Annotated in this window: 50 protein-coding genes (2 of these 50 running past the window's edge); 35 read left to right on the forward strand and 15 right to left on the reverse strand. The window is 65.6% G+C overall.

The genetic code is table 11. The features are described 5' to 3' along the window. On the forward strand, positions 1 to 137 hold the end of the coding sequence (locus tag P1K88_RS00900; RefSeq protein WP_276411818.1) for a Gfo/Idh/MocA family protein. 961 nt of this gene lie to the left of the window's left edge; the window shows 137 of its 1098 coding nt (coding positions 962–1098); its start codon lies off the left edge, out of view; the stop codon is at positions 135 to 137. A gap of 84 nt (positions 138 to 221) precedes the next feature. Here the strand turns inward: P1K88_RS00900 and P1K88_RS00905 are convergent, their stop codons facing one another. Together P1K88_RS00905 and P1K88_RS00910 are read right to left on the reverse strand one after the other, a co-directional pair. After that, positions 222 to 1571 (reverse strand): nickel pincer cofactor-dependent isomerase, group 22, encoded by a 1350-nt coding sequence (locus P1K88_RS00905; protein WP_276411819.1) that lies wholly within the window; start codon positions 1569 to 1571, stop codon positions 222 to 224. Positions 1572 to 1697: 126 nt separating this feature from the next. Further along, positions 1698 to 2471 (reverse strand): SDR family NAD(P)-dependent oxidoreductase, encoded by a 774-nt coding sequence (locus P1K88_RS00910; protein ID WP_276411821.1) that lies wholly within the window; start codon positions 2469 to 2471, stop codon positions 1698 to 1700. Between the two features lie 198 nt (positions 2472 to 2669). Here P1K88_RS00910 and P1K88_RS00915 point away from each other — a divergent pair, with 198 nt between their 5' ends. Continuing rightward, positions 2670 to 3500: an SDR family NAD(P)-dependent oxidoreductase gene (locus P1K88_RS00915; RefSeq protein WP_276411823.1), complete on the forward strand. Its 831-nt coding sequence runs from the start codon at positions 2670 to 2672 to the stop codon at positions 3498 to 3500. A gap of 6 nt (positions 3501 to 3506) precedes the next feature. Here the strand turns inward: P1K88_RS00915 and P1K88_RS00920 are convergent, their stop codons facing one another. Both P1K88_RS00920 and P1K88_RS00925 read right to left on the reverse strand, forming a co-directional pair. Then, positions 3507 to 4601, reverse strand: a complete 1095-nt coding sequence (locus P1K88_RS00920) for a Leu/Phe/Val dehydrogenase (RefSeq protein WP_276411824.1) — start codon at positions 4599 to 4601, stop codon at positions 3507 to 3509. A gap of 65 nt (positions 4602 to 4666) precedes the next feature. Beyond that, on the reverse strand, positions 4667 to 5479 hold the full coding sequence (locus P1K88_RS00925; RefSeq protein WP_276411825.1) for an aldo/keto reductase: 813 nt from the start codon (positions 5477 to 5479) through the stop codon (positions 4667 to 4669). Positions 5480 to 5583: 104 nt separating this feature from the next. Between P1K88_RS00925 and P1K88_RS00930 the strand changes: the two genes are divergently transcribed. Continuing rightward, on the forward strand, positions 5584 to 6492 hold the full coding sequence (locus tag P1K88_RS00930) for a DMT family transporter (RefSeq protein ID WP_276411827.1): 909 nt from the start codon (positions 5584 to 5586) through the stop codon (positions 6490 to 6492). Between the two features lie 323 nt (positions 6493 to 6815). Here the strand turns inward: P1K88_RS00930 and P1K88_RS00935 are convergent, their stop codons facing one another. The 3 genes from P1K88_RS00935 to P1K88_RS00945 form a co-directional block, all read right to left on the reverse strand. Next, a complete protein-coding gene (locus P1K88_RS00935; protein WP_276411828.1) occupies positions 6816 to 7634 on the reverse strand; it encodes a fumarylacetoacetate hydrolase family protein in 819 nt (272 codons plus the stop codon). Then, a complete protein-coding gene (locus P1K88_RS00940) occupies positions 7634 to 7984 on the reverse strand; it encodes a cupin domain-containing protein (protein ID WP_276411829.1) in 351 nt (116 codons plus the stop codon). The genes P1K88_RS00935 and P1K88_RS00940 overlap by 1 nt, the downstream gene beginning before the upstream one ends. A 177-nt stretch (positions 7985 to 8161) precedes the next feature. After that, complete coding sequence (locus P1K88_RS00945; RefSeq protein ID WP_276411830.1) at positions 8162 to 9166, reverse strand: LLM class flavin-dependent oxidoreductase; 1005 nt, start codon at positions 9164 to 9166, stop codon at positions 8162 to 8164. A gap of 151 nt (positions 9167 to 9317) precedes the next feature. On the opposite strand from P1K88_RS00945, the gene P1K88_RS00950 reads away from it, so the two are divergent. From P1K88_RS00950 to P1K88_RS01010, 13 genes are all read left to right on the forward strand, one after another. Further along, positions 9318 to 10289, forward strand: coding sequence for a D-2-hydroxyacid dehydrogenase (locus P1K88_RS00950; protein ID WP_276411831.1), 972 nt, complete (start codon positions 9318 to 9320; stop codon positions 10287 to 10289). Between the two features lie 99 nt (positions 10290 to 10388). After that, on the forward strand, positions 10389 to 11867 hold the full coding sequence (locus P1K88_RS00955) for a CoA-acylating methylmalonate-semialdehyde dehydrogenase (RefSeq protein ID WP_276411834.1): 1479 nt from the start codon (positions 10389 to 10391) through the stop codon (positions 11865 to 11867). A 59-nt stretch (positions 11868 to 11926) separates the two neighbouring features. After that, complete coding sequence (locus P1K88_RS00960) at positions 11927 to 13159, forward strand: iron-containing alcohol dehydrogenase (RefSeq protein WP_276411835.1); 1233 nt, start codon at positions 11927 to 11929, stop codon at positions 13157 to 13159. Between the two features lie 222 nt (positions 13160 to 13381). Beyond that, on the forward strand, positions 13382 to 14368 hold the full coding sequence (locus tag P1K88_RS00965; protein WP_276411836.1) for an aldo/keto reductase: 987 nt from the start codon (positions 13382 to 13384) through the stop codon (positions 14366 to 14368). A 136-nt stretch (positions 14369 to 14504) separates the two neighbouring features. After that, positions 14505 to 15347 carry an aldo/keto reductase gene (locus tag P1K88_RS00970; RefSeq protein WP_276411838.1) on the forward strand — a complete coding sequence of 281 codons (843 nt, stop codon included), beginning with the start codon at positions 14505 to 14507 and terminating at the stop codon, positions 15345 to 15347. A gap of 133 nt (positions 15348 to 15480) precedes the next feature. Then, positions 15481 to 16509 carry a glycoside hydrolase family 88/105 protein gene (locus tag P1K88_RS00975; protein WP_276411840.1) on the forward strand — a complete coding sequence of 343 codons (1029 nt, stop codon included), beginning with the start codon at positions 15481 to 15483 and terminating at the stop codon, positions 16507 to 16509. 108 nt (positions 16510 to 16617) lie between these two features. Then, positions 16618 to 17814, forward strand: a complete 1197-nt coding sequence (locus P1K88_RS00980; protein WP_276411841.1) for an MFS transporter — start codon at positions 16618 to 16620, stop codon at positions 17812 to 17814. 119 nt (positions 17815 to 17933) lie between these two features. Further along, positions 17934 to 18851 carry a dihydrodipicolinate synthase family protein gene (locus tag P1K88_RS00985; protein ID WP_276411843.1) on the forward strand — a complete coding sequence of 306 codons (918 nt, stop codon included), beginning with the start codon at positions 17934 to 17936 and terminating at the stop codon, positions 18849 to 18851. A gap of 56 nt (positions 18852 to 18907) precedes the next feature. Further along, complete coding sequence (locus tag P1K88_RS00990; RefSeq protein ID WP_276411844.1) at positions 18908 to 20116, forward strand: CaiB/BaiF CoA transferase family protein; 1209 nt, start codon at positions 18908 to 18910, stop codon at positions 20114 to 20116. Between the two features lie 382 nt (positions 20117 to 20498). Beyond that, a complete protein-coding gene (locus P1K88_RS00995) occupies positions 20499 to 22025 on the forward strand; it encodes an extracellular solute-binding protein (RefSeq protein ID WP_276411845.1) in 1527 nt (508 codons plus the stop codon). 112 nt (positions 22026 to 22137) lie between these two features. After that, entirely contained in the window at positions 22138 to 23085 is a 948-nt protein-coding gene (locus tag P1K88_RS01000) for a carbohydrate ABC transporter permease (protein ID WP_276411846.1), read from the forward strand. Next, entirely contained in the window at positions 23082 to 23933 is an 852-nt protein-coding gene (locus P1K88_RS01005) for a carbohydrate ABC transporter permease (RefSeq protein ID WP_276411848.1), read from the forward strand. The genes P1K88_RS01000 and P1K88_RS01005 overlap by 4 nt, the downstream gene beginning before the upstream one ends. A gap of 137 nt (positions 23934 to 24070) precedes the next feature. Further along, positions 24071 to 24205 carry a hypothetical protein gene (locus P1K88_RS01010; protein ID WP_276411850.1) on the forward strand — a complete coding sequence of 45 codons (135 nt, stop codon included), beginning with the start codon at positions 24071 to 24073 and terminating at the stop codon, positions 24203 to 24205. A 236-nt stretch (positions 24206 to 24441) separates the two neighbouring features. Here P1K88_RS01010 and P1K88_RS01015 read toward each other — a convergent pair whose 3' ends face one another. From P1K88_RS01015 to P1K88_RS01030, 4 genes are all read right to left on the reverse strand, one after another. Continuing rightward, positions 24442 to 25719 carry an MFS transporter gene (locus P1K88_RS01015; protein WP_276411852.1) on the reverse strand — a complete coding sequence of 426 codons (1278 nt, stop codon included), beginning with the start codon at positions 25717 to 25719 and terminating at the stop codon, positions 24442 to 24444. Between the two features lie 10 nt (positions 25720 to 25729). After that, entirely contained in the window at positions 25730 to 26212 is a 483-nt protein-coding gene (locus P1K88_RS01020; protein ID WP_276411853.1) for a MaoC family dehydratase, read from the reverse strand. Positions 26213 to 26349: 137 nt separating this feature from the next. Further along, the gene (locus tag P1K88_RS01025; RefSeq protein WP_276411855.1) at positions 26350 to 26805 is read right to left on the reverse strand and encodes a MaoC family dehydratase; all 456 of its coding nucleotides are present in this window, start codon (positions 26803 to 26805) and stop codon (positions 26350 to 26352) included. 10 nt (positions 26806 to 26815) lie between these two features. Beyond that, positions 26816 to 27970 (reverse strand): ABC transporter ATP-binding protein, encoded by a 1155-nt coding sequence (locus P1K88_RS01030; protein ID WP_276411857.1) that lies wholly within the window; start codon positions 27968 to 27970, stop codon positions 26816 to 26818. A gap of 135 nt (positions 27971 to 28105) precedes the next feature. On the opposite strand from P1K88_RS01030, the gene P1K88_RS01035 reads away from it, so the two are divergent. From P1K88_RS01035 to thsA, 9 genes are all read left to right on the forward strand, one after another. Then, complete coding sequence (locus tag P1K88_RS01035) at positions 28106 to 29257, forward strand: acyl-CoA dehydrogenase family protein (protein ID WP_276411858.1); 1152 nt, start codon at positions 28106 to 28108, stop codon at positions 29255 to 29257. Positions 29258 to 29373: 116 nt separating this feature from the next. Beyond that, on the forward strand, positions 29374 to 30555 hold the full coding sequence (locus tag P1K88_RS01040) for a CaiB/BaiF CoA transferase family protein (RefSeq protein ID WP_276411860.1): 1182 nt from the start codon (positions 29374 to 29376) through the stop codon (positions 30553 to 30555). Positions 30556 to 30579: 24 nt separating this feature from the next. Further along, positions 30580 to 31353, forward strand: a complete 774-nt coding sequence (locus P1K88_RS01045) for an enoyl-CoA hydratase/isomerase family protein (protein ID WP_276411861.1) — start codon at positions 30580 to 30582, stop codon at positions 31351 to 31353. Between the two features lie 113 nt (positions 31354 to 31466). Further along, entirely contained in the window at positions 31467 to 32624 is a 1158-nt protein-coding gene (locus P1K88_RS01050) for an acyl-CoA dehydrogenase family protein (RefSeq protein ID WP_276411862.1), read from the forward strand. A gap of 117 nt (positions 32625 to 32741) precedes the next feature. Continuing rightward, entirely contained in the window at positions 32742 to 33491 is a 750-nt protein-coding gene (locus tag P1K88_RS01055) for an SDR family NAD(P)-dependent oxidoreductase (RefSeq protein WP_276411863.1), read from the forward strand. A 99-nt stretch (positions 33492 to 33590) separates the two neighbouring features. Further along, positions 33591 to 34376, forward strand: coding sequence for an inositol monophosphatase family protein (locus tag P1K88_RS01060; protein ID WP_276411865.1), 786 nt, complete (start codon positions 33591 to 33593; stop codon positions 34374 to 34376). A 91-nt stretch (positions 34377 to 34467) separates the two neighbouring features. Continuing rightward, a complete protein-coding gene (locus P1K88_RS01065) occupies positions 34468 to 35460 on the forward strand; it encodes an MBL fold metallo-hydrolase (RefSeq protein ID WP_276411867.1) in 993 nt (330 codons plus the stop codon). Positions 35461 to 35546: 86 nt separating this feature from the next. Beyond that, complete coding sequence (locus P1K88_RS01070) at positions 35547 to 37184, forward strand: acetate--CoA ligase (protein WP_276411869.1); 1638 nt, start codon at positions 35547 to 35549, stop codon at positions 37182 to 37184. A gap of 49 nt (positions 37185 to 37233) precedes the next feature. Beyond that, positions 37234 to 38874, forward strand: a complete 1641-nt coding sequence (gene thsA, locus P1K88_RS01075) for a thermosome subunit alpha (RefSeq protein WP_276411871.1) — start codon at positions 37234 to 37236, stop codon at positions 38872 to 38874. Here the strand turns inward: thsA and P1K88_RS01080 are convergent, their stop codons facing one another. After that, complete coding sequence (locus P1K88_RS01080) at positions 38875 to 39897, reverse strand: glycoside hydrolase family 88 protein (protein ID WP_276411873.1); 1023 nt, start codon at positions 39895 to 39897, stop codon at positions 38875 to 38877. A gap of 213 nt (positions 39898 to 40110) precedes the next feature. Here P1K88_RS01080 and P1K88_RS01085 point away from each other — a divergent pair, with 213 nt between their 5' ends. The 3 genes from P1K88_RS01085 (at position 40111) to P1K88_RS01095 (ending at position 42906) form a co-directional block, all read left to right on the forward strand. Continuing rightward, complete coding sequence (locus P1K88_RS01085) at positions 40111 to 40611, forward strand: gamma carbonic anhydrase family protein (protein ID WP_276411874.1); 501 nt, start codon at positions 40111 to 40113, stop codon at positions 40609 to 40611. A 127-nt stretch (positions 40612 to 40738) separates the two neighbouring features. Next, positions 40739 to 41911, forward strand: coding sequence for a M24 family metallopeptidase (locus P1K88_RS01090; RefSeq protein WP_276411876.1), 1173 nt, complete (start codon positions 40739 to 40741; stop codon positions 41909 to 41911). 74 nt (positions 41912 to 41985) lie between these two features. Further along, positions 41986 to 42906 (forward strand): DMT family transporter, encoded by a 921-nt coding sequence (locus P1K88_RS01095; RefSeq protein WP_276411877.1) that lies wholly within the window; start codon positions 41986 to 41988, stop codon positions 42904 to 42906. Positions 42907 to 43397: 491 nt separating this feature from the next. Here the strand turns inward: P1K88_RS01095 and P1K88_RS01100 are convergent, their stop codons facing one another. Next, on the reverse strand, positions 43398 to 43862 hold the full coding sequence (locus P1K88_RS01100; protein WP_276411879.1) for a pyridoxamine 5'-phosphate oxidase family protein: 465 nt from the start codon (positions 43860 to 43862) through the stop codon (positions 43398 to 43400). A gap of 336 nt (positions 43863 to 44198) precedes the next feature. On the opposite strand from P1K88_RS01100, the gene P1K88_RS01105 reads away from it, so the two are divergent. The 3 genes from P1K88_RS01105 to P1K88_RS01115 all read left to right on the forward strand — a co-directional run bounded on the left by P1K88_RS01105 (position 44199) and on the right by P1K88_RS01115 (position 45982). After that, the gene (locus P1K88_RS01105) at positions 44199 to 44645 is read left to right on the forward strand and encodes a pyridoxamine 5'-phosphate oxidase family protein (protein ID WP_276411880.1); all 447 of its coding nucleotides are present in this window, start codon (positions 44199 to 44201) and stop codon (positions 44643 to 44645) included. A 263-nt stretch (positions 44646 to 44908) separates the two neighbouring features. After that, positions 44909 to 45124: a hypothetical protein gene (locus P1K88_RS01110; RefSeq protein ID WP_276411881.1), complete on the forward strand. Its 216-nt coding sequence runs from the start codon at positions 44909 to 44911 to the stop codon at positions 45122 to 45124. A gap of 177 nt (positions 45125 to 45301) precedes the next feature. Next, positions 45302 to 45982: a hypothetical protein gene (locus P1K88_RS01115; protein WP_276411884.1), complete on the forward strand. Its 681-nt coding sequence runs from the start codon at positions 45302 to 45304 to the stop codon at positions 45980 to 45982. Positions 45983 to 46425: 443 nt separating this feature from the next. Here P1K88_RS01115 and P1K88_RS01120 read toward each other — a convergent pair whose 3' ends face one another. Further along, complete coding sequence (locus tag P1K88_RS01120) at positions 46426 to 48576, reverse strand: hypothetical protein (RefSeq protein WP_379786681.1); 2151 nt, start codon at positions 48574 to 48576, stop codon at positions 46426 to 46428. 129 nt (positions 48577 to 48705) lie between these two features. Here P1K88_RS01120 and P1K88_RS01125 point away from each other — a divergent pair, with 129 nt between their 5' ends. The 4 genes from P1K88_RS01125 (at position 48706) to P1K88_RS01140 (ending at position 55690) form a co-directional block, all read left to right on the forward strand. Then, positions 48706 to 52608, forward strand: coding sequence for a PAS domain-containing protein (locus P1K88_RS01125; protein ID WP_276411887.1), 3903 nt, complete (start codon positions 48706 to 48708; stop codon positions 52606 to 52608). Positions 52609 to 52734: 126 nt separating this feature from the next. Further along, complete coding sequence (locus P1K88_RS01130) at positions 52735 to 53112, forward strand: response regulator transcription factor (protein ID WP_379786680.1); 378 nt, start codon at positions 52735 to 52737, stop codon at positions 53110 to 53112. A gap of 15 nt (positions 53113 to 53127) precedes the next feature. Then, on the forward strand, positions 53128 to 54249 hold the full coding sequence (locus P1K88_RS01135) for a HEAT repeat domain-containing protein (RefSeq protein WP_276411891.1): 1122 nt from the start codon (positions 53128 to 53130) through the stop codon (positions 54247 to 54249). Positions 54250 to 54253: 4 nt separating this feature from the next. Then, positions 54254 to 55690 (forward strand): glycosyltransferase family 2 protein, encoded by a 1437-nt coding sequence (locus P1K88_RS01140; RefSeq protein ID WP_379786683.1) that lies wholly within the window; start codon positions 54254 to 54256, stop codon positions 55688 to 55690. Between the two features lie 1937 nt (positions 55691 to 57627). On the opposite strand, the gene P1K88_RS18365 is transcribed toward P1K88_RS01140, so the two are convergent. Beyond that, on the reverse strand, positions 57628 to 57671 hold the 3' portion of the coding sequence (locus tag P1K88_RS18365; RefSeq protein WP_379786679.1) for an ADP-ribosylglycohydrolase family protein. It continues 655 nt past the right edge of the window; 44 of the gene's 699 nt are visible here — the last part of the coding sequence; its start codon lies off the right edge, out of view; the stop codon is at positions 57628 to 57630.

Genomic DNA, 57671 nt, shown 5'->3' on the forward strand with positions numbered 1-57671 from the left:
AGAACCACTCCACGGGCGAGGAGGCCAAGCGCTCGCTTGAGATCATCGTCGGATTCTACATCTCACATTACACGGGCGGCGACGTCTCGATTCCGCTCGACCGGCCCCTTCGCGACGTAGAGATCACCTCCTGGTGAGAGCCCGGCGCCTCGTCGCCGGTTCCCCGGGAGCGACAACGTCTCCCCGGAATCCCTGCACGCAGCGTCGGCTGTATCGGCGGCTCAGTGGTCCCGGGGTACCGGCGAGGGCGCGGCGAACGAGCCGTCGACGAATTCGATGGGAGCGGGCTCCCTGGTGACCTCCAGGTCGGGTCGCCCCCGGGCCTCCTCGACGAGGGCCTCGGAGACGTACAGCTCTTCGAGCCGCATCGTATCGGTGACCCGTGCCACTCTGGCGTCCTCGGGACCGACGACGCCGACGGTCGAGAGCGAGGCGACGAGTCCGGCCCGGTCCGACGCGACCGGGGCTGGCACGCGGGTCCCCGGGAGCGTGCTGGCCGTGATACAGTTGATCAGCGACTTCGAGACGTCCATCGACTCCAGGAGGTCCGCGTGGATCAGGTCTGCGGAGCCGAGCCCGGTCGCGTTCCCGTGGGAGGGGTCGGTGAGCGACCGGACGTAGATGCGCTTGATGTCGGGCCGGTCGGGTTCCGGTTCGTCGAATCCGAACACGAGCCGCCCGATGACGTTCGTGTCCATGCCGGAGCCGCTGATGTCCTTCCCCATCTGGTCGACGACGAGGACGTCGAGCTCGTCGAACGGGATCGTGGGCATGAGCTCGTAGGACTTCTCTAGGAGTTCCGCCTCGCGGTCGAGGAAGCCCGACGGCGGGACGCCCTCGACGATGGCCGTGTCGTCGTGCTGGTCCTCGACGATGGCGACGCCCCCGACGACCGGGAGCTCCTCCCGGAGGAGCGTGGATATCTCGGGCAGCATCTCACTGAGGCTCCAGTCGACGGACCACTCGTGGGCGGTCTTGGCGCCGCGTTGCTTGCCCATCCCGATGACGAGCATCTTCGAGAGCCCGCTCTCGACCGCACCCTGGAAGTCTGTGTGGGCCTTGATTCGGTTGATCGGGAGGATGGCGTCGGCCGCCGCCGCGTTCGCGTCGGCGACCGCCGGGATGTCCCGTTCCGGCGTCCGTCCGACCTCGACGACCTCCATCGTCGCCCTGACTTCACAGCCGACGGTCTCCTCGTTGACGCCGAGCGCATCGAGTTTGGCCCGCTGGCCGTCGGCGGTCGCGCCGCCGTGGCTCCCCATCGCGGGGAACACGAACGGTTCGTACCCCTGCGCCTGGAGCTCGTCGACGACGCCGCGGACGATCGCCGGCAGGTTGTTGATACCGCGACTGCCGACACCGACGGCGACCGAGCCGCCGTCAGGCACCCCTTCGAGGGCGAGGTCGTCCAATGTGGTTGCCGCGACTGCCGCCACATCGTCGTCGGGGATGGGGTCCGTCTCCCACGTCTGCCTGACGGTCCCCATCTCCGGGAGCGGGCGGTCGTGGCACGCCTCGAGCACCGTCTCCTCGGGGACCGGATACACGCCGGGCTGGTTCTGGTCGGACATGGCTCGGTAGAGTCGTGGAAGAGTGATAAATGCCCCGGCAGGGACGCTGGACGGGGACGGTTCGGGGCAGGGCGACGGCCCCAACGGCCCCGACGGACGCGTCGACGCGGCTACGCAGCCGCTCCGTCAGAAGGCGCTGTCGCCGAAGCCGCCGTCGACCGTGAGAACCTCGCCAGTCACGTAGGACGACGCGTCGCTCCCGAGGTAGATCGCCGCGCCGACGATCTCCTCCCGGTCGGCGACTCGCCCGAGGGGGGTTCGCTCGTCGATCTCGGCCCGCTTGTCGGTCCCCTTCGCGTACGTCTCGGCGTTCTGGGGCGTGATGACGAACCCGGGTGCGATGGCGTTGACCCTGACGGTCGGTGCGAGTTCCTTCGCCGACGCGCGCGTGAACGCCTCGACGCCGCCCTTCGCGGCGGAGTAGGCCGGCAGGTTCGCCATCGCGAGTCTGGCGGCCAGCGAGGAGATGTTGACGACGGACCCGCCGTCGTCCATCCCCGGGACCAGCGCCTGTGTCACCGTCCGGACGCCGTCGAGTGCCACGTCGGTGACGAATTCCCACGAGTCGTCGTCGATGCCGAGGACCGTCTCCCGGGAGATGGCGCCCTGCGAGGCGACGACCACGTCGATACCGCCGAGTTCCTCGACGGCCGTCTCGCGGACGCGGTCGAGCGAACCGCGGTCGGTCACGTCGCAGGTCACGCGGGCCGTCTGGGCGCCACGTTCCTCGAGTGCCGCGGCCGTCGTCTCGACGTTCTCCTCGCTCCGGCTCGTGGCGATGACGTCGGCCCCGTCGGCCGCGAACCCGAGCGCTATCGCTTCGCCGATGCCGCTCGTCCCACCGACGACGACGGCGCGCTTCTCGCTGACAGTCACCGGCGTGTGCTCGTAGTCGACCATACGTAGGTCCCGTCGCGTCCACCCATTACGTTTGTGGACGGTCGATGGTCGACAGGTTCGCGCCGGCCGCTCGAAACCGTCCGGGGTGAATCGTACCGAGGGCCACCGTGAGCGAGGTGGCGTATCGAGATGGCGGCCCCCCACGTCCCGCCCAGCATAGCGTATAGTATTATATGTGCTGGCCGAAAATCATGGGGCATGCCAGAGGACCTCACAGGAGAGACGGCGGTAGTCACCGGATCGAGCAGCGGCATCGGCGCAGCCATCGCGAAGCGATACGCGGCGGCCGGCGCGAACGTCGTGACGAACTCGCGCTCGTACGACCGGGCGAAGTCGACGGCCGACGAGATCGAAGCCGACGGCGGCGCCGCCATCGCGGTCGAGGCGGACGTGACCGACCGCGACGAGATGGACGACCTCGTCGCGGCGGCCATCGACGAGTTCGGCTCGGTCGACGTGATGGTCAACAACGCCGGGACGACGGTCATCGACTCAGCCATGGAGATGGACCCGGAGGACTGGCAACAGGTCGTCGACATCAACCTCACCGGCGTGTTCTTCGGTGCGCAGGCCGCAGGCAACCAGATGATAGAACAGGAGACGGGCGGCCAGATCATCAACGTCGGGAGCATCTTCGGCGAGATAGGCGTGCAGGGACGCGCCCCCTACAACGCGACGAAGGGCGGCGTACACAACCTGACTCGAGCGCTAGCCGTCGAACTGGCCGAACACGACATCGGCGTCAACGCCCTCGCGCCGGGGTTCATCAAGACCGCGATGGACGAACAGACCAGGGAGAGCGACGACGAGGACGAGGACGAGGACCCCCCCGACCGGTCGGACTGGCCCTACTACGGCTACGAGGACCAGCACATCCGCAACCGCGTGCCGCTGGACCGCTACGGCTCTGTCGAGGAGATGGCGAACTGCGCGCTGTTTCTCGCGGCGGGCGACCACTACATGACCGGCGAAGTGCTGACAGCCGACGGCGGCTGGCTGGCGTTCGGCTGGGGCAGCAAGGGGACCTGAGCTAGGTCACCACTGCGGTTGGCGGCGTTCTGTGACCTTCTTCCGGGCCGAGTCGACGTCCTCGATTCGCTCGCGGGCGATCTCGTTGGCGATGGCGTAGGTGGGGCGCCCCTCCCGCTCGGCCCGCTCGCCGATGACGACCATCCGGTCGTATATCTCGTCGATCATCGCCCGGGACCTCGTGTGGTTGTACCCGCCCTTCCGGAGCAGGTCGGTGTCGTCGATGGTGCGGCCGGAGTTGGCGAGGTAGTCCGGCGCGTAGAGGATCCCCGCCTCGTGGAGCATGGTCCCGTGCTCGTCCTCGTCCTCGAGCTGGTTGTTCGCGGCGCCACAGACGACGTCACACTCGAGGCGCGGGATCGTATCGTCGTTCAGGGCGCCCCCGAGCGCACAGGGGGCGAGCACGTCGCAGTCGACGTCGAATATCGCATCCGTCGAGACGGTGGTGGCGCCGAACTCGTCTTCGGCGCGGTCGGTCGCGGCCTCGCTCACGTCGGCGACCGTGATCTGTGTCCCGCGCTCTGCGAGGTACTGGACGAGCGCCATCCCCATCTCACCGACGCCCTGGACGGCGACGTGACAGTCCGAGAGGTCGCGGTCCTCGTAGGCCAGGTCACAACAGGCCTCCATCGCGCGGACGACACCGAGGCCGCCGCCGTGGAACCCCTCGGGGTGGTCGAACTGCTCGGGGAGTCCCACGACGTAGTCCGTCTCCATGTTTATCCACCGGAGTTCGCGGTCGTCCGTGCCCACGTCGGCCCCGGTGATCCACCGGCCGCCGAAGGAGTCGACGATGCGCCCGTAGCTCCGGTAGAGCTCCTCGGTACAGTGGTCGGGGTCGTCGACCCAGATGACCGCCTTCGCGCCCCCGAGGTTGATCCCCGAGATGGCGTACTTGTAGGTCATCGACCGCGAGAGTCTGAGGACGTCGCGAACGGCTTCCTCCTCCGACGCGAACGCGTAGCGCCGCGATCCCCCGGCCGCCGGGCCGAGCGTGGTGTCGTGGATGCCGACGAACCCCTTCAGCCCGACCTCGTCGTCCCGGAACGCCTTGAACTCGTTGTGGCCGTATTCGGCCAGCTGGTCTTGTAGAGTGACCATAGCTGGCCTGCGGCGGGTGGTGGCTTATTTCTTTGCACCCCGTCGGATGACGGGGACCGGTCGGGTCAGCGGTTCCAGGGCGCGTACTCCCGGTCGATGATCCGTCGTTCGCGGTCGATCGAGTCGATGCGAGCGAGGTCGGCGTCGTCCAGGCCGAGGTCCGCCGCGGCGAGGTTGTCACGGAGGTGGTCGGGACTGGACGCCTTCGGGATGACCGCGACGTTGTCCTTCGATAAGAGCCACGCGAGACTCACCCGGGCCGGAGAGACGCCGTGTCGGTCGGCGACCTCGCGGACCTCGGGCACGTCGAACACCGCGCCCTGAGCGAGCGGACAGAACGCGACGAGCCAGTAGTCGTGTGCCTGGGCGTCCGCGAGGAGGTCCGCCTGCTGGAGCAGCGGATGCATCTCGACCTGGTTGGCGAACAGCGGCGGGTCGAGCACCTCGCGGGCGCGTTCCAGCTGATCGGGTTCGAAGTTACACACCCCGGCGTGACGGATGGTCCCCGCGTCGTAGAGCTCGTTGAACGCCCCCAGCGTCGTCTCCGGGTCGTAGAGGTCGGCCGGCCAGTGGACGTACAGCAGGTCGAGGTAGTCGGTCCCGAGCCGGTCGAGACTCCCCCGGACGCCCTCGATGACGTCTTCGCGTTCCGGCCCCGGCTTCACCTCGTGGACCGTCTTCGTGGCGAGAAAGACGTCCTCGCGCGGGACGTCGGCACGTCGGATCCCCTCGCCGACGTACGTCTCGTTCCCGTACACCTCCGCGGTGTCGATGTGTCGGTAGCCGGCCTCGAGCGCCCGGGACACGTGCTCCACCCACTGCTCCCGGTTCGCTTCGGAGTACGTGCCGAGCCCGATCCGCTGGAAATCCGTGGCCATACCCCGACGACTCCCGCCACCCTTATCAGCGTACTGACGGGACGTCGTGCACGCGTCGCCCCGGTTCCGTAATGTATATCGCCGCCCCGTCACTGGTCCCACCAATGAGTAAGGCGTCGACGACGGGGCTGTTCCTGCTGCTCGGACTCATCTGGGGCGGCTCATTCGTCGCCATCGAGGTCGGACTGGCGGACTTCCCGCCGCTGCTCTTTGCGTCCTTCCGGTTCTATCTCGCGGGCGCCGTCATGCTCGGCTACGCGGTCGTCTCGACCGACCACTGGCGCCCCCATCGAAACGACGAGTGGCTCGTCGTCGGCATCGCGGGCGGCCTGCTGATCGCGGGGACGCACGCGTTCCTGTACCTCGGTGTGCCGTACATCTCCGGTGCCGTCGCCGCCATCATCATCAGTTTCAGCCCGGTGCTGACCGCCGTCTTCGCCAGCGCGCTCCTCGGTGATCGACTCACCGCCGTCGGCCTCGTCGGGTTCGCGTGTGGCCTCGTGGGCATCGGGCTGGTCAGCCAGCCCGACCCGTCGAACCTGCTGTCGGCGAACGTCGTCGGCGTCAGCCTGGTGTTCGTGGCCGCCACCTTCTGGGCGCTCGGCGCCGTGCTCACCCGGCCGTTCCGGACCGCCATTCCGGTACAGAGTCTGCAGGCCTGGGCGATGCTGACCGGTGCACCGCTGTTGCACGTGACCGCGATCGCACGTGGCGAGGCGCTCGCTGCGATCACCTGGACGCCGATCGTCGCGGGGTCGCTCGCGTATCTGGGGCTGATCGCCGGCGCGGTCGCGTTTCTCATCTACTTCGAGCTGCTCGACCGCGTCGGCGCCGCCGAGATCAACCTCATCGGCTACCTCGAACCGGTCGCAGCGACGGGACTCAGCTACCTGCTGCTCGGACGGGTGATCGGCCTGCCGGTCGTCGCGGGGTTCGTCGCGATCTTCGTCGGCTTCGTCCTGATAAAGCGCACTGCGATACGGAAGTCGATCGTCTCGGCCACCAGCCTGTAGCCCGGGCCGGCGTCTGTCCGCGAGGTGTCCGTGGGGTCTCCAGACCGAGTCGACGCGTGCGGTGCGACGAGGGACGGACTCGTTCGGTCCGTCCCGCCAGAGCGCACCGTGCTGTCAAATCGGTATCGTAGCGCGTCGCGCCGCGGGGCGTCACGCGTCTCGCCCTCGTTCCGGGACTGCAGAGGGGGATCCCGCCCGGGTCATCACACGGGGTGGCCGTTCTCAGTCCCAGGGAATTGCGTGCCGCACGCGAGTTGGTTACAGTAAGTCCACAGTATCCGTCAGCGGGTGAGAGAAGCCGGCCGGAGGGCCCCGCTCTCCCGTCAGCGAACGACCGACGCGTCCACCGACCCGAACCGGTCCACCTCGGCACGGACGTGATCGCCGGGACGGACGACGTGTGCGCCGGGCGTCCCGGTGCTGATGACGTCACCGGGTTCGAGCGTCATCACGCGCGAGTGGAAGGCGACCAGTTCGCGCGGCGGGACGTGCATGTTCGCGACGACGTTTCGGGCGCGGGGTTCGTCGTTCACGACGGTCCGGACCTCGACGTCCGAGAGGTCCGTCCCCGGGTCCGGAACCGCGATGTGCGGGCCGAGGACGAGGAAGGTATCGAAGCTTTTCGCCCTGGTGAGAAAGCGCGGATTCCGGCGGAGCACGTCCTCGGCGGTCACGTCGATGACCGGGAGATACCCGGCGATCACCTCGTCGGCCGCCGATTCGTCGACGTCCCGACAGGTCCGGCCGATGACGACCGCCAGTTCGGCCTCCGCGGTCACGCGGTCGGAGATGTCGGCCGGCGGGAGACGTATCGGTCCGCCGGGACCCGTCGCGGCCGTCGCCGGCTTGAAGAAACTCGCGGGCTCCGACGGGGCGTCCTCGTCGAGGTCGGCGGCGTGGTCGGCGTAGTTGAGACCGATTCCGAACAGCTTCCCCGGGTCGGCCAGTGGCGCCCCGACGGTCAGGTGCGCCGCCGGAACGCGCCGGGCGGGCGCCGTCCCCGGGTCGGGGAGCGTGTCCGGTGCCGTCGGGAGGACGTCCCGGATCGACTCGGCACCGGGAACGGCCGCCTCGAGCGGAACGTACCCCCGGTCGTCGCCGAGCATGGGGGTGCCGTCGGTGGTGCGTGCGAGGTAGCGCATCACTCCGCCTCCCGGTCGAGCCAGAAGTCGAACGAACGCCCCGGCGCGAAGGCGTCGATGCCGACCGCGCGGGTCTGGCCGGTGTTCTCGACGCGGTGGCGCTCGTTCGCCTCGAGCCACACCGAGTCGTACGCTTCGAGCGTCACGGCGTCGTCGTCGGTGACCACCGTGAGCTCGCCGGCGAGGCAGAGACAGACCTGCTCGTTCTCGTGGTCGTGCATCGGCGAGGAGTGCCCGGGTGGCTTCTCGAACCACTCGAAGGAGAACGACTCGCTCCCGGCCATCGCCACGCGGCGCCACCCGGCATCCGGCTCGTAGGTCTCGGCGTCGTCGAACGGGACTGGTTCCATACCCTCTGACTCCGGGCGTGCTGTAATCAAGATTGGTGTTGGTACCACGTCGGTCCCGGTGGGCGCCGAGAGCTGTTCGAGGCGTGGGGACGGCGGGACTGACCCGTCGGTCGCGTACCGCCGGATCGGCACGCGAACCCGTCGGGGTGTCGTCGGCCTGCTCCGGCACGCCGGTCGTTACTGGACCGCCGGCACGACCTCGTCGCCAAGCCGCTCGATGCACGTACGGACCTCGTCGGCTTCCAGCCCCGGCACGTAGGGGCGCAACAGCACGTGCACGTCGTCACCCAGTTCCTCCTGGAAGCGACCGACCTCCCGGGCGACCTCGGACGGCGTCCCCACGATCGCCTGCTCCTCCATGTGTCGTTTCCGTTCGGCCGAGAGCTCCTCGATCGGTTCGTCCGCGGAGTACTCGTCGTACTTGCGCTGCATGTAGAAGAGTGGCTCGCGGAACCGTTCCCAGGCCGCCTCGGCGGAGTCGTCGACGAAACAGTACCGCTGGACGTACGTGGTGAACTCGCGGTCGAGTTTCTCGGCCTCGCGGAGCCGTCGCTGGTAGCGGACGCGCTTCGTGATCTCCTCGAACGGGAGGGTCTCGGGCGCCGTCCACCCGTCGCCGAGCATCGCCGCACGCCGGACGGCCGGTTTCGCGGTCCCGCCGAGCGTGATTCTGGGCGGATCGACGGGCTTTGGGGTCACGGTAGCGTCAGCAGTGACCGAGTGGAAGCGGGGGTCGAACCCGAGCGGGCCGTCGCTCCAGGCATTCCGGGCGACGCGGATCGCCTCCTCGGTCTTGAGGGCCCGGTCGCGCTTGTCGACCCCGAACTGCTCGAACTCCTCGTCCCGGTAGCCGTTGGTCACTCCGAGCGTCACCCGACCGTCCGAGAGGAGGCTCAGCGTCGCGGCGTCCTCGGCGACGCGCACAGAGTCGTGCAGCGGCGCGAGTAGCATCGACGTTCCGAGCGAGATGTTCTCGGTCGCCCCGGCGAACGCCCCGAGTGTCGGGAGGAGACTCGACATGTACCCCTCCGGCGTGAAGTGGTGGGCCGAGACCCACGCGCTCTCGAGGCCGACCTCGTCCGCCGTCGTGACGAGGTCGATCATGTCGTCGTAGACCGCCGTCAGCGGGCGGTCGTCGTCCGGGTGCTGTAGCCCATTGAACAGGCAAACGCCGATATCCATAGACGACACCACCGTAGCCATCGGCTTATACTTGGGGTATGGGTGGAGAGCGCCGTCGAACGGCCACCTGACGCGTCTCGCCGGCTGGCCTCGTTAGACGTTACCGAAAGGGGAACCGATATAGTCCCGGCTTCTGTTGGACGACTTACGCATGAGCGCAATCGACGTCCTCGTGCTCCGTCAGGAGACCCACGGACTGCCAGTGAGCGACTACGCGGCGGACCTCCGCGAGCGACTGCCCGACGCGACTGTGGAGGTCGCTCGGACGCCGAAAGAGGAACGCGACCTGGTCCCGGAGGCACGAGTGATCACGTCCGTCGAGTTCGACACCGAGTTGCTCGACCGCGCGGAGAACCTCGAGCTGTTCGCGGGCGTCGCGGCCGGCTACGAGCATCTCCCGCTCGACGCGCTGGCGGCGAACGGGGTCGCCGTGACCAACGCCTCGGGCATCCACGCCCCCAACATCGCCGAACAGGTCATGGGCTACGTCCTCCAGCACACCCGCAATCTCGACGTCGGGCGCCACCGCCAGGAACGGCGGGAGTGGCGCCACTTCCAGTCGGACGAGCTGATGGGGAGCACGGTCACGATCGTCGGTCTCGGTGCGATCGGCGAGGCCATCGCCGAGCGCGTCCAGGCGTTCGGCGTGGACACCATCGGCGTCCGCTACACCCCCGAGAAGGGCGGGCCGACCGACGAGGTCATCGGCTTCGACGACGAGGCGTTCCACGCCGCGCTGGCCGAGACCGACCACCTGCTGATCGCCTCGCCACTGACCGAGACGACGAGAGGGCTCGTCGACGCGGAGGCGTTCAAGACGCTGCCGCCCCACGCGTACCTGGTCAACGTCGGCCGCGGCCCCATCGTCGACACCGACGCGCTCGTCTCGGCGATCCGTTCGAACTCGATCGCCGGGGCCGGCCTCGACGTCACCGATCCCGAACCGCTTCCCGCCGACCACCCGCTCTGGTCCTTCGAGAACGTCACCATCACCCCCCACAACGCCGGCCACAGCCCCAAACACTGGGCACGCCTCGCCGACATCGTCGCGGGCAACGTGGAGCGACTCGACGCCGGCGCGACTGCCGAGCAACTCGAGAACCTGGTTCAGGCGCCGGAGTGACGCGTCCCGGTCGCAGAGCCCGGCGGTGGACCGGCCCGTCCGGCCCACCACCCTTGTCCAACCACGTACATATTTATCGCTCGAAGCTGGACTTTTGGTATGGTCGATCAGGTACAACTGCCGGGCCACGGTACGGTGCGTAATTACGCCGACGGCGAGTGGCGTGAGGTCGATGGCGACGAGGACCAGACCGTCACGAACCCCGCGACGGGCGAGACGCTGGCGACGGTCGCGTTCAGCGACGCGGCGACCGTCGACGACGTCGTCGGGACAGCACTGGACGCGTTCGAGACGTGGAGCGAGCGCCCCGTCGAGGACCGGATCCAGCCGCTCTTTCGATTCAAACAGCTGCTCGAGGAGAACCAGGACGAGCTCGCCGACCTGCTGGTGAGCGAACACGGGAAGACCCGCTCGGAGGCGCTCGGAGAGATACGCCGGGGCATCGAGAACGTCGAGGTCGCCTGTGGCATCCCCTCGATGATGCAGTCCGGGACCCTGCTCAACGCGGCGCCCGACATCGACGAGAGCGCCGTCCGCAAGCCGCTGGGCGTGTTCACGGCCGTCACGCCGTTCAACTTCCCGGCGATGATCCCCCTGTGGTTCATGCCCTACGCCGTCGCGACCGGCAACTCGTTCGTGCTAAAGCCAAGCGAGCGCGACCCACTGACTGCACAGCGCATGTTCGAACTCGTCGACGAGGCGGGGTTCCCGGACGGCGTCGTGAACCTGGTCAACGGCGGGGAAGACACCGTCAACGCGTTGCTCGAGCACCCGGACGTCGCCGGCGTCTCGTTCGTCGGCAGCACCCCGGTCGCCGAGTACGTCTACGAGACGGCCGCCGCGAACGGGAAGCGCGTGCAGGCCCAGGGCGGCGCGAAGAACCACATCATCGTCACGGAGAACGCCGACCTCGAGTTCGCGGCCGAGAAGACCGTGGGCTCGTCCTTCGCGAACGCCGGCCAGCGGTGCCTGGCGAACCCGGTCGCGGTCGTCGAGGACGCCGTCTACGACGAGTTCGCGGACCTCGTCGTCGAGCGCGCGGACGCAATGCGCGTGGGGAACGGCCTGGACGACGACACCGACATGGGCCCGCTCGTCTCACCGGCGGCCAAGCAACGCGTCGTCAACTACATCCAGACCGGCGTCGAGGAGGGCGCGACGCTCCTGCTCGACGGGCGGGAGACCGACGGCGACGGGCGTCAGGAGACGTTCCTCGAACCGACCGTCTTCGGCGACGTGACGTCGGACATGACGATCGCCCGGGAGGAGATCTTCGGGCCGGTCCTCGCGCTCGTCCGGGTGTCCGACTTCGACGAGGCCATCGCGACCCACAACCAGAGTCCCTTTGGCAACGCCGCCAGCCTGTTCACCAACGACGGGGGCGAGGCGCGCCGCTTCCGCCACGAATCCACGGCCGGCAACCTCGGTGTCAACGTCGGGACGGCGGCGCCGATGGCGTTCTTCCACTTCGGCGGTCGGAAAGACTCGTTCTTCGGCGACCTGCACGCGCAGGGCGAGGACATGATCCACTTTTATACCGACAAGACGATCTACATCGAGCGCTGGCCCGACGCCTGAACGGTCGCCACACCGCGGTGTCCGCAAGTACTAAGCGCTCCTCTGCGTTGTGTCTTCGTATGTCACACTCGAGTCCAGCCGATGGCACTCGCGTCGTCGTCTCGCCCGGGAAGACGGTCCTCGGCGTCGGCGCGGTCGAGGAAACCGGAGCGTACGCGGACCTCTACGGCACGAAAGCACTGGTCGTCGCCAGCGAAGTCATCTTCGACATCCACGGGGAGCGGGTGGTCGAGATTCTCGAGGACGCGGGCGTCGAAACCGCCACGTTCACCGGGGTTCGCCCGGACCCGACGGTCGAGAACGTCAGGGAAGCCTACGAGGTGTGGGAGGAGGAGTCCTGTGACGTCATCGTCACCCTCGGCGGCGGGTCGTCCATCGACACGGGCAAGTCGGTCGGCATCCTCGCGACGAACGACGGCGGCATCCGACAGTACGGTGTCGACGAGGCGGGCTACGAGGGCGTTCCCGAACCCATCCCGCCGCTCATCGCCGTCAACACGACCGCGGGGACGGGCAGCGAGACCACCCGGACGGCCGTGCTGACCGACGAGTCCACGTCGACGAAGTTCATCATCGTGTCACAGAACATCGTCCCCGACGTGGCCATCGAGGACCCGGAACTCACCGTCTCGCTCCCGAAGAGTCACACCGCATTCACGGGGATCGACGCGCTGACCCACGCCATCGAGGCGTTCGGGTCGGTCAAGTCCTACAGCGTCACCGACGAGTTCGCCCGCGACGCGATGCGTCGGATCACGAACTCGCTCGTCCCGGCGTGGGCGAACGGCGAGGACATAGCGGCGCGCACCGAGATGATGATCGGCCAGTTCAAGGCCGGCAAGGCGTTCGGGAACTCCTCGGTCGCCCTGGTCCACGGGATGGCCCGCCCGCTCGGCGCGCAACTGCACATCCCGCACGGCCTCGCGAACGGGCTCATCCTCCCGTACGTCGTCGAGTTCTCACAGATGACGAAACCCGCGAAGTACGCCGAGGTGGCACGGATCCTCGACGCCGCCGACGAGGACGAACCCGACCGGGTCGCCGCGCGGAAGGCCGCCGACGGCGTCGAGGCACTGTGCGAGGACATCTCGCTGACGGGCTACCTCGACGACTTCGGCGAGGTGCCGTCCCGGGAAGAATATCTCGGCCTGGTACCGGAGATGACCCAGGACGCCTTCGACTCGGGATCGCCGGACAACAACCCGCGGAAACCGACCCACGACGAACTGGAAGCCCTGTTCGTGCGGGTGTACGACGACGCCCTCGCACCGGACAGCAGGCGCCGGTCCTGACGCGCCCCGACTCCCGGACGCCGCCCGTCGAGGATGCGCCTGCGTGTCTCGCAACCGGACGGGCAGATCGGGCCGGGACAGGCCTGTGCTCCCTCTCGCACGTCTCACAGCCACGTCTCCCCCGCTCGCTGCCCGCGCCGTTCGCGGTCGCTGGCAAGCGGCGGTCGACCGAACCGCGATACACGCGATAGTTTTAATGAACCGTGCCAAGTCGGATGTCGTATGGAGTACGTAACTCTCGGCCAGAGCGACCTCGAAGTGAGTCGCATCGCGCTCGGACTCTGGAACATCAGCGGCGGGTCGGACTGGGACCGGACGGACCGCGACCAGGCGATCGAGACCATCCACACGGCCGTCGACGAGGGCATCACCTTCCTCGACACGGCGGAGGTCTACGGCGACGGCTACTCCGAGGAGGTCCTGGGCGAGGCCCTCGAATCGCTCGACAGGGACGACGTCGTCGTCGCGACGAAGGTCTACCAGAACCACCTCTCATACGAGGACGTGAAGGCGTCCTGCGAGGCGAGCCTCGACCGCCTCGGGACCGACTACGTCGACGTGTTCTACGTCCACTACCAGGACCCGGAGACGCCGTTCGAGGAGACGGCGCGCGCGTTCCGCGAACTGCAAGACGAGGGGAAGATCCGCTACCCGGCCGTCTCCAACACGGGCGTCAACGACCTCGAGACGACCGTCTCCGAACTCGACGTGGTGGCGAACCAGCTCCCCCTCAACCTGCTGTGGCGAGCGATCGAGTACGAGGTCGCCGACGCCTGCCGGGACGCCGGCGTGGACATCGTCGCCTACAGCCCGCTCGGGATGGGGCTGCTCACCGGGAAGTACTCCACCATCGACGAGTACCCGGAGGGGCGGATGCGGACGCGGCACTTCTCGAGCGACCGCCCCGAGGCGAGACACGGCGAGTCGGGCGTCGAGGACCTGGTGTTCGACACCGTCCGCCGGGTCGAGGACATCTGCGACGAGTACGACCGCGACATCGTGCAGGTCGCGCTGGCCTGGCCGCTCCACCAGGACGGCGTCGCCTGTGCCATCGCCGGCGCGAGCAGCCCCGAACACGTCAGGGACAACGCGGCCGCCGTCGACGTCGACCTCTCCGACGACATCCTCGCCGACTTGGACGAGGCGACGGCCGAACTGAAGGAGGCGCTGGGCACGAACCCGGACCCCTGGAACCACCGATACAACTGACGCCGTCCGGAGACGAGCGTAACTCGCATGTACTGATGACTGACCGGTGGGAGCCACGTCGGCCAGTCGAGCGATGGACGCCGCCTCCCCAGGGAAAACTGTTAACACGAACCGCTCGGTAGACCGGGTGTACCACATGACACAGCCACCAACCGTCACACTACCGAGCGGCGACGAACTCCCCATGGTCGGCGTGGGGACCTGGGACATCGGCGGCGACACCGTCAAGGGATCCGTCCGCGCCGGGCTGGATGCCGGATACGGGCACGTCGACACGGCAGAGGGATACAAGAACGAGGCGGAGATCGGCGAAGTCCTCTCGGATTACGACCGCGAGGACGTCTTCCTCACCTCGAAAATCCTGCCCAAGCACCTCGGGTACGAGTCGGTCATCGAGGCCTGTGAGGCCTCGCTGGACAGGCTCGGTACGGACTACCTCGACCTGTATCTCATCCACTGGCCCAACCCGGCCATCTCGCTGCGCGAGACCATGTCGGCGATGGCGACGCTGCACGACCGCGGCTGGGTCCGCAACGTCGGCGTCTCGAACTTCTCGGCCTACCAGCTGAGCTGTGCCCAGCACGTCTCGGACGTGCCGGTCGCGGTCAACCAGATCGAGTTCCACCCGCTGTTCCAGCGGCCGGATCTGGTCGACTACTGCCGCGAGACCGACACCGTGATCGAGGCCGCCGCCCCGCTGGGCCGGACCGAAGTCTTCGACCACCCCGTCGTACAGGACCTCGCCGAGAAGTACGACAAGTCCGCCCCCCAGATCGTCCTGAAATGGGAGCTCGAGCGGGACATCGTCGTGTTACCGAAGTCCTCGACGCCCGACCACGTCCGGTCGAACTTCGAACTGTTCGACTGGGAGATGGACGACGGCGACCTCGAACGCCTGGACGACGCCGACGAGGACGAGCCCGTCTACGACTTCCCGGCACGCGACTGGAGCCCCTACACCTACGGCATCTCCGAGTAGCTCACCGCCGCCCGATTCACGCGTCGCCCGACATGGAGCGGCGGCGTCCCCTGGTCCCGGACCGCCGCACCGCTAGAGGGAACTGTGACCCTCGGCACGCTTTAGTCACGTCACGCAGAAGCAGAGGGTACGCATGACCGACGTGCCTTCGGACCTCATCGAGCGAGTGGCAGCACACACCGTCGCGAGAGACATGGAGAGCGAGGAGTGGGAGAAGGGCATCGCCATCCTCGGACTCCTCGCGACGGGGGACCAGCGGTTCGTCGACGCGGCACGGTCGCTGGTGGACCGTTCGATCGAGACACAGACGAGCGCGGGCCAGTACTCCTACGGGTCGCTCGACGTCAAGCCCCACCAGGGCTGGACCGACCTCGAGGACTTCAAGGGCCTCGTCGACCCCAGCGTCATCGGGGTCTCGGTCCTGGAGTTCTACCGCCGAACCGGCGACGAGGACTACCTCGACTCCGCGACCCGCCAGTACGAGTTCCTCCGCGACGCGCCACGCACCGCCGATGGCGGCATCCCACAGCACAAGGGGGCCCTGGAGCTCTGGGTCGACACGATCTACGAGATCTGCCCGTTTCTCGCCGCTTACGGTGCGGTGACCGGTGACGAGGCGGCGTTCGACGAGGCGGCTCACCAGATCGCCGTCCAGGCAAAGCACCTGCAGGATTCCCACACCGACCTGTTCCGACACGAGTGGCGCGAACAGCCCGACACGTTCCCGGAGAGCGCCTTCTGGTCGCGCGGGAACGGCTGGGCCGCGGCGGGCATCCTCGATACGCTGGAGCACCTCCCGGACGACCACGACGACCGCGAGGAGCTGGTCGATATCTTCCGGCGACTGGCCGCGGCCATCCGTCCCCTGCAGGACGCCAGCGGCTACTGGCACAACGTCCTCGACGACGACCAGACGCCGCTCGAGACATCCGGGACCACCATGTTCGCCTACGCCTTCCACAAGGGATACGAGATGGGGCTGCTCGAAGACGAGGCGTACCTCGAGGCCGCGGACCGGGCGATGGCGGTCTGTACCGGCGTCGTCGACGACGACGGTGCCGTGCGACGGGTCGCCGGCCCGCCGGGCGGCCCCGATGCGCCCCTCACCGTCACCTCCTACGGACAGGGCTGGTTCCTCAAGGCCGCCTGCCAGATGGACTAGCCGGTCCGGACGTCCGGCCGTCGGCGCCGGTGTCGGTGGTGTCCGCACCGCTGGACGCCGGAACGGCTAAGGGCCTGTGTAGAGGATACCGGTCATACCGTGACAGACGTGAGTACCCGGACAGCCGACGAAGAGAAACTCCTGATGGGGTACTCCGGACGGATGCTGGTCGTGATGTCCGTCGGGACGATGTCCATCATGGCGGGCCGCCTCGTCATCTCGCCGCTGCTCCCGTCGATAATCGAGGACCTGTCGATCACGCCCTTCGCTGCCGGCATCGCACTGTCGCTGATGTGGGCGCTCACGGCGACCCTCCAGTACTTCAGCGGCCGGAGCGCGGACGAACTCTCGCGGAAGACGGTCCTCCTGACCGGACTCCTCGTCGCCGTCGTCGGCCTCTCGCTGCTCTCGACCGCGACGAGTTACCCGCTTTTCTTGCTGGCTACCGCGACGATCGGTGCGAGCGCGGGGATCTATCCCGTCGCGGCGTACGTCCAGACGACGGACCTGTACGTCGAACGGCGTGGCGCGGCGTTCGGCGTGCTCTCGGCGTCGATGGACCTCGGAGGGGCGGTGGCACCCGCTATCGCGGTCGTCGTCCTGACCGTCTGGATCTGGCGGGGCGCCTTCCTCCCGATTCTCGCAGCCGTGCTCGTGGTCATGTTGCTGATGCACGTCTGGAACCGGGAGGAGTACGTGGTCGAGCGCGTGAACCTGAACATCCGCGAGACGGGTACCCGGATCCTCGGCAAACAGAGCACGCGACGTATCCTGGTGGCTGCCGGGCTGGTCGCGTTCACCTGGCAGGGGATGGCCAGTTTCCTCCCGACCTATCTCCAGGTGGAGAAGGGGTTCTCGCCGACGGTCGCCAGCGTCATCTTCACCGGTCTCTTCGTCGTCGGGGCGACCGCGCGGCCGGTGAGCGGGCGACTGGGCGACCGGTACGGCTACCTCCGTATCTCGGTGCTGATGGCGCTCGTCGGCGCGACCGGCCTCGTCTCGCTGCTGGTCACGGAGTCGTTGCTGGCCGCCGTCGCCAGTACCGCCCTGTTCGGGGCCGGAATCGCCGGCTTCTGGCCGACCACGCTGACGATGATCTCGCAGGTGTTCCCCGACGGGAGCATGGGCGGTGACTTCGGCGGGAGTCGGATGATGTACGTCGGGTTCGGGAGTCTCGGGCCGGCCTACATCGGCTACGTCGCGGGAGAACTGAACTACACGGTCGCGTTCATCGGTCTCATCGGCTGTCTCCTCCTGAGCGGGACCGTCATCTTCTGGCAGCTCCGCTTCGGGAGCGAGGTGTGACCCGGGCGACCGGAGAGAGGCGGCGGGACCGGGGAGACGGGGTGACAGCCTCCCCCCGCGTGTTCCCCTCACTTCTGAAACACGAACGCTGAAGTGTCTGTCGAGCGACGGATGTTACTATGTCACTCGACTTGACGGGTGTCCATCCCGCCCACCTGGTACCGTTCGACGACCGCGGCGAGATCCACGAGGAGTCGCTCGGCGCGCACGTCGCCGCGTTAGACCGGGTCGACGGCCTGAACGCGATGGTGACCAACGGCCACGGCGCGGAGGTGTTCGCGCTCTCGCACGACGAGCGCGTCCGCCTCGTCGAGGTCGTCGACGCCAACGTCGGGTCGGGGACGCCGGTCGTCTCCGGACTCGTCGCCGGGTCGACCCGCGAGGCCGTCGAACAGGGCCGCCGACTGCGGGCCGCCGGTGCGGACGCGTTCCTGCTGTTCCCGCCACACACGTCGATAAACCACCGCGCCGACGCGGCGATCGAGTACGTCGAGACGGTCGGGCAGGCGCTCGACGTGCCGCTCGTCCTCTTCCAGCATCCAGTGTGGGCCGGCGGCACGTACGACTCGGACCTGCTGGTCGAGCTCGCGGGGCTGGATGAGGTCGTCGCGGTGAAAAACGCCTGCTGGGACATGGATCGGTTCCAGGACGACGTCTACGCGCTGGGGAACGCCGAGGCCGACATCCAGTTGCTCGTGGCCAACGACGAGCACCTGCTTGCCTCGTACGCGCTCCGGGCCGACGGCACGCTGTTGATCCTGGCGGCGGTCATCCCGGAGCTGATCGTGGACCTCTTCGAGGCCGTCCAGGCGGGCGACCTCGAGGCCGCCCGGGACGCCTACGAACGAGCGGACCCGTTCATCCGGATGGCGTTTGGCGAGCCACGCGCCGACTCGAACGCCCGGTTGAAGAAGGTCCTCGAGTTGCAGGGGGCGTTCCCGAACGCAGCACCGCGGCCGCCGGCACAGCCGGTCGACGACGACGAGGTGCCAGCGATCCGACGGGCGATGGAACGTGTCGGGCTCACCGTGGCGTAGGCGCCGGGTCACGCCCGCAGGAGGATTTATACGTCACTCGAGAGAACCCGAGTCGTATGTCCGACGCACTCGAGGGAATCACTATCGCCGATTTCAGCCAGATGATGCAGGGGCCGTGGGGGACCATGGCGCTTGCGGACATGGGCGCAGACGTGATCAAGATCGAGCCGCTGGGCGGCGAGTACGAGCGCCACCTGCGGGTCGCCGGCGAGATGTACGAGGGAAAGAGCCCCTACTACCTCGCGATGAACCGGAACAAGCGGAGCGTGGCGGTCGACCTCAAGGACGACCGGGGGAAAGCGGTCGCCCGTGACATCGTCGCCGACGCCGACGTCGTGGTCGAGAACTTCCGGCCGGGCGTCATGGAGAAACTGGGCTTTGGCTACGAGGACGTCTGCGAGTACAATCCCGACGTCGTCTACGCGTCCGGGTCGGGATACGGGTCGTCCGGGCCGTACGAGACCCGGCCCGGCCAGGACCTGTTGATACAGGCCATGAGCGGCCTCATGGACGCGACCGGGCGGCGAGACGACCCGCCGACGGCCGCCGGGACGTTCGTCGCCGACCAGCTGTCGGCCCTCTTTATCGCGCTGCACGTCGTGATCGCGCTCTACCACCGGGAACAGACGGGGCAGGGCCAGAAGATAGAGGCCAGCCTGCTGAACTCGATGATCGCGGGGATGTGCCAGGAGGTGGCCGCCACGACGAACTTAGACCGGGAGTTCGAGCGGCCCGAATCGAGCCTCTCGCACGTCCAGTTCGACGCGCCCTACGGCGTCTACGAGACCGCCGACGGACACGTGGCCATCTCGCTCGGCGACCTCGACGACTTCGCGGACGCGCTCGCGGTCGAGGGGCTCGAAACGGACGACTCGCCCGAGGCGGCTTACGAGCGACGCGACGAGATACACGGCATCATCGAGCGCGTCACGCGCGAGCGCGAGACGGACGCTTTGCTCGACCAGCTCCTCGAGGCGGACATCTGGGCGGCACCGGTCAACGACATGGCGGCGATGATCGACGACCCGCAGGTCCGGCACAACGACATGATTATCGAGATCGAGGACCCGGACGTGGGGTCGTTCCAGACGACGGGGTTCCCCGTGGACATGTCCGAGACGCCCGCGAGCGTCGAGCGCCCGCCGCCACGCGTCGGCGAGCACACGCGGGACGTGCTCACCGAGCTGGGATACGACGCCGACGTGATCGAAGAGCTGGTCGGCGACGACGTCCTCGAGGCGTTCGAGGCGGAGAGTCACACGTGAACCAGGCGGTGACGACCCCCGTCCGTCGAGCATCACCCTGATTGCCACCCGGTGTCCAGTGAGCGCCCCGAGCGTCGGGAACGGGCCATCGCCAGTGAACGCGTCCCAAATCTACCCGATCGACCCCCTCCCGAGCGAGCCAGATCGGTGGGACACGGCAGACAGAATCCGAATCCGAGTTAATATTTCGGCCCTTGGCCCCTGAGGACGGCACCTTCGGCCCAATATATCACTGTAACGGGAAAAGATATAACTATCAGTACTTGGTTGTACACCTTGTATGTCATCTGATAACAACCGCGATGCGAATTCGACCAGTGGTCGGGACAAGAGCTCGACCAGTGGGCTGTCACGCTCGTCGTTCGGTGGACGGCGAAAGTTCATGAAAGCGACAACGGTCGGCCTCGGGACGCTACTCGCCGGCTGTGGTGGCGACGGTGGCAGTGGCGGCGACGGCGGCAGTGGCGGCGACGGCGGCAGTGGCGGCGACGGCGGCAGCGACGGCGGCGACGGCGGTGACGGCGGCGACGGTGACGGCGGCTCCACGAACGGTGACCAGGGTGACGACCTCTCCGGGGTCAGCATCGACTACTGGGACGTGATGAACGTCCAGTCACAGACGGCGTCCGAGCGGGTGAGCCAGTTCATCCAGGACTTCCAGAGCGATACCGGCGCCCGCGTCCAGCTGAACAAGTCCGGCTACAGCCAGATGAGCGGCCAGAAGTGGGTCCAGGCCTGGCAGAACGAGAACTACCCGGTCGCGTTCAACTGCGAGGACTTCTACTTCGGGCGTATCATCAGGACGGGCCACCTGATGCCCTTCGACGACTACAAGTCCGACATCGACGACGCCCTCATCGACGGGATGGACTGGGCGATGAGTCTCAAGCAGGACGCGTACCGGTTCTGGGACATCCCCGGCGAGAGCAACATCATCAACTTCCCGCACGCGACCGGCGTCCGCAACCCGCTGACGGTCCGAACGGACCTGCTCGAAGAGGCCGGGTACAGCCTGGACGACATCCCGGACACCGGCAGCGCGGTCGACGACTACGAGCAGATGATGGAGATGGCCGTGGAGGTCCAGAACAACTCCGGCGCCCGGTACGGGTTCCACGGACACGGCACCTGGCCCGACTACAACGACAACATGGCACCCTGGATGTCCGCCCAGCTCGGGTCGGGCAGCCGCTACATCAGCGAAGACGGCACGGAGCCGTACCCCGCCGACGAGTGGACGGCGTGGACCCAGCGGTATCAGGACATCGTCCACGAGTACGAGGTCTCCGGCCCGGCCACGGCGTCGACGTCCGACGAGGAGGTCGCCAACATGATGTACGCGGGCGACGTCGCGATGGGGACCATCGAGACGCTGAACTACCCGACCTTCCTCCGTCGCGCCCCGGACCTCATGGAGAACGGCGACCTGCAAATCGTCCCGTACCCGGGCGGAGAAAGTGGTGCCCCCGGCCACGTCGGGTTCCACGACAGCGGGCTGAACAAGAAACCGAGCAACGCAGACAGCCAGCGCTGGGAGCGCAAGCTCGCCGTCGGCAAGGCGCTCCTGAACAAGCTGGGTTCGTCGGACTTCCAGGTCGGGTACCCGGACATGGTCGGCTGGATGCCCATCCGGCAGGACCTCTGGGGCGATACGGAGGCCACGCACGACGAAGCGACAGGCTTCAGCGAGACGAACACCACGATGCTGGAGAACGCCGAGACCACGTGGCCCTACCACCGCTTCAGCAACGCGATCATCTTCCGGACCATCGCACCGTACATCCAGAGTGCGATCAACCAGGAGATGTCGCCGGAAGACGCGATGGCACAGGCCCGGGAGGAGTCCAGCGCGGACATCCAGTCTGCGAGCGACGAGCTCGGTGAGGTCGGCAGCTGGCCGATCTCGTAAGCAGGACCGACTGCACCGGTTACTACCACTTCGTTCCCACTATCGCCAATATTATTAGGACCCACATCAAGATGAATAACTATGATAAAACACCGTCCCAAGGTGTCTATCCATGAGTAACGTGACCGCACAACGGCAAGAGACCACGCAGGTGTCACGGGTGGACCGGTTCGTCGGTGCCATCCGGGAACACTGGTTCTCGTACCTGCTGTTCCTGCCGACGCTTCTCTACCTCGTCTTCCTGCTGTGGATCCCGTTCTTCCGCGGCGTGTGGATGAGCTTCCACGAGTGGTCGTCCGGTGGTGCCAACCCCACGTGGGTCGGGCTGGAGAACTACATCTACCTGCTCAACTGGGACCCGTTCTACACGTCGCTCCAGGCGACGCTCGGGTTCGGCATCGCGACGTTCTTCCAGCTCGTGTTGGCCGTCGCGGCTGCCTCCCTCGTCGCGAACCTCGACAAGTTCAAGGCCATCGTGAGCACCGGTCTCATCATCCCGTACACGATGCCACCAGTCGTGACGGGGACCATCTGGCTCTATCTACTCGACCCGAACTACGGACCCATATTCGGGTACCTCATGGAGTGGGGAGTCATCAGCGAGCCCATCTACTGGTCCTCGAGTGGACTGCCCGCACTCAGCGTCGTCTCGGGCGTCCTCATGTGGACGTTCTGGCCGTTCATGTTCCTCATCATCCTCGCCTCCCGGGAGTCCATCCCGGACGAGTACTACGAGACGGCCCAGGTATACGGCTCCAACCGCGTCCAGACGTTCCTGCGGATCACCCTGCCACAGCTCAAGTCGGCCATCCTGGTCGCGCTGAGCATCCGCCTCGTCTGGAACCTCGCGAAGGTCTCACAGGCGTTCCAGCTGACCCAGGGTGGTCCCGGGTACGAGACGTCGGTGCTCGGTGTGCTCCTGTACCGCTTCGCGTACAGCGATGGCCAGTTCGGGATGGGCTTTGCCGTCGGGATGTTCCTCCTGGCGGTGACCATCGGATTCGTCGCGCTGTTCATCCGTGAGTTCGAGAAGGCACGCAAGGAGGGTTCGACGGCATGAGTAGCGCCACCGCCAGCGGGCCGCTCTGGTATCAGGACCGGGGGGACGCCCTGTTCGCACTGCTGAAGTACACCACGATCATGTTCTTCACAGTGATGGTGCTCGTGCCCCTGATCTCCGTCGTGGTGGTCTCGTTCTGGTCACCGCCGGAGTTCTTCGGTGCGGGCCCACACATCATCCCGCAGGAACCGACGTTGGACGCGTGGGTAACCGCGTTCACCGGCTTCCAGGACAACCTGATCAACTCGGCGCTCATCGCGACGGGGACGACGGCGCTCGCGCTGCTCATCTGTATCCCCGGCGCGTACGTGTTCGGTCGGCAGGAGTTCCCTGGCAAGGAATGGGGCTTCCGGGTCATCATGGTGGCCCTGCTGTTCCCCTACATCCTGCTGATCATCCCGCTGACCGACACGTGGTACGGCCTCGGGCTCTTCAACACGATCCCCGGGGTCATCCTCGCCTACCAGGTGTTCGTGACGCCCTTCGCCATCTGGATCCTTCGGGATTTCTTCGAGGGCCTCCCGGCGAACTTAGAGGAGGCGGCCCAGGTATTCGGCTGTAGCCAGTGGCAGGCCTTCTACAAGGTCATCCTGCCCCTGTCGCTCCCGGCCGTCATGGCGACGGGCTTCCTGGCCTTCCTGGTCGGCTGGAACGACTTCCTGTTCTCGAACATGCTGACCACCGGGACGGGTCCGCGTCCGGCCGTCGTGACGCTGTACCTGCAGACGGTCGGCGGCGAGAGCCGCTACTGGGGACTGGTCATGGCACAGGCGCTCATCGTTGGCACCCCGCCGACGGTCCTGTACATGATCGCCCGCCGGCATCTCACCCAGTCGTTCGCGGTCTGACCGCGAACGAATCCTTCGCCGCGTCGTTTTCGAAGCAAGTTTTATAATGGATGGCAGCGTCCGTTCGGGCAATGTTACAGCGACTATCAGGTGCCAAGGCGTCGAGATTTATTCAGATCACGTACGAGGTACTGGCAGTGCTATTCGCCGTCGCCTGGTTCGCGCTCATCGGTTTCATCCTGCTCCAGGGCGCCTACCAGGTCGCCGGCCTCTTCATCCTGTTCACGGTGTTCATCGCCGGGCTCGCGTTCGCCAACGAACGTCCCGACTGACCACATACCGCGCTCTCGTTTCTGGAATCTCCGCCGTTCGTCGATAGCCGCGCTCGCGTGCTGCTCGGTAGTCTCCCGATCTCAGGGATCCACGTTCGTCATCGACTGGCACTGACCAGTACACGAACGTGGAAGCAACATCGACTCGATCTCCCGTCGCGGGGCATCGGCGGCGACGGAGACAGGGAACGCCCGTCAGGTCGACCGCGCCGGCAACCGGCGTGAGTCACGCCGGGTCAGTTGAACAACCGCCGGAGCGACAGGGGGACGCGCTGACCGGAAGTCGTCCCCAGCTTCAACAGCCCGATGATCCCGGCACCGGCGAGGAAGAAGGTGGCCACGAGGAACATCGACACGCCGACCCGCGTGACGTCGATGGCGGCGCCGATCATGACGGGGCCGACGGTCCCACCGACGGCGGCACCGGTGAACACGAGTCCGAAGCTCTTCCCGACCGACTCCGCCGGCGAGTACTCGGCGACGAGACGGTCCCGCGCCGGCATCGCCAGGCCGTATCCGAGACCGATAGCACCGAAGAGGGCAAGCGAGGCCAGAACCGTGGCCGGCAAGATCTCGAGAGTAAGCAGGAACGTAACGGCCGCCGCACCGCCGATGCAACCGAAGATTACGTTCGCAGGGGGGAATCGGTCGGCGAGATATCCACCGATCAGGACGCCGAAGGACGCGAGGACGAAGAACGTCGTCAGCGCCGTGTTGCCCGTCGACTCGGTGAGGCCCAGCGACTCCACGAGGAAGACGATGGTAAAGGACTGGATGCCGGCCTCGGCGACGACGATGACGACGAAAAACAGGAACATCGCGAGGATTGTCAGCCGGAAGAAGGGACGGAGGAGCTCCCGAACGACGGACTCGTCGTCGTCGTGCTCGTCGTCGTCCGTCGGTTCGGTCCGGGTCTCCAGTTCGTTCGCGTAGACGGTGTCGACGCCGAGCTGGACGAGGATGGCGTAGACGATGCCGACGATGCCGGCGAGGACGAGCGCGACCCGCCAGCCGTACCGGAGCCCGAGTCCGCCGATGACGACGGGCGCGAACCCGGAGCCCGCGTAGCCGGCGAACGTGTGGAGGCTGAAGTTTCGCCCCGCGCGTTCGTCGGTGCTCACGACGTCGATGAGCGTGTAGTTCGCGGGGTGGTACGTGGCCTGGCCGACGCCCGAAACCAGCGCGAACGCGAGCAAGGCCGGATAGGACGTGGCCGTACTTGCACCGAGCAAGCCCCCTGCGGTGAGGAGCAGGCCGGCGACGAGGACGGGCTTTGCGTATCCCTTGTCCACGACCCACCCGAACGGGATCTGGAAGACGAACATCATCGCGAACAACGACGAGACCAGCAGTCCGAGTTCGGCGTAGGTGACGTCGAACTGTGCGAACAGGAGCGGGAACAGCGGCGGGAACGTCAGGAAGTACGCGTGCGAGAGGAAGTGGCCGAAGCTGACAGTACCGATGAGCGCGTTCGGCGTCTCGGCGGACAACCGCCTGGGGAGAGACCAGCTCACTGTCAGGTTGTCAGTCGGTCGTCTCGTCGGTGCCTTCGACGGCGGACGCGGATTTCGCGATGAGCATGTGGTGGTCCTCGACGAGGACGCTCTCGCCGTCCTGGTTGGTCAGGTCCACGTCGAGGGTCAGGAGTCCCCAGGTGTCGTTCTTGCTCTCGGTGTCGGCGACGGTCACCGCCCCCGATATCGTATCGCCGACGTACACCGGCTGCAGGTAGCGGACGTTGTCGTGTCCGTAGTTCATCCCGTATGTGGCGGGTCGGGAGATGGTCTTCGCGCAGAAGGCGTCGGCGAGACTGAGGGTGTAGACGCCCGGGGCGACGATGTCGTCGAACACCGGGTGGTCAGCGGTGTACTCGCTGTTGACGTGGTTCGGGTGGGTCGCGTCGGTGGCGCCGATCCACATCCGGATGTCGGAGTGAGTGACCGTCCGTCCGACCGTGGTGTGTGACTCACCGATCTCGTAGTCGTCGAAGACTCTCTCGCTGGCCATGCGTCAACGTCTGTCGCACCGGTAATCAACCTTCTGGATGGGAGACCGGGAATTCGACGGACAGCACCGCTGCCTGTCCAGTTCGACAGGAGAGAAAGAGTACAGAGCCGGGGTCGTGACGGGGGGGAGAACTGGCGTCAGGGGCGCCGCTTGACGAGCAGTGTGTGCCGGTCGACGAACACCGTCTCGCCGTCCTGGTTCGTGGTCTCGTAGTCGTAGATCGCGCGGCCGTAGTCGTCGTCGTAGGGTTCCTTCTCGACGAGTTCACGGCGGGGCGAGAGCGTGTCGCCGGGGTAGACCGGCTTGACGAAGCGGGTGCCGTCGTGTCCATAGGAGAAACAGTGCATGTTCTCCTCCATCGCGATGCTCTCGGTGATGTCCGCGATCATCTGCCCGTGGGCGATCCGTCCGTCGAACTGGGTCTCCTTGCGCGCGAACTCGCTGCTCATGTGGATCGGGTGGAAGTCCCCCGTGAGGCCGGCGAAGTTCGCGATGTCGGCTTCGGTGATCGTCCGCGCGTCCGGGAACGAAGCCGTCTCACCCACCTCGAGTTCCTCGAAGTAGCGGGCCGGTTGCGATGGTGAGTCGGACATAGAGCCCCGTTCAGAAGATCCGCTCGCCATCCTCGTCGAAGAGCCACGCGTCGGCCATGTCGAACGAGACGGAGACGGACTGGTTGGGCTCGATCTCACCCTGCATGACGGTGGTCCTGATCGCACGGCCTTCGGTTTCGAGGTGAACCACGTCGCGAGCGCCCTGCGGTTCGATGACCGAGATGTGGGCCTCGAAGAGGGTCTCGTCGTTGAGGCGCAGATATTCCGGCCGAATCCCGATCGTCACGTCGTGTCCGACGTACCCGGACAGGTCGTCCTCGAGCTCGGAGGGAACCTCCTTCGTGAACAGGTCGCCCTCGAGCGCGATGCCGTCGCCGTGGTCGACGAGCCTGCACTCGAAGATGTTCGTCGACGGGGATCCGATGAACTGGGCGACGAACTGACTCTCCGGTTCGTTGTAGATCTCGTGGGGAGAGCCGATCTGCTGGATGTGCCCGTCGTCCATCACGATGATCTTGTCGCCGATCGTCATCGCCTCGTCCTGGTCGTGGGTGACGAAGATCATCGCACAGCCGATCTGGCGCTGGAGCTTTTTCACCTCGGTCTGCATCTGGTCGCGCAGGTTGGCGTCGAGCGCCGAGAACGGCTCGTCGAGCAGGAACGCGGCCGGTTCCATCACCATCGCCCGGCCGATACTGACGCGCTGTTGCTGCCCGCCCGAGAGTGCGGCGGGCTTCCGGTCCAGCATCTCCGGGATGCCGAGCGTCTCTGCCGCCTCTTCTACGCGGCGGTTCTTCTCGTCCGTGCTCAGGTCCGTCTTCATGTCGAGTCCGAACCGGATGTTCTCGCGGACGGACATGTGGGGAAAGAGCGCGATGGACTGGAAGACGAACGCAAGATTTCGGTCTTTCGGTTTGGTGGACGTGACGTCCTCGCCACCGATCTTGATGGTGCCCTGGTCGGGCGTCTCGAGCCCCGAGATACAGCGGAGCGTCGTGGTCTTCCCACAGCCCGACGGGCCGAGGAGGACGACGAACTCGTCGGGACTGATGTCCAGATTGATGTCCTCGGCGGCGATGATCGAACCCCCGCCGAACGTCTTGCGAACGTTGCTCAGAACGATTTGTTGCCCCCCGGTCTCGGATGCGGTGGTTTCGCCCGCTCCTTCTGCATCTTCGACGGACGGCTCGCTACTTTGTGCCATGACGGTTGTTCACGAATTTGCGGGCATGCTTGTTAACCCTTGCGGAGCCCCGATCTCTGGACGACGAGCGAAACTGGCAGGCCGGCCCGAATCGGGATGAAAACGCTATTGTACGGTACGTCACCACTACCCGATGTGACATACAGCCTTTCGGCGGAGCAGTCCCAGCTCCGGCAGGACGTCAGGGAGTTCGGCGAGGAACGTATCGAACCGGTCGCCCGGGAGTTCGACCGCACCGGAGAGTACCCGCGCGAACTTCTCTCGACCGCCGCCGCCGAGGGGTACGTCGGCCACATGATCCCGGAGGAGTACGGCGGCCCGGGCTACGACATGGTCGAGAGCGCTATCGTCACCGAGGAGACGTGGCGAGCCGACACCAACCTCGGCTGGGCGCTCGGACTCAGCGGGTTCTCGACGAACGTCTACGTCGTCGACGAGTACGCCGACGAGGAACTGCGAGCGGAGTGGTTCTCCGGCGTCGCGAGCGGTGACATCGTCGACGGGATCGCCGTCACCGAGCCCGACCACGGATCCGACGTGGCGGCCATGGAGACCACCGCCGAACGCGACGGCGACGAGTGGGTCATCGACGGCGAGAAGAAGTTCATCGGCAACTCGACCATCGGCGACCGGCTCCTCGTCTTCGCGAAGACGGACCCCGACGCGGGCCACCGGGGCATCAGCGCGTTCATGGTCCCGACCGACCGGGACGGCTACTCGGTCACGCCGCTCGACGGCCGCCTCGGCGGGAACTCGGCGCCGCTCGGGCACGTCGTCCTCGACGACGTCCACGTTCCAGCCGACCACCTCGTCGGCGAGGAGAACGCCGGCTTCTACTACTTCATGGAGTCGCTCGGCTACGGGCGCATCACCGTCGCCGCACAGGCGGTCGGCGCCGCCGGCGCGGCACTCGACGCGACGAAAGCGTACGTCCGCGAGCGCGACCAGTTCGACCAGCCCATCGGCGACTTCCAGGCCGTCCGTCACACGGTCGCGGACATGCAGACGACGCTCAGCGCCGCCCGGAGCCTCCTCTACCGGGCCGCGACCGCGGTGGCGGACGACGAGGAAGGCGCGGCGGCCCTCGCGAGTCAGGCCAAGCTGTTCGCCACCGAACGGGCCTCGGATATCATCGACGACGCCATCCAGCTCCACGGCGGCAACGGCTACCTCGCGGAGTACGACGTCGAGCGGTACTTCCGCGACGCCCGGGCCACGCGCATCTACGAGGGGGCGAGCGGGGTTCAACGCAACATCATCGCCGATTCCGTGCTCGACGACGGGTGAGCACCCGTCGCGATCGCCGGCACAATCCCGAGGGCGACGCTGACGTCGACGGTCGGCGGAGAGCGCGCCGGTCGACCACGAGAAAGCTTTTAATCGCTTCTCGCGATGCACTAAGCATGGAAGACGCGCTCGAAGACCTCACAGTCGTCAGTTTCGCCCAGCTCGCCCAGGGGCCAGTCGCCGCCCAGATGCTCGGAGACCTCGGCGCCGAGGTCATCAAGGTCGAACGTCCCGGCGGCGAGTGGCAGCGCCACTGGTCGATGGCAAACAAGTACCCTGGCGGGGAGAGCGCCGTGTTCCTCTCGTTCAATCGGAACAAGCGCAGCGTCGAACTCGACCTCAAGGACGACGAGCACAAGGCGGTCGCCTACGACCTCATCGACGACGCCGACGTCGTCATCGAGAACTTCCGGCCCGGCGTGATGGAGCGCCTCGGCTTTGGCTACGAGGAACTGCGCGAGCGCAACCCCGAACTCGTCTACGCCTCGGCGTCGGGCTGGGGCCGCGAGGGACCGTTCTCCGACCGCGCCGGCCAGGACATCATCATCCAGGGCGTCTCCGGCCTGGCGAGCATCACGGGCCGCAAGGACGACCCGCCGACGCCCCTCGGGGCGACCGTCGTCGACTTCTTCTCGTCTGCGTCCATCGCCTTCTCCATCCTCGCCGCGCTGCACTACCGCGACCGGACCGGCCGGGGACAGCGGGTCGACGGCAGCCTCCTCAACGCGGCGCTCGGGCTCATGATGCAGGAGATATCCACCTACGCCAACGGGGGCGAGGAGCCCGAACGCAGCGAGGCGGGCATCGGCCACGTCTACAACCAGGCGCCCTACGCGGTCTACGAGACCGCCGACGGCTACATCACCATCTCGCTGTCCCCGCCCGCCGAGGTGGGCGAGGCGCTCGGCCTCGAGGAGCTCGCCGCCGTCGACTCCTGGGAGGAGGCCTACGAGCGCCGCGACGAACTGAAGCGCCTCATCGAGGAGTTCACCCGCGAGCGGACGACCGAGGACCTCCTCGAGATGCTCTGGGCGGAGGACGTCTGGTGTGGCCCGGTCAACGACCTCCCGGACGCCCTCGACCATCCGCAGGTCGAGGCCAACGACATGATCCAGACCGTCGACCACCCCGACCTCGGCGAGCTGGAGTTCCCCGTGCTCCCGGTCGAGTTCAGCGAGACGCCGGCGGAGATGCGGCGGCACCCGCCCCGCTCGGGCGAACACACCGAGGAGGTGCTCCGGGAACGGGGCTACTCCGAGGAGCAGATCGAGCGCATCACCGCCCACCGAGACGACTGACCACGCCCCGCACACACCACCCACATGCCCCTCGTAACCCACGACATCGACGGCGACGTCGCGACCGTCACGATCGACCGCCCGGACAAGCTCAACGCGTTGAACGCCGACGTCCTCCGTGAGCTGGAGGACGCCTTCGAAGCGGTCGAGGGCGAGGCCCGCGCCGTCTTGCTCCGGACCGCGGGCGACCGGGCCTTCGTCGCCGGCGCGGATATCAAGCTGTTCGACGAACTCGGGAGCCAGACCGAGTTCATGGAGTTCATCCGCCTCCAGAACCGCGTCAACGACTACGTCGAGGCCCACCCCGCCCTCGTGGTCTCCGTCGTCGACGCCCTCGCGTACGGCGGGGGGTTCGAACTGGTCCTGGCGACGGACCTCGTCGTCGCGGACGCCGAGGCGGAGTTCGGGCTCCCGGAGGTCAACCTGGGGTTCGTCCCGGGCGGCGGCGGCACCCAGCGTCTCCCGCGCGTCGTCGGCCCGAACGTCGCGAAGGAGATGATCGTCACGGGGAACCCCATCACGGCCGAGGAGGGGCGCGAACTCGGGCTGGTCAACCGCGTCGTCGACGACGGCGACGTCGAGGGGGCCGCCCGCGAACTCGTCGACGACGCCATGGCGAAAGCGCCCCTCGCCGTCGAGGAGGGGCTCCGCCTGGTCGACGAGGGGATGGACGCCAGCCTCGACACCGCGTTGCAGTACGAACAGGCCGTCACCGCGTACCTGTACACCACCGAGGACAACGCTGAGGGGCTCCGAGCGTTCAACGAGAAGCGGGACCCGGAGTTCGAGGGGCAGTAACCCGTCGCTTTCTCGACCCGTCGCTCGCACCGGGTCCTTCGAGCGCGGCGACCGGTCCGACGAGAGCGGGAGTCGAGCAACGCTTTTACTGGCTGTCGCCCATGGTGTACAATATGAGTTCCCAGCACGCTGGATACGGCCTCAGCGACGAGCACCGCGCCGTCCGACAGATGGTGCGCGAGTTCGGCGAGAACGAGATCGAACCGGTCGCCGCGGCGTACGACAGGTCCCACGAGTATCCGTTCGAGATCATCGAGCAGGCGGCCCAGCTGGACCTGGTCGCACCGAGCGCCCCCCTCGAGTACGGCGGTGCGGGGATGGACACCCTCTCGGCCGCCATCGTCACCGAGGAGCTCTGGCGTGCCGACCCGGGCATCGGCTGTGCCATCGGGAACAACGGGTTCTCGACGAACGTCTACCTGCTGACGGAGTACGGCGACGAGTGGATGTGTGAGGAGTGGCTCTCGAAGATCGTCGCGGGGCAGGCCCACGACGCGATCGCCGTGAGCGAGGCCGCCCACGGCTCGAACGTCGCGGGCATCGAGACGCGCGCGGAGAAGGACGGCGACGAGTGGGTCATCGACGGGAACAAGATGTGGATCTCGAACGGGACCGTCGCGGACGTCGTCGTGGTCTTCGCGAAGACGAATCCCGACGCGGGCCACCGGGGCATCAGCGCCTTCCTCGTCCCGACCGACCGGGAGGGCGTCCGGGCCGAGCCCATCGACGACAAGCTCGGTATCCACGCGGCGGACCTCGGGGAGATGCTCTTCGACGGCGTGCGCGTCCCCGAGGACCACCTCATCGGCGAGGAGAACAAGGGGTTCTACTACTTCATGGAGTCGCTGGAGGACGGACGCATTACCGTCGCCGCGCAGGCCGTCGGGACGATGCAGGCGGCACTGGACGCCGCCATCGAGTATGCCCGGGAACGCGAGCAGTTCGGGCAGCCCATCGCCGAGTTCCAGGGCGTCAAGCACATGATCGCGGAGATGGCCACGAAGGTAGAGGTCGCCCGGGGGATGGTGTACCGCGCGGCGACGGCCGTAGAACGCGGCGACGACGACGCCACGCGGCTGGCGAGCATGGCCAAGCTGTTCGCCAGCGAGCGGGCCGTCGAGGTGACCGACGACGCGATCCAGGTCCACGGCGGGGCGGGCTTCGTCTCCGACTTCCCCGTCGAGCGCTACTACCGTGACGCGCGCATCACGAAGATCTACGAGGGGACGAGCGAGATCCAGAAGAACGTCATCGCCGACCAGATGCTCTGAACGGAGGACTGGCGGCAGTCCCGTTCCGGGTCACCTCGAAGCGAGTGCGACGGCCTCACCGGGCGGTGGCCGTTCACACCCTCGTTTTATGCGCTGGCGCGTGGACTGTCGGACTGTATGAGTTCGACGCTCGAGGGCAAGCGAGCCCTGGTCACCGGTGCGAGTCGCGGAATCGGACGAGCCATCGCAACGGCCTTCAGCGAGGCGGACGCGGACGTCGCGCTGCTCTCCCGCTCGCGGGACCAGCTCGAGGCCGTCGCGGCCGACCTGGACGGCGAGACGCTCGTCACGGTCGGCGACGTCGGCGACACCGAGTCGGTGAACGATTGCATCGACGAGGTCACCGATACGTTCGGCGGACTGGACGTCGTCGTGAACAACGCCGGCATCGTCACGCGCGACGACCTTTCGGACACGCCGGACGAGGACATCGAGCGGGCGTTAAACGTCAACCTCCACGGCGTGATCCGCGTCGCCCGGCGCTCGCTTCCCCACCTGGTCGAAAGCGGCGGGACCCTACTCAACGTCGGGTCGATGGCGGCCGAGCGCGGCATCGAGGGGCTGAGTTCCTACTCCGCGTCGAAAGGCGGGGTCTCGAGCCTGACTCGCCAGCTGGCCATCGAATACGGTGACAGGGGCGTCCGGGTAAACGCCATCGTGCCGGGGACCATCAAGACGCCGGTCAACGAGGCGGTGCGCCAGTCCGACCCGGAGTGGACGGAGACCCGACGCGAGCAGGTCCCGCTCGGCCGTCTCGGCGAGCCCGACGACGTCGCGGACCCGGCGGTCTTCCTCGCGTCGGACATGGCGCGATACGTGACGGGACACGTGCTGCCGGTGGACGGCGGGGTGCTCGCGAGCGCGTGAGAAGCGGCGTGGCGCCCGCCTCGCGAACGATCCCGGCCCGTAACTCGCCACCACCGTTAAGAGATCCGGACGGGAACGGTCGGTCATGGCAACGCAGACATGAGCCGGGCAGAGACGGCGCTCGCGGCCGCGGAGGCCGGCGCCGAGGTCGCCGGTGAGCGCTACCAGACGTCGCTGTCGATCGACACGAAGTCGGGGAAGATGGACTACGTCACGGAGGCGGACAGACGCGCACAGCGGTCGGTCGTCGAGACGATCCGCGCCGACTACCCCGAGGCGACGGTCGTCGGCGAGGAGGACGACGAGCTGAAGGCCATCCCCGAGGACGGCGACGCCTGGGTGGTCGACCCCATCGACGGCACGACCAACTTCGTCCACGAGATACCGCTCTGGACGACGAGCGTCGCCGTCGTCCGCGGGGGCGAGACGACGGCCGCCGTGTCGGTCGCGCCAGCCCTCGACGGCGTCTACCGGGCCGACAGCGACGGCACGACCTGGAACGGCGATCCGGTCGCGGTGAGCGAGAAGACCGACGTCGAGACGTTCACCGTCGCCCCCATCCTCCGGTACGGCCCGGAGCGAGACGACGAGTTCGGGGACCTCATGGCCGCGCTCATCCGGGCCTTCGGGGACCTCCGGCGGTTCGGCTCCGCCCAGGTGACACTCGCGAAGGTCGCCACCGGGTCCCTCGACGCCGCGGCCTCGGCACAGCCCCGGCCGAACCCCTGGGACACCGTCGCCGGCGCGTACATGGTCGAGCGCGCCGGCGGGACGGTGACCGACGTCCACGGCGATCCGTGGGCCCCCGGCTCTGAGGGGCTCGTCGCGTCGAACGGCGCCGCCCACGATCGGGTCGTCGCGGTCGTCCAGTCGACGATGGCCTGAGGGAGGCTGTTCGGACGCGTCGTCGGGAGACAGGGGCGACGGCACAGCAGGCCGGACAGATTCAAGAGGGCTCGTCGGCTACACCGTCTCGATGGAGCGAATCTCGCTCTCGAACGCGGCCTTCGAGGGCAACAACAACGTGTTCGTCTTCGACGACGGCCCCGAGACGGTCCTCGTCGACACCGGGGACGGGACCGAGGCGACGCGGCGCCAGCTGACGGCCGCCCTCGGCGACCTGGGCATCGCGTTCGCGGACGTCGACCGGATCTTTCTCACGCACTGGCACGGTGACCACGCGGGCCTGGCCGGCCAGATTCAGGCGGCCAGCGGCGCCGAGGTGTACGTCCACCCGGCGGACGCGCCCCTCGTGGAGGGGGACGCCGGGGCCTGGGACGACCTCCGCTCGCTCCGGGACGCGGCCTTCGACGACTGGGGGATGCCCGTCGAGAAACGCCAGGCCCTCCGGGCGTGGCTCGAGGCACACGCGATCGAGAGCGACACCCCGAGCGTCACCACCTTCGAGGACGGCGAGACGTTCCGCGTCAACGGCCACGAGCTCACCGTCGCCCACCGACCCGGCCACGCCGCCGGCCTCTGTGTCTTCGAGTGTCGGCTGGACGGGCGACGGGACGTGTTCTGTGGGGACGCCGTCCTGCCGGTGTACACACCGAACGTCGGCGGCGCCGACGTGCGGGTCGAGCGACCGCTGGCGACGTACCTCCAGTCCCTCCAGCGGATCATCGAGGCGGACTACGACCGGGCGTGGCCCGGTCACCGCTCGCCGATAGACGCGCCGGCGGCGCGAGCCGCCGAGATCGTCACCCACCACGAGGAGCGTGCCCGGCGAGTGCTCGAGGCAGTGGCGAAGCGAGGACCCGCCGACGCCTGGACGGTGAGCGACGAGCTGTTCGGCGACCTCGAGGGGATCCACATCCTCCACGGGCCGGGCGAGGCGGACGCCCACCTCGAGCACCTGGCGCGGGCGGGCGAACTCACCCGGACGGCGGGACGGTACCGGCTGACAGACGAGACGGCAGCCAGGCTCTCGGAGACGGACGGAACGCGCTGGCCGATCGAGTATTGAGTGGCGGCCCGTTCGCCCTCGAGGGCGACTGGTCCGGTTTCTTATAGAAGTATATTTGTTGCAGGTGGGTATACGTGTAGCCGGTAATGGCGTGGTACATGTCACTCGAGGACTCGTATACTGCGGCCGTCGACAGCTTCGACTGGAATCTGCCGGCGGACTACAACGCAGCGACCGACCTGGTCCGCAAGCACGAGGACACGTCCCGTACCGCGCTCGTCGAGGTGACGCCGGACGGGAACCGGTCGTTCTCCTTCGCGGACCTCGACGACCGGTCCGACCGCGTCGCCGAGGGACTGGCCGACCGCGGCGTCGAACGCGGTGACCGCGTCGCCGTCGTGCTCTCCCAGCAGGCGGAGAATCCAATCGTCCACCTCGCCTGCTGGAAGCTCGGGGCCATCTCGATACCCCTCTCGGTGCTGTTCGGCCCGGACGCACTGGAGTACCGACTCGCGGACAGCGGCGCGAAGGTCGCGGTCGTGGACGTAGACGTCGCCGACACCGTCCACGACGTCGCCGACAGGTGTCCCGAACTCGAACACGTGTTCGTCGCGCCCGGGCCGGGCGAGGAGACGGCCGCCACCGAGACCTTCGCGGACCTCGAGGCGGCCGGGAGTACCGGCTTCGACGTCGCCGAGACGACGCCCGACACGCCCGCAATCGTCATGTACACCTCCGGGTCGACGGGCCCGCCGAAGGGCGTCCTCCACCGGCACGCCGTGTGGGCCGGAACCTGTCCCTCGTTTCTGGCCGCCAACGAGCTCGACGTCTCGGCGTCGGTCTTCTATACGCCCGCCGACTGGGCGTGGATCGGTGCCCTCGGGAACGTCGTCTTCCCGCCGTGGCACTTCGGGCAGACCATCGTCTGTCACAAGACCGAGCGTTTCGACCCGGAGCGGACATACCGCGTCTTCGAGGAGTACGGGGTGACGAACGCGTTCGTGCCGCCGACAGCCCTCCGGATGCTGCGCGACGCCGGCGACCCGGAGGGGTTCAACCTCTCGCTCGACGTCGTCGTCGCCGGCGGAGAGGCGCTCACGCCCGAGCTCCGCGAGTGGTTCGACGACGTCCTCCCGTCGGTCACCGTCAACGAGATCTACGGCCAGACGGAGGCGAACGTCTTCGTGTGCACGTGTCACAGGTGGTTCGACCCGAAGGCCGGGAGCAGCGGGCGAGTCGTCCCCGGCCACGAGGCGACGATCCTGGACCCGGAGACCGGCGAGGAGGTCCCCGACGGAGAGGTGGGCGAGATAGCCATCGACTACGAGGGCGACCCGCTGGTGTACGTAGAGTACTGGAACGCGCCCGAGCGGACGAAGGCGGCCCGCACCGGCCGATGGCACCGCACGGGCGACCTGGGGTACCGCGACGAGGACGGCTACTACTGGTTCAAATCGCGCAAGGACGACGTCATCATCACGTCGGGGTACCGGGTCGGGCCGGGGGAGGTTGAGACGACGCTGCTGAAACACCCGGCCGTCGCGCAGGTGGGCGTCATCGGGGTCCCCGACGACACCCGCAACGAACGGATCAAGGCCTTCGTCCAGACGACCGCCGACGTCGACGGCGACGACGAACTCAGGGCCGACTTAGAGGAGTGGGTCCGGGACCGGCTGGCGGAGTACGAGTACCCGCGCGACATCGAGTTCGTCTCGGAGTTCCCCCAGACCACCAGCGGGAAGATCAAACGGAAGGCCCTCAGAGAGCGCGAGCAGAACACGTAGGCGGCGGAGGCGGTGGGTTTACATGTCTCTGTCGTCGAATCCACGTACGATGAACGGTAGCATACGGGAGGGTATCACGGGACCCGAAGACAGCATCTCCGAGTTCGGGCCCGACGAACGTAGCGTCCGGCAGGCGAACATCGCGGCCGGTCGGGCCGTGGGCGACCTCGTCCGGACGACGATGGGACCGCGCGGGATGGACAAACTCCTCGTGGACCGGTCCGGGATGGGGATCGTCACGAACAACGGGGCGAGCATCCTCCGCGAGACGGTCGAGCACCCCGTCGGTGATCTCATCGCGGACGTCGCGGTCTCCCAGGAGGACGAGGTGAACGACGGCACGACGACGGCGGCGACCGTCGCCGCCGAGCTCCTCGCCGAGGCCGAGGCGCTCATCGACCAGGACGTCCACCCGACGACGATCGTGAACGGCTATCTCGCGGCCGCCGAGCACGCGACCGAGCAACTGGCGGGAGACGCGGTCGAGATCGACCCGTCGGACACCGAACGGCTGACACAGATCGCGAGGACCGCGATGTCGGGCAAGTCGGTCAAGGCCGATGCCAACATCCCCGAGCTCGTCGTCGAGGCCGCCCAGCAGGTCGCGACCGACGACGGCGTCGACGTCGACGACGTGCGGACCGAGAAGATCACGGGCGCGCAGGTCGTCGACTCCTTCCTCGCCGACAGCATCCAGGTCGGGAAGGAACGGGCCGACGCGTCCTCGCCGTACCGCGTCGAGGACGCCGACGTCGCGGTGATCAACAAGCCCATAGAGGCCCGCGAGCTCAAGGGCGACTCCGAGGTCAACTTCCTCTCGACCGACGAGTTCGACGGCATCCGCGACGGCGAGCGCTCGGAGGCCATCGCCATCGCCGAACACCTCGACGACCTGGGCGTCGACGCCGTCATCGGCGGCGAGGACATCCAGCAGGTCACGCGCTCGTTCCTGGCCCAGAAGGGGATCTACGTGGTCCGTCGCGCCGACGACGAGGACGTCAGGGCCGCCGCGAAGGCGACGGGCGCCGAGATCATCACCGACCCGCGGGACATGACAGTCGAGGACCTCGGCCACGCCGATATCGTCGAGGAGATAGACGTCGGCGGCGAGCGCAAGACGAGTATCAAGGGCCCACAGACCCAGCAGATCGCCACGCTCGTCCTGTACGGATCGACGACGGACGTGGTCGACGAGGTCGAACGCGCCGTCGAGGACGCCCTCTCGGCCGTGGCGCTCGCGCTCAACGAACCGAAGATCCTCCCCGGTGGCGGCGCGACGGAGACGGCAGTGGCCCTCGAACTGCGGGAGTGGGCGACCCAGCACGAGACCCGGGAACAGCTCGCCATCCAGGCGTTCGCACACGCACTCGAGGTGGTGCCCCGGACGCTCGCCGAGAACGCCGGTATCAACCCCGTCGACGGCGTCGTCGACGTCCGCGCCGCGCAGTCGACGGGCACGCCGACGGCCGGTATCGACGGCGAGACCGGCGAAGTCGTCGACGCGCTGGCCGCCGGCATCGTCGAACCGCCCGCGGTGAAGCGCCACTCGATCCAGGCCGCGACGGACGCGGCAGCGGCCATCCTCCGAATCGACGACGCGCTTCCCAAGCGAGAAGAGACCCCGGACGAGATGCCCGGTGGCGGGATGGGCGGCGCAGGTGGAATGGGCGGCGGGATGGACGGACTGTAGTCAGACGAACTGGCTGGCGGCGAGCAGGAACCAGCCCTGTCCGTACGAGGTCACGGCGAACGGGACGCCGGGCCCGCCCGGCGGGCCGACGACGCGATTGACGGCGCCGTCGTCTCCGACGACGTCTTGCGTGACGTCCATGGCGTCTGTCGCCGCCTGTCCGTACGCCGATTCGTCGAGGAGTCCGCGGTCGATGCCCTCGCGGAACGCGTAGGCGAACATCAGCGTCCCCGAGGTCTCCAGTGCGGACTGGTCGTCGTCGAGGATGTTGTGCCAGTATCCCGAGGCGTCCTGGAGCGGGCGCACCGCCGCACAGAGGTCGGTGAATATCTCGACGAGTTCGTCGCGGTCGTCGTGGTCCTCGGGGACGTACTCGAGGGCGTCGAGGATGCCGGCCGCGACCCAGCCGTTCCCGCGCGACCAGAACGTGTCCTCGGGGAAGGTGTTTGGCTGTTCGCGCCACTCGTGGCGGTACAGGCCCGTGTGGGGGTCACGGAGGTACTTCGTCTGGACGCGAATCTGTCGAGCGGCATCGTCGATGGCGGCCGGCTCGTCCGCGACGGCGCCGTAGCGTGCCAGGAACGGGGACAGCATGTAGACGGCGTCGACCCACAGTTCCACCTTCCCGCGGTGGTGCCCGATGCCGCCGTCGGCCGTCCGCTGGGCCTCCTCGGCCAGGTAGTCGTACTGGCGCTCGGCGGCCTCTAGGTACGCCTCGTCGCCGGTCCGATCGTAGAACTCCAGGACGGGGTAGCCCAGCGCGGCGGGGTCGGTCTGGGACTGGTACTCGACGTCGTCCGTCCAGGACTTGGGATCGAGCGACCCGTAGGAGAACTGCCCCGCCGAGGTCTGGGTCGCGATCGAGCGGTCGACGAGTCGACGGACCGCGTCGTCGTAGCCGCCGACGGCGAGGAGGCCGTTCAGCGCGACGGCTTTCTGCCACGTCTCGGACTCCATGTCCCGCTCCAGCGTGTGGTTCGCTACACGTTCGACTACTGCGGGTAGCTCCTGGTGTGCTGCCATACCGCCCGAACAGCACGGACGTACAAAATTGTTAGGTTCACCCCGACCGCATTCCCACCGCTGTCGGTGGGCCTGGCCGGCCGGCCCGCGACGACCCGGTCCCGGGTCGCAGCGTCGACGGGGTCGGTCGTGCACGTCCGGTCCGCCGCGACGAGACGCCTGCCGAGCGACAACAGAGGGGGGTTTCAAGAGAACCCCGACCCACCGTCCAGTATGATACGAGCAGTCGACGGCATGACCCCCACGATAGCCGACTCGGCGTACGTAGACGAGGCGGCAGTCGTCATCGGGGACGTCGTCATCGAGGCGGGGGCGAGCGTCTGGCCGAACACCACCCTCCGGGGCGACCACGGACAGATCGTGGTCGGCGAGCGAGCGAACGTACAGGACAACGCCGTGCTCCACGAAGACGCCGTACTCGGGCCCGAGACGACGGTGGGCCACAGCGCCATCGTCCACGCGGCGACCGTCGACGAGGGGGCGCTCGTCGGGATGAACGCGGTCGTCCTCGACGACGCCCACGTCGGCGAGGAGGCCATCGTCGGCGCCGGGTCCGTCGTCACCGAGGGGACCGAGGTCCCGCCGGCGACGCTCGCCGTCGGCACGCCGGCCGAGCCGAAGACCGAACTCGACGACCCGGACACGCGGGTGGCGGCCGAGCACTACGCCGAACTCGCCACCCGATACGAGGAGACGTCCGAACGGCTCGACTGAGCGGAGCCACCGGAGCGACGCGTCTCGCTGACGCCCGACCGACCGCCACGACGGGGGCGGCCGCGAGACGGCGTACCGGGACACGTCTGGTCACCACAATTTTATAGACTGGGTGAGTCCCTCTCGCATGGGTCCAGAACCGACACTCCCGGAGTCCGAGTACGACCGCCGTATCGGCGCGGTCCGCGAGGCGATGGTCGAGAAGGAGTACGACCTCCTCGTGGTCTACGCGGACGAGTACCGGGTCGGCGACGGCTTCTACCTCTCGAACTTCAAGCCGATCAACGTCCTCGAAGAGGCACACCAGCTCGTCCTCGTCCCCGTCGACGACGACCCGGTGTTACTCACGGGAACGCTGAACAGCCACGGGGCGCGGGAGCGATCCTGGATCGACGACGTCCGCCCGTTCGCGGCGTTCACCGAGACGCTCACCGACGTCGTGGACCGCTCGGACGGCGTGTCGAGAGTCGGGCTGGCGGGGGAACGGCTGCTCCCGGTCCGCTGGTACGACCGGCTGGCGGACGCCCTCGGGTCCCGGGAGATCGTCCGCGACGACGAGCTGCTCGCTCGCTGCCGTCAGTTCAAGAGCGACGCGGAGATACGGATGCTCGAACACGCGGCGGCGATCGGCGACCAGAGCATCGTCGACGTAGTCCAGGAGATGGCAGTCGGCGACAGCGAAGCCGACCTGGCCGCGGTCGGCGAGTACGGCGCCCGTCGCCGCTCGGCGGAGATCGGGTCGGCGTACGTCGTCATCACCGGCGCGAACACCCGCCACCCGACCTGGCGGCCGTCGCCCGACCACCACGTCGACGACGGCGACTACGTCATCATCGACGCCTCGCCCCAGTATCGCGGCTACGCGGCCGACGTGGCTATCACCGCCATCGCGGGGGACGACCCCGAGAAGGCCGAGACGCTCGCGCGGGCGAACCGGGTCACGAACGAGCTGATCGAGGAGCAGGTTGAACCCGGTATCCGGGCGGGGGACCTCTACGAGCGGGTGCTCGACCGGGTCCAGCGGGAGGGCTGGAGCGAGGAGTTCGAACCGTTCGCGACTGGCGTCCGGGCCATCGGTCACGGCGTCGGCATCGACGTCGTCGAGTGGCCGAACCTCGGTCCGGGCGTCGACGTGACGCTCGAACCCGGGATGGTGGTCTCACTCAAGTTCGACCTGCACGGGATTCCCGGGGGCGGCCTCCGCGTCGAGCGGATGCTCGCCATCGAGGAGGGCGGCGCGCGCCCGCTGAACTTCACCGACCCCACCACGCTCCCCGAGGACGTCCGGGCGTTTCTCTGAGCGCTATCAGGGACCCGTCGCTGGGACGGTCCGCCACCGGTACTTAGATAGGCCCATTCGCGCAATGGCCTGTAATGGCAACTGCGGCGACGATCCTGGACCGGGTCGAAGACTACGTGACACCGATGGGCGCGCTCGCCGTCGCGGTCGTCGCGGTCAGCACCAGCGCGATCCTCGTGAGGTGGTCTACGGCGCCGTCGTCGGTCGTGGCCTTCTATCGCGTGCTCCTGACGACCGTCCTGCTCGCGCCGCTGGTGATGACCCGCCACGCAGGGTCGTTGACGAAGCTCTCCGGCCGCGACCTGCTGGTCGCCGGCGCGGCGGGGGTCGCACTCGCCGTGCACTTCGCGACCTGGTTCGAGAGTCTCGACTGGACCAGCGTCGCGGCGTCGGTCACGCTCGTCCAGGCCCAACCCCTGTTCGTCGCGCTCGGGGCGTGGGTGCTGCTCGACGAGCGTATCAGCCACCGGACTGCGATCGGCATCGGAATCGCGGTGGCGGGCATGGCCGTGATGTCGATGGGGGACTTCCTCAGCGGGACGGCCGTGGGGCCGCGACCGCTGTTCGGGAACTCCCTCGCGGTGCTGGCCGCGGTCATGATGGCCCTGTACGTGCTCGTGGGCCGGTCACTGCGCCAGCGGCTCCCCCTGCTCCCCTACGTGACCGTCGTGTATCTGGTCGCGGCGGCGACGCTCCTGGTGTACCTGCTCGGCCAGGGCCACCCGCTCGCCGGCTATCCCCCCCGCGAGTGGCTCCTCTTTCTCGCGATGGCCGCCGGGCCGGGCGTGTTCGGACATACGGTCCTGAACTGGGCGCTGGCACACGTCGACTCGAGCGTGGTCAGCGTCTCGCTGCTCGGCGAACCGCTGGGGAGCGCCCTGCTCGCGCTCATCCTGCTCGCGGAGATCCCGACGCTCTGGACGGTGGTCGGCGGCGCAATCGTGCTCGGCGGTATCACCCTCACCGCTCGCACCGGCGGTGGCGCCGCCGAGTGAACGGGGCCGATTCGCACCGCCACGACGGCTGCTGCCCGGATGCTTCGGGCCGACGTCACGGCTGCTGCTCGCTGCAGCCGATACGAACCGGGTGGTGTCGAGGAACCGTGTGCCCACACCTCCGTCTGTCTCGAACCACCTCCCGATGCACCAGCGACCAGTCTAGCGCATCCACGTCCAGAGAATAGTTGGATAGAGAGGAGATACCACTATTTAGAGTTCTAATTGGCAGTTAATAGATCGAGATTGCCTAATGTGGCCGCTTAATAGACCTCTGTATACAGATATCCCCCATTCTAGAATTTTTTCTGGAATTTCTAATCTGTCTTCTCCCAACCTGTATTGAAACCGGAGTGTGAGGGGAGCCCTCGTCGGGGCACAGCAATTGCACGGCTGCGTTCCTGTATCGCGCACGCAATTGCTGGCTGAGTCCCGATCGTCCATGGAGACGTTGCTGCAGACAACGCGGATATGCAGCGAGGGGTTTCGGGTCAGTCGTCGGTTGATTCTACGACTCCGGTAAGTTCGTCGGTGCGCAGACGCACAAGCGTGAACAGCAGCTCGGACGGGGCCTCGAATACGTGGTAGAATGGGATCTTCTGTTCGTGTTCAGCATCGCTGCGTTCCGAATCGGCTGGGGTCACTCGGTCCAAGTTCTCGGTGGTATTGCGGTGCTCAAGTTCACCGCTCGCGACGACGCTCTTCCACCCCGATTCTGTTTCGGCGGCGACAACGAACGTCGCTCGCTCGGTAGTTTCGATGTACTTCCGTTTGCGACTTCCCACGCCGTAGCCGAGTCGAAAATAGAAATCCTCGGTCTCCGGTGCGAACGTAAACGCGACGGGGATCGCATAGGACTCGTCCTCATCCGCCAGCGCGAGGGTCCCCGTCGATCGGTTCTCGAGGAATGCTTCGATTGCTGGCTCGTCAAGAACCCCGGCAATCTGTTGGTTCATAGAATAAAATTATGGCAAATCTGAATAAATCTATCGGGCTTCACCAAGTCGAGACACAGCGAACAGATCCGCTGTATCGGGTAGTAGGCTACGTGCCATCTGTTGGATAGATCGATGCGTAGTGGGTATAGCGAGTCTGTACCGTTCCAGTGACTCGAGGTGCGGGGGACACGCCGTGAGACACCCTCGCTTCGTGACAGGTTCCCGGACGTAACCGCAACGATCGCCATCGGCGTGTGCACGATACCGGGCGCGTATCCTCCAGGTTACAACTCATTGTGCCGTAGGGAGAGATCTGCCCCGAGTTTTATTTGTGTGTGATCGTGTGACTATCGTATGGCTGCATTCGATTCCCTCCTGGGAAGTGAAGTTGACGATGCTGAGATCGAGGAAGTGTTGCTAGACGTGGGTTTCGGGGTGCTCTCACTGAGTGCCGACGGAGTCCCCTATGGCGTCCCGCTCTCTTTCGGCTACGACGGCGAAGACCGGCTCTACTTCGTATTTCTCGATTCGAGCACTGAACTTCGGAAGGAACAGTACGCCGAACAAGCCTCCATTGCAAGTTTCACCACCTTCGATGTCGACCCCGACGGGTCGTGGCGGAGTGTGATCGTTGCTGGATCACTCGATAGAATCACCATCGACGAATGGGACACCGCACGTGAAGCGATGGCCGACAACGCGTACCAATCGGACCTTCTCTCGGAGTATGAACTGCAGGAGAACACCAATGTATGGGCACTCACAATCGAAGAGCGGTCTGGACGTGCTATGGGGCAATAGCTAATCGGCCCGTCACTGGTGGATAGAAACGCTGCATTCGGCACGCGGTTTCTGCCGGGATCCGTATGGGTCGGGTCCAGTCGAAGCGATCGTTTGAATCGGCCAGACCGACAAAGCGTGTCCCGGAAGCGGATTCGACTTGCTCACACCCGGACGTAACTCGGTTGCAAGACAGAGACGTCGCTGCCAACGCCACTGGAACCACCACCAGTCCAGATATGTGAACAACCAACATTTATACCAATATCCGATAATGAGAACGTATGGGAGATACCAAGGGTACTGCGGACGACGCATCGCATTTCGGTGAGGAACGGGACCGCACGAATCCGGATTTCTCGATTATCGATATCTACGCCGAAGAAGGAGACGTCTGGATCCAGACGGGTGGGATACACGAGCCATACAGCGTCGACGTCGCCGAACGAATCCGCGACCGGCTCGACAGCGTAATCGAAGACGCGAAAGGTGACGAGTGAACCAGTCGACCGAACTGTCGGGGTGACGGAAGCGGTCCCGGTACCGACGTACCGGACGGCGACCTGGTGAGTGACAGAGACGACCTCGCCGACCCGATGCCGACGATGCTATTGACGCCACAGAGTTGATCGTCGGGGGTGTCACCGTCGAACCGATCACCGATCCGTAGCTCGCTCATGACCGACACCACCCTTCCAGAGGGAGAGGACTCACGACGCACGCTAGCACAGGAACTTGCCTCGCAGTCCAGCGACAGGCCCGAGAGCATCACGGATTCGGAGATGACGCAACTCGTCGCGTTGCTACGCGTGCAGGATGTGGAAACCCGTGTCCAAGCTGCCCAAGCCCTGCAACACCTGTACGACCGTCCGACACTCTTTGCCCCGGTGATTGCCGAGCTTGTCGTGATCGGGGACACGTATCCTGAAACTGTCGACGGGATTCCCTCCCCGCAGTCGATGCTGCGTTCGCCGGAGATCCGCACTGTTGTATACGTCGCCGACTCGCTGGCGCGGGTTGCCCAAAGCGATCCGTCGCTGTTCGTTCCGGTCGCCGACCAAATCGCCGAGGCGGTCCTCAGTGGTGACCGGACACCAAAGTACTACGTCTTCATCCTCGGGTTGATCCACGATGTCGTTCCAGCGGCTGTTCCGGAAGCAGTGGTGAAAGAAGAACTCTGTACGTTGCTTGACCGCGGGCACGGATTCGGCTATCCATCGTGGGCGGCGGACACACTCCGTCGGTTGGGGGATCCGGCCGTCCTCCCCGAACTAGAGGCAAACTATCCCGAGAACCCTGTCGACGAGACCACGCAGGAGGCATTCGATGAGGCGATTGCTGAGCTACAAACGCAGTAGCCGTAGTCCCGTCCCGGACCAGTGCCGAGTCGACTGACGAGAGAATTAGCGTCGGATTCCGCTCGATATGCATCGATTACGAGAGACACACGGTGTGGCCTGCAGGGCTATCGATATACCGCTGGGAAGTAGTACGAATAGGCAATCTGGACACCGACTGAGGAGCCGACTCACTGAGAACTGAGATCGCTATTGGCCGAGTACTGCATCCGGCCTCTGCAATTATCGTTGCCCCCGAGTATGCGCATCGAGTAGCGGTAATGAAAAAGCCATGCTGCGAGGAGCCTCCGTATCGGTCACGTCGGTTCTGGCAGGCACTCTGGCGTTCGTTTGCGAACTGCTGCATACAGCGTGCACAGTCGGCACCCGGCACAGATCTGTACTAGTACATGGTAGGTCCGGATAGTGGGATCGACCGGGCCAGGGAAGCCTTCCCGTCTCTTTCAGGCCCACTCCTCTTCGAGTACCTGATACGATTCTTTGAGTCGCTCCGTGTACGCAACGTCTGACCACGTCTCCCAGCTGTATTCGGTGGTGTGGAGCTCGCCACTGGTCTGACGTGGGACTGCGTGGGTGAGATTGGTCCCGCCAGAGACGGACTGTGCCTGATCATCCGCATTCGGACGGTACGTCGCAGCGCCGACAGCGACCGATTCGAACGGTACCGCAGCGAGCCCGTCGGCCCAGTCCGAGGCGATCCGCTGTTTCGTCGACGGGTCAGCTACATTGAGCAACACCCACGGGAGTCTGACCTCAATGGTCCGTTTTGAAGGGGCAACGTGAACATCTGTGAGCGAATTGTGCGCCGGTTGGGAGGGGTTCCCATTCCCGTAGGTGAGCTGTCCGGTTTCGACGGCCTCGAATGGGACGTCGTCGCCCGTTGGGGGAACCGTGTACCCGAGATTGACCGGTTCACGAACGGGTACGAAGCCGGCGGTCCCATCCCGATAGTCCGCCATCGGGAGGCCGGCCGTGGTGCCAAATTCACGAGCGAATGCGTCGTACGATGACTCCACCAGCAACCGCGACTGAGAGTCGCCAGCGAGGTGGACGACGAAATCCGCGACGGCCGTCGCATCCGTATCAAACGGCAACGTAGTCGACTCCCCACGGAGCCCGATTGTGAGAAGGACGTTCACTCGGTCCCACGCGACCGGTTCGGACAGCTCGGAGAGGGTGACCCGCAGTTCCAGCCCTTCTAGACTGTGAGAGATACGCAACTCTTCGAGTTGTCTGATAGCGTCGACCCCCGACGTTGCCGACGGTTCAGTGACGGTTGCGTCGCGCCACTCCGACTCGTTGCCCGACAACGAGATAGCGTCCTCGGGGTCGAACGCCAGCAGACCGAACCGCTGTTCCGGGGTCTCGATGTTCGACCAGTACGGCCGTCGATCCGGAACCGAGCGCGCGTCGAGATTCCACGTTCGTTTGAACCACTCGTTTTGCCACGCGAAGGCGATACCCCCTGCTGTGTCGGCTTCGAGAATATCTTCGTACATTGCCGCGACGATCTCGCCTTGCCGCTGTTCGGTGTGTCGTCCCTGGTCGCGGCCGTGGACATCGTGGTGGGCGATCCCACGGGAACTGGGCACGCCGAATTCGGCGACGAGCAGTGGGAGCGCTGTCGCGTCAGCGAGGTCGTTCAGATAGCCGGCGTAGCTGTTGGGTTCGCCCCGGTGGTCGATGTAGTCGACATACTCCGGTGTCTCGTTGAGCAGGTCGGGATAGTACGGGTAGACGTGATACGCGGCAAACGTCCCGGGCGAAAACTCCTCGGTCGTGGTAACGGCATCAGGGTCGAGGCTGACTGCATCCTCGGCCTCGAACGGCTCGTATGGATGGTCCAGCGGGTCCGTTGTCACCCAATTAACGAATCCGGCGGGAGCCTGCGAGCTGTACGTGGCAGTTTCGTGGGCAACCGCACCATCCAGTCGCTCGGCGAGCCATCGCTCGAATGGACTGCCACCGCTTTGGAAATACGTCCCGGCGTACGAGCCATCGGCGAGGGCCCGGTTCGTGGTGTCGACGACATCCGGTGGCCACTCGACGCCAAACAGATACCCTGCGAGCCAGTCGTGGACGTCGGCATCGTAGACACCGCTCGCATATCCCGGCCGGTCAGGGAGCGTCGTCGAACCGTGCACGACATCGACGGTTCGCTGCAGCTCTCGATCGACCATCCCGGAGATGGCGGTTATGTCACTCGCTTCGACCATCGGCTGGTGTGGCACCCACGTACCCTGTAGTAAGTACAGCGGGTCGGTGGTGTCGGCGTTGTAGGCCGCCAGTGCGCGATAGAACGCCGGTGGATGGATCGTGTACGTCCGAATCACGTTGGCGATCGCACCGATATCTGCGAGCCATCGGTCGTACTCGGATCGGGTGATCGCCGCGGACCCCGGGAAGTGGCCTGGCTTGGCCATCCCGATGTTGAGGCCCCGGACGGGTACCGGCTGATACTCACCGTCGGTAAGCCGTTCGAATCCCCCGTCGCGGACGCGGACTGCTGTCGGGTCCGTGCCGCCCTCGAGACAGCCGGCGGCGCCGACTGTTCCGGTAAGGCCGATACCTGCGAGAAACCGACGGCGGTTCATACTGCTGGTATGGGGTCGTGTGTGATTATTCCAGCGTCTTCGGCGGCGTACCAGGTCGAGAATACCGATAGTATCAGACGTAATATTCGCTGGGGATGATTGATTACCGTACAGCCGATACGTGGCTTAATGACAGAGACGGATGGCGATCCGGTTGGTCCGCTCCGTGTTCTCTACGTGAACGACGACGGCGAATTTTCGGAGTTGGTCCGGACGAAACTATCGACCAGTGATCTCGACTTCGAGATCACGACCGTCAGTACCGCCGAGGAGACACTCGAACAGCTCTCGCTGACGCCTATCGACTGTGTCGTTACCTGTTACTCCCTTCCGGAGACGACCGGGGTAGAACTGAGTCAGACGATTCGATCCGCCGGATACGATCTGCCAGCGATACTGTTCACCGGCCGTGATACCGAACCGGTCGTACGAGAGGCGATGGAAGCGGACACGCTGGAATATATACCGATTCACGCGACAGAGGACAGTTTTTCGTTGCTCGGGAGCCGAATCCGGACGCTCGTCGAAGCGGCACGTGACCAAAAGAGAGCCGAGCAGATGTCGAACCGCTTCCGGCGCACGCTAGAGCGTGCCACTGACGCGATTTACGCAGTCGACGAGGAGTGGCGTATCGAATATATGAACGAAAAGATGGCACAGCGGGTCGATCGGAACCCGGAGGCGGTGGTCGGTACCACACTCTGGGACGAGTTCCCGTCGATAGTCGGGACCGACCTCGAGGACCGGTATCGGACGGCGATGCAGACCGGTGACTCGGTGACCTTCGAACAGCGCCTCGGGGAGCCGTTCGACTACTGGGTCGAGGTCCGTGCCTTTCCCGACGAGGACGGACTGACCGTGTTTTCACGCGATATCACGGCCGAGCGCGAACGTGAACTGGCGCTCGAACGCAGTGAGACGATTCTGCAGAACATCAACGATATCGTCCTCGTGATCGATCGGGAGGGCGTCGTCCAGTTCTCGAATGCAACCGCGGAGCGACGTATCGCAGCAGACGATTCCGGACAGCTGGAGGGACGACCACTAGCCGATGTCGTCCGTGATCGGTTCGCTGAAGCCGATGCGGAACGGTTCGCTTCGGCAGTCACGTCGTCGCTTCGCCAACTCGAAGGAGATACCGAAGTCGCTGGACTCCACGAGTCGGACCTGCAACTCGATTTCGAAAGCGGGCGGGGAGAGCGAACGCTCGACGTGCGTTTGACACCGTTCGAACGGTCCCAGGACGGCCGCGTGCTCGTCGTCGCCCGGGATGTCACCGACCGGAGCGAAGCCACCAGACAGATTGAGCGGGAACGCGATGCACTGCAGGAGATCCAGTCCGTGATGGCACAAAGCGACATTTCGGCGGAGGCCCGTCTCGGGGAACTGCTCAAGGTGGGCTGTCGGACGCTGGGCCTGGAGATCGGCATCGTCTCGCGAGTCAAGGACAGTGACTACACCGTCAAGGCCGTCCACGCACCGAGTGCGGAGATACACGTTGGCGACCAGTTCGATGTCGAATCGACGTACTGCGCGGAGGTGGCTACCGAAAAAGAGGTCTGTGCGTTCACCGATGCGGTTACCGATCGGAAAGAGACCCCTCCGGCATATCACGAGTTCGAGATTGAATCGTATATCGGCGCACCGCTGGTCGTCGACGGGGAACGCTACGGGACGGTTAATTTTTCCAGTCCGACAACTCGGGTAACCCCGTTCGGGAGGCTCGAACAGACGTTCGTCGAGTTGCTGTCGGAACTCGTGGCCGCCGAAATCTCTCGAGACCGGACTAGACAGGAGCTAGAACGGCAGGAGTTCCTGTTCGAGCGGGTGCAGGAGACGGCAGAAATCGGCATCTGGGAGTACGCTCCGACGTCGGGCGAACTACACTGGTCTGACGGCGTCCGCCGGATTCACGGGGTCGACGGGGACTACGAGCCGTCACTTGACGATGGCATCGGGTTCTACCACCCGGACGACAGAGCAGCGATAGAGTCTGCCGTCGAGCGGGCGATCGAAGACGGTGAGCCGTACGACCTCGACCTGCGAATCGTGCGGCCCGACGGTGACGTGCGAGATGTCCGTGTACAGGGAGAGCGGATCGATAGCCCCCGAGGAGACGGCACCGCGGTTCGGGGGGTGATTCAGGATATCACGGACCGAAAAGCAGCGGAACGCGAACACAGGGAACTCGCCGGGGAGTACGAGGCGCTGCTGGACACCTCAGGGGATGCCATCTTCTTGCTCGATGTCGAGACGAGTGGTGAGACGCCGACCTTCGAGTTCGCACGGCTCAGTCCGGGATACGAGACCCAGACCGGAATCACAACCGAGGAGGTGCGGGGCCAGACACCGCGAGACGTCTTCGGGGAGGAGGGGGGTGCCGCAGTCGAGTCGCACTATCGCCGCTGTATCGAGCGTCGTGAACCCATCTCCTACCGTGAGGAGTTGGCCATCGACGAGGACGCGCGGTTTTGGGACACGAGTCTCGCTCCGGTCATCGTCGACGACGAAGTCGTTCGGCTCGTCGGCATCGCTCGGAATATCACCGAACAGGTCGAGCGGGAGCGTGACCTCGAGACGACGAACCAGCGGCTTGAGTCGCTTATCGAAGCCACGCCCCTTACGGTCATGGAGATCGATCCGGAGGGGAACGTCACCCGCTGGAACGACGAAGCTGAGACCATGTTCGGGTGGTCCCGCGAAGAGATTCTCGGGGAATTCAACCCGATAGTTCCGGAGGAGAAACAGTCCGAGTTCGCCGCATATCGCCAGCGCGTTTTGAACGGCGAACGGATCCGCGGTGCGGAGATTCAGCGAGAGACGAAACACGGAACGGAACTTGACCTACTGCTGTCTGTCGCCCCCATCACCGGACCTGACGGCGACGTCACGAGTATCCTGGCCGTATTAGACGACATTACCGAGCAGAAACAGCTAGAGCGAAAACTCCGTTCGCTACAGGAGACTGCGCAACGACTCAGCGGGGCACAGTCGGCCGAAGAGATCGGGTCGATTGCCGTCGAGGCAGCCAGAGAGATACTCGGCTTCGATCTCACTGCCGTCTGGGAATACAACGAACGGGCGGAGACGTTGGACCCACTCGCGGCGAGTACCCACACACGGGAACTGATCGGTGAGGTCCCGCGACTGCGAAACGAGGACAGTCCGGGGTGGAGCGCGTTCGAGGATTCCGAACTGCGTATTCACGACGACCTCGTGTCGGAGACATCGCTCGACGTCCCGAGTGCGAAATTGGACGACGGCCTCTTCGTCCCACTGGACGATGTTGGCCTCATTGCTGCCGGGACACACTCCAGGCAGGACTTCTCGGACACGGATACCGACCTGTTCCGGATCCTCGGTTCGACCGTCGCCGCAGCCCTTGGCCGGGCAAACAGGGAAGCACGACTGCAGCGCCAGAACGAACGACTCGACCAGTTCGCAAGCGTCGTGGCCCACGACCTCCGGAATCCGTTGAGCGTCGCGATGGGCTTTACAGATATCGCTCAAGAGAGTCAAGACCCGGCCCACTTCGAGAAAATCGAGAACGCCCACGACCGTATCGAACGCCTCATCGAAGACCTGCTCACGCTCGCCCGGGGTGAAACGACGATTACGGAGCCAGCGCAGATAGATATCAGTACCGTTGCGACCGAGGCGTGGGGATACGTCGACACACACGAGGCGGATCTCGAGATCGACGACGATATGCCGGTCGTGTCGGGAGACGACGGGCGGTTGATTCAACTGTTCGAGAACCTCTTTCGCAACGCGATCGAACATGGCGGGAACGACGTGACAGTCACTGTCGGCCTGTTACCCGATAGTGAGGGGCTCTACGTGGAAGATGACGGGACAGGGATTCCGACTGACCGCCAGGAGACGGTGTTCGACCACGGTGTCACGACAAACACGGACGGGACGGGATTCGGACTCTCGATCGTCAGCGACATCGCGAAGGCACACGGCTGGACGGTCAGAGTAACGGACGGGACTGACGGTGGTGCACGGTTCGAGTTCGAACTTTCGTGACAACCCGATGATGAGCCGAGAATCACACTCCGGACCGACGAGCGTCACCCAGTCGGGGGACCGACCAGCAACGTATTTACGACTGGGTAACCCTTTGTCTGTTGACTGCTTACCGTATAGATACCAATGAGCAACGATATACTCGTGGTCGACGACGACGAGGTCATTCGTCAGTTGCTCACTCATCGATTTGAAGGCGCCGGATACGACGTCCGCGTCTGTGAGGACGGACGAGCAGCTATCGAGTTGTTCGATACGGGATACGAACCGGCGCTGGCTGTCGTCGACGTAATGATGCCACGACTGGACGGGACGCGACTCCTCCGGATGGTCCGGAATGGCGAGACGGCCGTCCGTTCGGACCTTCCAGTGATTATGCTCACCTCCCGTGGACAGGAGGAACACGTGCTCGAGGGGTTCGATTCCGGTGCTGACGATTACGTCACAAAACCGTTTCGCGGACAGGAGCTGTTAGCTCGGGTTCGGAGATATGCGGGCACGTAATCGGGTGCGGTGCTGATGCAGGGCAGCGTCACCCTGGGCGGGTATCTCGTCCCGATGACGACCATCCTCGTCGTTCTCGGATTGCTCGTCGGCCTCGGGTTGGTGGTCTCGTTTGCGCTCACGGTGGGGCTGTCGGGATACCGGCATCGCACGGCGACGCGGCGCGAGCGTGTTCGAGGAGCCATACAGAACGCGTTGCTCGACAGAGCGTTCTCCCCGGACCCGAACTGGGCGGAGTGGGTGTCGACGTTGTCGGCGACCGAACGAAGCATGGCGAAGGACCTCCTCGGTGAGTACCTCCGTGAACTGGACGGGAGCGAAGCCGAGTCGCTGAAGACGCTCGGGACGGCGCTCGGGATTCCCGAACAAGCCCGAACCGACCTCGAACGAGGACGTACGTTCGAACGACTCCAAGCGTTGACGTGGCTCATCCGGCTAGCCGATCCGGAACCCTATCGGACGGCCGCATATGAACCACAGACACCCGCAGAGCGGGCGAGCGTGGCCCGACTGCTCTTCGAGACGGAGACGTGTACCCCACAGGAGGGTGTCGAGTTGCTGCTAGATGGAGCCACAGCGGAGTTCAGTGTCTTCGGACAGGATACGTTGTACCGCCTAGCGAGTGAGGCACCAGATACCATGTTCGCGCTCGCGGCGGAACAGTACGAGTCGTGGCCACCGTCCCTCCTGGCACAGGTTCTGCTCGTCGCCGGCCACCTCGGCACCGGAATCCGGACAGCCGACATATCGTGGTTGACAGCGAGCCTCGAAGCTGACGACGAGGGCGTCCGTGCCGCTGCAGCGCACGCGTTAGGTAGTTTCGGCTGGCGGCCGGAGTTCAGGGATTCGAAGTTTCTCGGCCGGGCCACGGCCGACCCGTCGCCCCGCGTCCGCGGTGCCGTCTACGAAATGCTTGGCGAGTGGGGCGACAGCGAAGCGTTGACCGTCCTCATGTATGCACTCGTCTCCGAAGACGACCCTCGCGCACTCGTTCGCGGAACGAACGCGCTCGTCCGACGACAGGACCGAATCGATGCTGGCGCGCCAGCCGTGCTGGGCGCGCCGTGGGAGTGGAGCAGCGAACACGCCTCCTACGACAGTGTCGCCCGCGGTCGTACCCAGCGGGTGGGGGGGTAACCCGATGCACACGTCTACCCACGTCGCTATCCAGCTGTTCACTGTTACTGGTCTCTTCGTCCTCGTCTATTACCTCGTCATCAACGGCTACTACCTCACGATCCACACGTTGGCACTCTTCGAGTTGCGCGACAACGTCCGCGAAGCGAGCTGGGACCAGCCGTTCCGCCGGTTTGCCAGCCCGTTCTATCCGGGTATCGCCCTCGTCGTTCCGGCGTACAACGAGGCTGCGACTATCGAGGAGAGCGTGCAGTCGATGCTGTCGTTGAACTATCCGGAGTTGGAAGTGGTCGTCGTCAACGACGGGTCGACGGACGAGACGCTCGCTCGACTGACCGACCGGTTCGCGCTCGAAGAGGTGACCGCGGACGTCCCCTTCGAGGTGCCCAGCGAAGAGATACACGCGACCTATCGGTCGACCACGTACGAGGAGTTGCTGGTGGTCGATAAGGCCAACGGCGGCAAGAGTGACGCGCTCAACGCCGGGATCTGGCTCACGGAGATGCCGCTGTTCTGTGCCGTCGATTCGGATACACTCATCGACAGAGACGCGCTCTTACAGATTGTCAAACCGTTTCTCAAGCGACCGGGGACGACGGTTGCCGCGGGCGGGGTCATCCGGGTCGCCAACGAGTGTACCGTCGAGGATGGATTGGTCAAAGAAGTGAATCTCCCCAAAACCGGGCTGCCAGGCCTCCAAGTCATGGAGTACCTTCGCGCGTTTTATTCCGGGCGACTTGGACTCAACCGAGTGAACGGACTGATCCTCATCTCCGGTGCATTCGGGCTGTTCCGGACTGACGTCGTTCGGGAGATCGGCGGGTATCGCCACGACACGATTACGGAAGATTTCGATATCGTCGTGCGATTGCACCGGTACCTGACGGACGAAGACCGTGAGTATACGGTCGATTTCGTCCCCGAACCGGTCGCCTGGACCGAGGTCCCGGACAGTCGCCGCGTGTTGGGCCGCCAGCGCAGGCGCTGGTTCCGTGGCATGGTTGAAACCGTCATCACGAACCGGGGCGTGCTGTTCAATCCGAAGTACGGTCGTGTCGGGACAGTTGTTTTCCCGCTCTTCGTTGCAGCCGAGATGTTCGGCCCCCTCATCGAAGGCCTCGGGTACGTCCTGCTCGCACTTGGGTGGTACTTCGGCGTCTTGAACGTCGAGTTCTTCCTCGTGTTCTTCCTGCTGACGACCGGGTTCGGTATCTTCCTCTCGTGGTTCGGAGTCTTCAGTGAAGTCTGGAGCTTCAACCGATACGGGGATCCACGACAGATACTGCGGTTGCTGTGGTACGGTATCCTGGAGAACTTCGGCTACCGGCAGTGGAAAACGCTCGTTGCGTGGCAAGGTCTGCTCGAATACGTCCGTGGCGTCGAAAGCTGGGGTGTCATGGAGCGTGGCGGGTTCACTCGTCCCAACGAGGAAGAGAACTGACCGGGCAGGGAAGCCATATCCACGTCACAGAAGTCGGGCGACCAGTCCAGGGGCCTGTACGAGGTGGGTGCCGACAAGTCCGTATCCTGGCTGAGAAGTCGAGCAAGCGGGGAGACTGGGTCGTGGTCGTCTAGATCTCGCCTACGGCGTCCGTTCGTCCACCGCTGACGGCGCGTCCGAGGGCGCCGGACCGACGATGCTGATGGCGAGCATTCCGCCGCCTCCGGATCCAGATAGAGGAGCCGTGGCGTCGGCACGTCGGTGACGATCAGGAGACGATAGTGGTGGCTGATGCAGGGCCCTGCGTATGCCGACGACGTCGCCCGGGGCCCCACCGGAGTGCAGCGTGACGTGGGCACACAGACCGTGGACGACGGGGGAACAGACGGAACCCGCTGGCATGCAGACGAAGCACCGCGGGACCGTGGATTCGGTGAGACCGGACACCGTTTCGTCGAGCTCCTGACTCGGTGGTATAGCTACGAGAGAGAACGCGAGAAGCACCATCGAACCGTCGAAAGGCAGCACGAGCGCCGCAGCCAATGTGGTGGTTTCCTTGCCCATGGTATCCGAAACCGGCTCGCGGCCGCAATCGGCCACACCGAATCCGCGACCGAAACCGCACCCGAATCGCTTGCGGCGCATCGCCAGACCGTGCCTGCCTCGGCCGGCGGATTGAGGATCTCGCAACGAGTACACGCTCTGTGGCTCGTGAGGGCGTGGACGTCGGTGAGCGTGCTGCCGTCGATTTGGGCCACATTGCCCACGGAGCATGGGAGTTCGTTTCGCCATCGAAGACGACACCGGAGGTAGCTGAACGTCGAATCGTACCCGCTGATGAATCACGGCCGGGACCGTTGATGGAGAACACATTCCGGAACGTCAAAGCGCACCGCGGTGGCGAGGTGAAAGGTACCGTGGAACTGATGCCGGGTTCGAGACTGTCGAGGATGGCCCACAGTGCCAGCCGAAATCGCCGAATCGCTATAACGACGGCTTGTGTTACGTGCGGTCTGCTGCATACAGAGCGCGTATCTTGTGGCCATCCCATAGTGTCAAAACAACTAATCGACGGCCTGAGATAGACGTTCTCCCGGACAAGATAGACGTATCTAACGAGATGTATATTTATTATATTTGAGTGGAAACGACCGATATGGAAAGAGAGATTGAATGCATGCTCTGTGGCGAGAGTGCGAGATGGGCTGAACCACTCCACCTTCGTGAACTCTCTGACAATCATCCCAAAAAAAAGGTTCGAGTTCAAACACCTCTGCCACCAGTGTCGATCGGTGTACGCACCTCCAAGATGGTTTCCTGAAGTGAAAGACGACACGGACAACGAATGGAAGTCTGTCCAGATCAAACCAGCAAAATGTTCTCTCTGTGACACCCAAACGCTATTTTGGGTCGGTACAGCGGAGTGGGCAAATTCACAGGCGGTAATCGATACAGCCAAGAACGGAGTATCAGGGTCAAAAGAACAGATGTCATGGTCGCGTGACACTACCGATGCGGCAACGAGACCCGAATGGAATGATCCACCGGAGATGACAGAAGTGCTCACAAGAAGCGCACCAGTCTGTCATGACTGCGTGTGCTCCCACGAGCCGGACACAGTGTTTGAGGCGATGCAGGACGCAACTCAACATTATCAAGTAACCAATCCGATGTGGGAGGAAACAACTGCCGAAGAATACGGAGACACTTCACTCACCGATGTCGTGAGGAATATTGCGCGAGAATCACCGATGAGAGATCGCTAAACTCAGCCTCTGTATCGGTCACGCCGGTACTGACAGACGTTGGGTAGTTCGAGAAGACACTGCTGCATACACAGCGCGAATCGGTCACGGAGCGGTAGGTCTAAACGGATTCATCAACCAATTAATTTGAGTGTTTTTAGCTCATGCTGTAGAGTAGGATCTTCCCACCTGTCACGGAGCCAGTAATGCGATTAAAGCTATAAATAAAATAACCA

This window comes from Haloarcula halobia, from assembly GCF_029338255.1.
Classification (GTDB): Archaea; Halobacteriota; Halobacteria; order Halobacteriales; family Haloarculaceae; genus Haloarcula; species Haloarcula halobia.

Excerpts from the sequence above, each read along its gene's own strand:
- P1K88_RS01140 (WP_379786683.1), top strand. The coding sequence starts at position 54,254 with ATGCACACGTCTACCCACGTCGCTATCCAGCTGTTCACTGTTACTGGT.
- P1K88_RS01120 (WP_379786681.1), bottom strand. The coding sequence starts at position 48,576 with ATGAACCGCCGTCGGTTTCTCGCAGGTATCGGCCTTACCGGAACAGTC.
- P1K88_RS01125 (WP_276411887.1), top strand. The coding sequence starts at position 48,706 with ATGACAGAGACGGATGGCGATCCGGTTGGTCCGCTCCGTGTTCTCTAC.
- P1K88_RS01060 (WP_276411865.1), top strand. The coding sequence starts at position 33,591 with ATGAGCCGGGCAGAGACGGCGCTCGCGGCCGCGGAGGCCGGCGCCGAG.
- P1K88_RS01090 (WP_276411876.1), top strand. The coding sequence starts at position 40,739 with ATGGGTCCAGAACCGACACTCCCGGAGTCCGAGTACGACCGCCGTATC.
- P1K88_RS01000 (WP_276411846.1), top strand. The coding sequence starts at position 22,138 with ATGAGTAACGTGACCGCACAACGGCAAGAGACCACGCAGGTGTCACGG.
- P1K88_RS00920 (WP_276411824.1), bottom strand. The coding sequence starts at position 4,601 with ATGGTCACTCTACAAGACCAGCTGGCCGAATACGGCCACAACGAGTTC.
- P1K88_RS00940 (WP_276411829.1), bottom strand. The coding sequence starts at position 7,984 with ATGGAACCAGTCCCGTTCGACGACGCCGAGACCTACGAGCCGGATGCC.
- P1K88_RS01095 (WP_276411877.1), top strand. The coding sequence starts at position 41,986 with ATGGCAACTGCGGCGACGATCCTGGACCGGGTCGAAGACTACGTGACA.
- P1K88_RS00970 (WP_276411838.1), top strand. The coding sequence starts at position 14,505 with ATGACACAGCCACCAACCGTCACACTACCGAGCGGCGACGAACTCCCC.
- P1K88_RS00915 (WP_276411823.1), top strand. The coding sequence starts at position 2,670 with ATGCCAGAGGACCTCACAGGAGAGACGGCGGTAGTCACCGGATCGAGC.
- P1K88_RS00975 (WP_276411840.1), top strand. The coding sequence starts at position 15,481 with ATGACCGACGTGCCTTCGGACCTCATCGAGCGAGTGGCAGCACACACC.
- P1K88_RS01080 (WP_276411873.1), bottom strand. The coding sequence starts at position 39,897 with ATGGCAGCACACCAGGAGCTACCCGCAGTAGTCGAACGTGTAGCGAAC.
- P1K88_RS01100 (WP_276411879.1), bottom strand. The coding sequence starts at position 43,862 with ATGAACCAACAGATTGCCGGGGTTCTTGACGAGCCAGCAATCGAAGCA.
- P1K88_RS00910 (WP_276411821.1), bottom strand. The coding sequence starts at position 2,471 with ATGGTCGACTACGAGCACACGCCGGTGACTGTCAGCGAGAAGCGCGCC.
- P1K88_RS01065 (WP_276411867.1), top strand. The coding sequence starts at position 34,468 with ATGGAGCGAATCTCGCTCTCGAACGCGGCCTTCGAGGGCAACAACAAC.
- P1K88_RS01070 (WP_276411869.1), top strand. The coding sequence starts at position 35,547 with ATGGCGTGGTACATGTCACTCGAGGACTCGTATACTGCGGCCGTCGAC.
- P1K88_RS00935 (WP_276411828.1), bottom strand. The coding sequence starts at position 7,634 with ATGCGCTACCTCGCACGCACCACCGACGGCACCCCCATGCTCGGCGAC.
- P1K88_RS01110 (WP_276411881.1), top strand. The coding sequence starts at position 44,909 with ATGGGAGATACCAAGGGTACTGCGGACGACGCATCGCATTTCGGTGAG.
- P1K88_RS00955 (WP_276411834.1), top strand. The coding sequence starts at position 10,389 with ATGGTCGATCAGGTACAACTGCCGGGCCACGGTACGGTGCGTAATTAC.
- P1K88_RS01025 (WP_276411855.1), bottom strand. The coding sequence starts at position 26,805 with ATGTCCGACTCACCATCGCAACCGGCCCGCTACTTCGAGGAACTCGAG.
- P1K88_RS01005 (WP_276411848.1), top strand. The coding sequence starts at position 23,082 with ATGAGTAGCGCCACCGCCAGCGGGCCGCTCTGGTATCAGGACCGGGGG.
- P1K88_RS00995 (WP_276411845.1), top strand. The coding sequence starts at position 20,499 with ATGAAAGCGACAACGGTCGGCCTCGGGACGCTACTCGCCGGCTGTGGT.
- P1K88_RS00930 (WP_276411827.1), top strand. The coding sequence starts at position 5,584 with ATGAGTAAGGCGTCGACGACGGGGCTGTTCCTGCTGCTCGGACTCATC.
- P1K88_RS01040 (WP_276411860.1), top strand. The coding sequence starts at position 29,374 with ATGGAAGACGCGCTCGAAGACCTCACAGTCGTCAGTTTCGCCCAGCTC.
- P1K88_RS01045 (WP_276411861.1), top strand. The coding sequence starts at position 30,580 with ATGCCCCTCGTAACCCACGACATCGACGGCGACGTCGCGACCGTCACG.
- P1K88_RS01020 (WP_276411853.1), bottom strand. The coding sequence starts at position 26,212 with ATGGCCAGCGAGAGAGTCTTCGACGACTACGAGATCGGTGAGTCACAC.
- P1K88_RS00985 (WP_276411843.1), top strand. The coding sequence starts at position 17,934 with ATGTCACTCGACTTGACGGGTGTCCATCCCGCCCACCTGGTACCGTTC.
- P1K88_RS01030 (WP_276411857.1), bottom strand. The coding sequence starts at position 27,970 with ATGGCACAAAGTAGCGAGCCGTCCGTCGAAGATGCAGAAGGAGCGGGC.
- thsA (WP_276411871.1), top strand. The coding sequence starts at position 37,234 with ATGAACGGTAGCATACGGGAGGGTATCACGGGACCCGAAGACAGCATC.
- P1K88_RS01055 (WP_276411863.1), top strand. The coding sequence starts at position 32,742 with ATGAGTTCGACGCTCGAGGGCAAGCGAGCCCTGGTCACCGGTGCGAGT.
- P1K88_RS00945 (WP_276411830.1), bottom strand. The coding sequence starts at position 9,166 with ATGGATATCGGCGTTTGCCTGTTCAATGGGCTACAGCACCCGGACGAC.
- P1K88_RS01085 (WP_276411874.1), top strand. The coding sequence starts at position 40,111 with ATGATACGAGCAGTCGACGGCATGACCCCCACGATAGCCGACTCGGCG.
- P1K88_RS01050 (WP_276411862.1), top strand. The coding sequence starts at position 31,467 with ATGAGTTCCCAGCACGCTGGATACGGCCTCAGCGACGAGCACCGCGCC.
- P1K88_RS01105 (WP_276411880.1), top strand. The coding sequence starts at position 44,199 with ATGGCTGCATTCGATTCCCTCCTGGGAAGTGAAGTTGACGATGCTGAG.
- P1K88_RS00990 (WP_276411844.1), top strand. The coding sequence starts at position 18,908 with ATGTCCGACGCACTCGAGGGAATCACTATCGCCGATTTCAGCCAGATG.
- P1K88_RS00960 (WP_276411835.1), top strand. The coding sequence starts at position 11,927 with ATGTCACACTCGAGTCCAGCCGATGGCACTCGCGTCGTCGTCTCGCCC.
- P1K88_RS01130 (WP_379786680.1), top strand. The coding sequence starts at position 52,735 with ATGAGCAACGATATACTCGTGGTCGACGACGACGAGGTCATTCGTCAG.
- P1K88_RS00905 (WP_276411819.1), bottom strand. The coding sequence starts at position 1,571 with ATGTCCGACCAGAACCAGCCCGGCGTGTATCCGGTCCCCGAGGAGACG.
- P1K88_RS00925 (WP_276411825.1), bottom strand. The coding sequence starts at position 5,479 with ATGGCCACGGATTTCCAGCGGATCGGGCTCGGCACGTACTCCGAAGCG.
- P1K88_RS00965 (WP_276411836.1), top strand. The coding sequence starts at position 13,382 with ATGGAGTACGTAACTCTCGGCCAGAGCGACCTCGAAGTGAGTCGCATC.
- P1K88_RS01115 (WP_276411884.1), top strand. The coding sequence starts at position 45,302 with ATGACCGACACCACCCTTCCAGAGGGAGAGGACTCACGACGCACGCTA.
- P1K88_RS00950 (WP_276411831.1), top strand. The coding sequence starts at position 9,318 with ATGAGCGCAATCGACGTCCTCGTGCTCCGTCAGGAGACCCACGGACTG.
- P1K88_RS01135 (WP_276411891.1), top strand. The coding sequence starts at position 53,128 with ATGCAGGGCAGCGTCACCCTGGGCGGGTATCTCGTCCCGATGACGACC.